General features: G+C 64.5%; 50 protein-coding genes and 2 pseudogenes (1 of these 52 cut by a window edge). 23 read left to right on the top strand and 29 right to left on the bottom strand.

Annotated elements, in window-relative coordinates; translation table 11 throughout:
- The 3 genes from ACYP5B_RS12110 to ACYP5B_RS12100 form a co-directional block, all read right to left on the bottom strand.
- Positions 1 to 1,405, bottom strand: the 5' portion of a protein-coding gene (locus ACYP5B_RS12110) for a UxaA family hydrolase (RefSeq protein ID WP_459569768.1). It extends 140 nt beyond the left edge of the window; only the first 1,405 of its 1,545 coding nucleotides appear in the window; the start codon lies at positions 1,403 to 1,405; its stop codon lies off the left edge, out of view.
- Between the two features lie 42 nt (positions 1,406 to 1,447).
- Positions 1,448 to 2,461, bottom strand: a complete 1,014-nt coding sequence (locus ACYP5B_RS12105; RefSeq protein ID WP_459569767.1) for a Bug family tripartite tricarboxylate transporter substrate binding protein — start codon at positions 2,459 to 2,461, stop codon at positions 1,448 to 1,450.
- Positions 2,462 to 2,549: 88 nt separating this feature from the next.
- On the bottom strand, positions 2,550 to 3,482 hold the full coding sequence (locus ACYP5B_RS12100; protein ID WP_400096196.1) for a dihydrodipicolinate synthase family protein: 933 nt from the start codon (positions 3,480 to 3,482) through the stop codon (positions 2,550 to 2,552).
- Positions 3,483 to 3,590: 108 nt separating this feature from the next.
- Between ACYP5B_RS12100 and ACYP5B_RS12095 the strand changes: the two genes are divergently transcribed.
- The gene (locus tag ACYP5B_RS12095; protein ID WP_459569766.1) at positions 3,591 to 4,475 is read left to right on the top strand and encodes a LysR family transcriptional regulator; all 885 of its coding nucleotides are present in this window, start codon (positions 3,591 to 3,593) and stop codon (positions 4,473 to 4,475) included.
- Between the two features lie 51 nt (positions 4,476 to 4,526).
- On the opposite strand, the gene ACYP5B_RS12090 is transcribed toward ACYP5B_RS12095, so the two are convergent.
- From ACYP5B_RS12090 to ACYP5B_RS12050, 9 genes are all read right to left on the bottom strand, one after another.
- The gene (locus ACYP5B_RS12090) at positions 4,527 to 5,258 is read right to left on the bottom strand and encodes a ribonuclease activity regulator RraA (protein WP_459569765.1); all 732 of its coding nucleotides are present in this window, start codon (positions 5,256 to 5,258) and stop codon (positions 4,527 to 4,529) included.
- 182 nt (positions 5,259 to 5,440) lie between these two features.
- Positions 5,441 to 6,226: an SDR family oxidoreductase gene (locus ACYP5B_RS12085; protein ID WP_400096199.1), complete on the bottom strand. Its 786-nt coding sequence runs from the start codon at positions 6,224 to 6,226 to the stop codon at positions 5,441 to 5,443.
- 105 nt (positions 6,227 to 6,331) lie between these two features.
- On the bottom strand, positions 6,332 to 7,273 hold the full coding sequence (locus ACYP5B_RS12080; RefSeq protein WP_459569764.1) for a 2-hydroxyacid dehydrogenase: 942 nt from the start codon (positions 7,271 to 7,273) through the stop codon (positions 6,332 to 6,334).
- A 12-nt stretch (positions 7,274 to 7,285) separates the two neighbouring features.
- Positions 7,286 to 9,037 carry an IlvD/Edd family dehydratase gene (locus tag ACYP5B_RS12075; protein ID WP_400096201.1) on the bottom strand — a complete coding sequence of 584 codons (1,752 nt, stop codon included), beginning with the start codon at positions 9,035 to 9,037 and terminating at the stop codon, positions 7,286 to 7,288.
- Between the two features lie 42 nt (positions 9,038 to 9,079).
- Complete coding sequence (locus tag ACYP5B_RS12070) at positions 9,080 to 10,093, bottom strand: tripartite tricarboxylate transporter substrate binding protein (protein ID WP_318237295.1); 1,014 nt, start codon at positions 10,091 to 10,093, stop codon at positions 9,080 to 9,082.
- 211 nt (positions 10,094 to 10,304) lie between these two features.
- Positions 10,305 to 11,963, bottom strand: coding sequence for an amidase family protein (locus tag ACYP5B_RS12065; protein ID WP_459569763.1), 1,659 nt, complete (start codon positions 11,961 to 11,963; stop codon positions 10,305 to 10,307).
- A gap of 7 nt (positions 11,964 to 11,970) precedes the next feature.
- Positions 11,971 to 13,248 carry an oxalate/formate MFS antiporter gene (oxlT, locus tag ACYP5B_RS12060; protein ID WP_459569762.1) on the bottom strand — a complete coding sequence of 426 codons (1,278 nt, stop codon included), beginning with the start codon at positions 13,246 to 13,248 and terminating at the stop codon, positions 11,971 to 11,973.
- 81 nt (positions 13,249 to 13,329) lie between these two features.
- Positions 13,330 to 14,895, bottom strand: coding sequence for a gamma-glutamyltransferase family protein (locus ACYP5B_RS12055; RefSeq protein WP_459569783.1), 1,566 nt, complete (start codon positions 14,893 to 14,895; stop codon positions 13,330 to 13,332).
- 238 nt (positions 14,896 to 15,133) lie between these two features.
- Positions 15,134 to 15,865 carry a GntR family transcriptional regulator gene (locus tag ACYP5B_RS12050; protein ID WP_400096204.1) on the bottom strand — a complete coding sequence of 244 codons (732 nt, stop codon included), beginning with the start codon at positions 15,863 to 15,865 and terminating at the stop codon, positions 15,134 to 15,136.
- A gap of 571 nt (positions 15,866 to 16,436) precedes the next feature.
- Between ACYP5B_RS12050 and ACYP5B_RS12045 the strand changes: the two are divergent.
- The 10 genes and pseudogenes from ACYP5B_RS12045 to ACYP5B_RS12000 form a co-directional block, all read left to right on the top strand.
- A pseudogene (locus tag ACYP5B_RS12045) lies at positions 16,437 to 16,706 on the top strand (c-type cytochrome); the annotation flags it as partial.
- An 18-nt stretch (positions 16,707 to 16,724) separates the two neighbouring features.
- Complete coding sequence (locus ACYP5B_RS12040) at positions 16,725 to 17,111, top strand: c-type cytochrome (RefSeq protein WP_459569782.1); 387 nt, start codon at positions 16,725 to 16,727, stop codon at positions 17,109 to 17,111.
- A 271-nt stretch (positions 17,112 to 17,382) separates the two neighbouring features.
- Positions 17,383 to 18,435 carry a low-specificity L-threonine aldolase gene (gene ltaE / locus ACYP5B_RS12035; protein WP_400096205.1) on the top strand — a complete coding sequence of 351 codons (1,053 nt, stop codon included), beginning with the start codon at positions 17,383 to 17,385 and terminating at the stop codon, positions 18,433 to 18,435.
- Between the two features lie 98 nt (positions 18,436 to 18,533).
- Positions 18,534 to 19,307 carry an arylamine N-acetyltransferase family protein gene (locus ACYP5B_RS12030; protein WP_400096206.1) on the top strand — a complete coding sequence of 258 codons (774 nt, stop codon included), beginning with the start codon at positions 18,534 to 18,536 and terminating at the stop codon, positions 19,305 to 19,307.
- Between the two features lie 557 nt (positions 19,308 to 19,864).
- The gene (locus ACYP5B_RS12025) at positions 19,865 to 20,806 is read left to right on the top strand and encodes a phosphate/phosphite/phosphonate ABC transporter substrate-binding protein (protein ID WP_400096207.1); all 942 of its coding nucleotides are present in this window, start codon (positions 19,865 to 19,867) and stop codon (positions 20,804 to 20,806) included.
- A 23-nt stretch (positions 20,807 to 20,829) separates the two neighbouring features.
- Positions 20,830 to 21,645 carry a phosphonate ABC transporter ATP-binding protein gene (locus ACYP5B_RS12020; RefSeq protein WP_459569761.1) on the top strand — a complete coding sequence of 272 codons (816 nt, stop codon included), beginning with the start codon at positions 20,830 to 20,832 and terminating at the stop codon, positions 21,643 to 21,645.
- Complete coding sequence (gene phnE / locus ACYP5B_RS12015) at positions 21,645 to 22,649, top strand: phosphonate ABC transporter, permease protein PhnE (protein WP_459569760.1); 1,005 nt, start codon at positions 21,645 to 21,647, stop codon at positions 22,647 to 22,649. Before ACYP5B_RS12020 ends, phnE begins: the two co-directional genes overlap by 1 nt.
- A gap of 175 nt (positions 22,650 to 22,824) precedes the next feature.
- Positions 22,825 to 22,989 carry a hypothetical protein gene (locus ACYP5B_RS12010; protein ID WP_459569759.1) on the top strand — a complete coding sequence of 55 codons (165 nt, stop codon included), beginning with the start codon at positions 22,825 to 22,827 and terminating at the stop codon, positions 22,987 to 22,989.
- A gap of 43 nt (positions 22,990 to 23,032) precedes the next feature.
- Positions 23,033 to 25,168 carry a phosphocholine-specific phospholipase C gene (locus ACYP5B_RS12005; protein ID WP_459569758.1) on the top strand — a complete coding sequence of 712 codons (2,136 nt, stop codon included), beginning with the start codon at positions 23,033 to 23,035 and terminating at the stop codon, positions 25,166 to 25,168.
- Between the two features lie 206 nt (positions 25,169 to 25,374).
- Positions 25,375 to 26,202 (top strand): HAD-IIA family hydrolase, encoded by an 828-nt coding sequence (locus tag ACYP5B_RS12000; RefSeq protein ID WP_459569757.1) that lies wholly within the window; start codon positions 25,375 to 25,377, stop codon positions 26,200 to 26,202.
- Here the strand turns inward: ACYP5B_RS12000 and ACYP5B_RS11995 are convergent.
- The 4 genes from ACYP5B_RS11995 to ACYP5B_RS11980 form a co-directional block, all read right to left on the bottom strand.
- Positions 26,189 to 27,022, bottom strand: a complete 834-nt coding sequence (locus tag ACYP5B_RS11995) for a MurR/RpiR family transcriptional regulator (protein ID WP_400096232.1) — start codon at positions 27,020 to 27,022, stop codon at positions 26,189 to 26,191. The genes ACYP5B_RS12000 and ACYP5B_RS11995 overlap by 14 nt on opposite strands.
- 196 nt (positions 27,023 to 27,218) lie before the next feature.
- Complete coding sequence (locus ACYP5B_RS11990; RefSeq protein ID WP_459569756.1) at positions 27,219 to 28,835, bottom strand: M81 family metallopeptidase; 1,617 nt, start codon at positions 28,833 to 28,835, stop codon at positions 27,219 to 27,221.
- A complete protein-coding gene (locus ACYP5B_RS11985) occupies positions 28,790 to 29,827 on the bottom strand; it encodes a Bug family tripartite tricarboxylate transporter substrate binding protein (protein ID WP_459569755.1) in 1,038 nt (345 codons plus the stop codon). Before ACYP5B_RS11985 ends, ACYP5B_RS11990 begins: the two co-directional genes overlap by 46 nt.
- Before the next feature lie 200 nt (positions 29,828 to 30,027).
- A complete protein-coding gene (locus tag ACYP5B_RS11980; RefSeq protein ID WP_459569781.1) occupies positions 30,028 to 31,164 on the bottom strand; it encodes a DSD1 family PLP-dependent enzyme in 1,137 nt (378 codons plus the stop codon).
- 191 nt (positions 31,165 to 31,355) lie between these two features.
- Here ACYP5B_RS11980 and ACYP5B_RS11975 point away from each other — a divergent pair, with 191 nt between their 5' ends.
- Positions 31,356 to 32,285 carry a LysR family transcriptional regulator gene (locus tag ACYP5B_RS11975; RefSeq protein WP_459569754.1) on the top strand — a complete coding sequence of 310 codons (930 nt, stop codon included), beginning with the start codon at positions 31,356 to 31,358 and terminating at the stop codon, positions 32,283 to 32,285.
- A gap of 190 nt (positions 32,286 to 32,475) precedes the next feature.
- Here ACYP5B_RS11975 and ACYP5B_RS11970 read toward each other — a convergent pair.
- The 3 genes and pseudogenes from ACYP5B_RS11970 to ACYP5B_RS11960 all read right to left on the bottom strand — a co-directional run bounded on the left by ACYP5B_RS11970 (position 32,476) and on the right by ACYP5B_RS11960 (position 34,696).
- Positions 32,476 to 32,782 (bottom strand): annotated as a pseudogene (locus ACYP5B_RS11970) (NIPSNAP family protein).
- Between the two features lie 67 nt (positions 32,783 to 32,849).
- Complete coding sequence (locus tag ACYP5B_RS11965) at positions 32,850 to 33,401, bottom strand: cysteine hydrolase family protein (protein ID WP_459569753.1); 552 nt, start codon at positions 33,399 to 33,401, stop codon at positions 32,850 to 32,852.
- 101 nt (positions 33,402 to 33,502) lie between these two features.
- The gene (locus ACYP5B_RS11960) at positions 33,503 to 34,696 is read right to left on the bottom strand and encodes an MFS transporter (RefSeq protein WP_459569752.1); all 1,194 of its coding nucleotides are present in this window, start codon (positions 34,694 to 34,696) and stop codon (positions 33,503 to 33,505) included.
- 125 nt (positions 34,697 to 34,821) lie between these two features.
- Between ACYP5B_RS11960 and ACYP5B_RS11955 the strand changes: the two genes are divergently transcribed.
- Positions 34,822 to 35,727, top strand: coding sequence for a LysR family transcriptional regulator (locus tag ACYP5B_RS11955; RefSeq protein ID WP_459569751.1), 906 nt, complete (start codon positions 34,822 to 34,824; stop codon positions 35,725 to 35,727).
- 45 nt (positions 35,728 to 35,772) lie between these two features.
- On the opposite strand, the gene ACYP5B_RS11950 is transcribed toward ACYP5B_RS11955, so the two are convergent.
- A complete protein-coding gene (locus tag ACYP5B_RS11950) occupies positions 35,773 to 36,555 on the bottom strand; it encodes a TetR/AcrR family transcriptional regulator (protein ID WP_459569749.1) in 783 nt (260 codons plus the stop codon).
- 114 nt (positions 36,556 to 36,669) lie between these two features.
- Between ACYP5B_RS11950 and ACYP5B_RS11945 the strand changes: the two genes are divergently transcribed.
- The 4 genes from ACYP5B_RS11945 (at position 36,670) to purU (ending at position 41,132) form a co-directional block, all read left to right on the top strand.
- Complete coding sequence (locus ACYP5B_RS11945) at positions 36,670 to 37,104, top strand: YybH family protein (protein ID WP_400096220.1); 435 nt, start codon at positions 36,670 to 36,672, stop codon at positions 37,102 to 37,104.
- Positions 37,105 to 37,138: 34 nt separating this feature from the next.
- Complete coding sequence (locus ACYP5B_RS11940; protein WP_318236496.1) at positions 37,139 to 37,570, top strand: VOC family protein; 432 nt, start codon at positions 37,139 to 37,141, stop codon at positions 37,568 to 37,570.
- Positions 37,571 to 37,719: 149 nt separating this feature from the next.
- On the top strand, positions 37,720 to 40,227 hold the full coding sequence (locus ACYP5B_RS11935; protein ID WP_459569748.1) for a GcvT family protein: 2,508 nt from the start codon (positions 37,720 to 37,722) through the stop codon (positions 40,225 to 40,227).
- A complete protein-coding gene (gene purU / locus ACYP5B_RS11930; protein ID WP_459569780.1) occupies positions 40,227 to 41,132 on the top strand; it encodes a formyltetrahydrofolate deformylase in 906 nt (301 codons plus the stop codon). Before ACYP5B_RS11935 ends, purU begins: the two co-directional genes overlap by 1 nt.
- A 49-nt stretch (positions 41,133 to 41,181) precedes the next feature.
- On the opposite strand, the gene ACYP5B_RS11925 is transcribed toward purU, so the two are convergent.
- The 3 genes from ACYP5B_RS11925 to ACYP5B_RS11915 all read right to left on the bottom strand — a co-directional run bounded on the left by ACYP5B_RS11925 (position 41,182) and on the right by ACYP5B_RS11915 (position 43,107).
- Positions 41,182 to 41,382: a hypothetical protein gene (locus tag ACYP5B_RS11925; protein WP_174424642.1), complete on the bottom strand. Its 201-nt coding sequence runs from the start codon at positions 41,380 to 41,382 to the stop codon at positions 41,182 to 41,184.
- A gap of 115 nt (positions 41,383 to 41,497) precedes the next feature.
- The gene (locus ACYP5B_RS11920; RefSeq protein ID WP_459569747.1) at positions 41,498 to 41,842 is read right to left on the bottom strand and encodes a hypothetical protein; all 345 of its coding nucleotides are present in this window, start codon (positions 41,840 to 41,842) and stop codon (positions 41,498 to 41,500) included.
- A gap of 347 nt (positions 41,843 to 42,189) precedes the next feature.
- Positions 42,190 to 43,107, bottom strand: coding sequence for a pyridoxal-phosphate dependent enzyme (locus ACYP5B_RS11915; protein ID WP_459569779.1), 918 nt, complete (start codon positions 43,105 to 43,107; stop codon positions 42,190 to 42,192).
- A gap of 159 nt (positions 43,108 to 43,266) precedes the next feature.
- Between ACYP5B_RS11915 and ACYP5B_RS11910 the strand changes: the two genes are divergently transcribed.
- On the top strand, positions 43,267 to 44,193 hold the full coding sequence (locus tag ACYP5B_RS11910; protein ID WP_459569744.1) for a LysR family transcriptional regulator: 927 nt from the start codon (positions 43,267 to 43,269) through the stop codon (positions 44,191 to 44,193).
- A gap of 13 nt (positions 44,194 to 44,206) precedes the next feature.
- Here the strand turns inward: ACYP5B_RS11910 and ACYP5B_RS11905 are convergent, their stop codons facing one another.
- From ACYP5B_RS11905 to ACYP5B_RS11890, 4 genes are read right to left on the bottom strand one after another with little or no spacing between them, the layout of a single operon-like run.
- Positions 44,207 to 45,664, bottom strand: a complete 1,458-nt coding sequence (locus ACYP5B_RS11905; protein ID WP_459569743.1) for an efflux transporter outer membrane subunit — start codon at positions 45,662 to 45,664, stop codon at positions 44,207 to 44,209.
- Complete coding sequence (locus ACYP5B_RS11900) at positions 45,661 to 46,590, bottom strand: efflux RND transporter periplasmic adaptor subunit (protein WP_459569742.1); 930 nt, start codon at positions 46,588 to 46,590, stop codon at positions 45,661 to 45,663. The genes ACYP5B_RS11905 and ACYP5B_RS11900 overlap by 4 nt, the downstream gene beginning before the upstream one ends.
- Positions 46,587 to 46,799: a DUF1656 domain-containing protein gene (locus tag ACYP5B_RS11895; RefSeq protein WP_318236503.1), complete on the bottom strand. Its 213-nt coding sequence runs from the start codon at positions 46,797 to 46,799 to the stop codon at positions 46,587 to 46,589. Before ACYP5B_RS11895 ends, ACYP5B_RS11900 begins: the two co-directional genes overlap by 4 nt.
- Positions 46,793 to 48,886 carry an FUSC family protein gene (locus tag ACYP5B_RS11890; protein ID WP_459569739.1) on the bottom strand — a complete coding sequence of 698 codons (2,094 nt, stop codon included), beginning with the start codon at positions 48,884 to 48,886 and terminating at the stop codon, positions 46,793 to 46,795. The genes ACYP5B_RS11895 and ACYP5B_RS11890 overlap by 7 nt, the downstream gene beginning before the upstream one ends.
- 118 nt (positions 48,887 to 49,004) lie before the next feature.
- Between ACYP5B_RS11890 and ACYP5B_RS11885 the strand changes: the two genes are divergently transcribed.
- The gene (locus tag ACYP5B_RS11885; protein ID WP_400096228.1) at positions 49,005 to 49,898 is read left to right on the top strand and encodes a LysR family transcriptional regulator; all 894 of its coding nucleotides are present in this window, start codon (positions 49,005 to 49,007) and stop codon (positions 49,896 to 49,898) included.
- A gap of 1,078 nt (positions 49,899 to 50,976) precedes the next feature.
- Here ACYP5B_RS11885 and ACYP5B_RS11880 read toward each other — a convergent pair.
- Positions 50,977 to 51,879, bottom strand: coding sequence for a LysR family transcriptional regulator (locus ACYP5B_RS11880; protein WP_318234506.1), 903 nt, complete (start codon positions 51,877 to 51,879; stop codon positions 50,977 to 50,979).
- Between the two features lie 128 nt (positions 51,880 to 52,007).
- On the opposite strand from ACYP5B_RS11880, the gene ACYP5B_RS11875 reads away from it, so the two are divergent.
- Genes ACYP5B_RS11875 through ACYP5B_RS11860 form a run of 4 tightly spaced genes read left to right on the top strand, consistent with a single transcriptional unit; the run spans position 52,008 to position 55,109 of the window.
- Positions 52,008 to 52,994, top strand: coding sequence for a 2Fe-2S iron-sulfur cluster-binding protein (locus ACYP5B_RS11875; protein WP_459569738.1), 987 nt, complete (start codon positions 52,008 to 52,010; stop codon positions 52,992 to 52,994).
- A 40-nt stretch (positions 52,995 to 53,034) separates the two neighbouring features.
- Positions 53,035 to 54,291 (top strand): aromatic ring-hydroxylating dioxygenase subunit alpha, encoded by a 1,257-nt coding sequence (locus tag ACYP5B_RS11870; RefSeq protein ID WP_459569737.1) that lies wholly within the window; start codon positions 53,035 to 53,037, stop codon positions 54,289 to 54,291.
- A gap of 3 nt (positions 54,292 to 54,294) precedes the next feature.
- A complete protein-coding gene (locus ACYP5B_RS11865) occupies positions 54,295 to 54,768 on the top strand; it encodes an aromatic-ring-hydroxylating dioxygenase subunit beta (RefSeq protein WP_459569736.1) in 474 nt (157 codons plus the stop codon).
- A 29-nt stretch (positions 54,769 to 54,797) separates the two neighbouring features.
- The gene (locus tag ACYP5B_RS11860) at positions 54,798 to 55,109 is read left to right on the top strand and encodes a non-heme iron oxygenase ferredoxin subunit (protein ID WP_400092852.1); all 312 of its coding nucleotides are present in this window, start codon (positions 54,798 to 54,800) and stop codon (positions 55,107 to 55,109) included.
- A gap of 59 nt (positions 55,110 to 55,168) precedes the next feature.
- On the opposite strand, the gene ACYP5B_RS11855 is transcribed toward ACYP5B_RS11860, so the two are convergent.
- Positions 55,169 to 56,473 (bottom strand): MFS transporter, encoded by a 1,305-nt coding sequence (locus ACYP5B_RS11855; RefSeq protein WP_459569778.1) that lies wholly within the window; start codon positions 56,471 to 56,473, stop codon positions 55,169 to 55,171.
- Between the last annotated feature and the right edge of the window lie 26 nt (positions 56,474 to 56,499).

Raw genomic sequence — 56,499 nt, 5'->3', positions numbered from 1 at the left:
CGTCCAGAATCGTGCCGCAGTTCAGGTCCATGTCTTCCTCAAGCCGCCGGTACATCGGCGAATTGGTGGCCAGCTTGAGGCTGGGTACAGGCTTGGCGCCGAACATCGAGCCGCGTCCGGTGGTGAAGGCGATCAGGTTGGCGCCGCCGGCGATCTGCCCGGTGGCCGAGACCGGGTCGTAGCCCGGCGTGTCCATGAATACAAGCCCGTGCTGGGTGACCGGCTCGGCGTAGCGGTACACCTCCATCAGCGGACCCGTACCGCCCTTCATCGACGAGCCCAGTGACTTTTCGAAAATGTTGGCTAAGCCACCCATCTGGTTGCCCGGGCTGACCGCGCCGTTGATCTGCACGTCACGTCCGACGGAATAGTCCTCTTTCCACCAGAGTACCCGTTCCAGCAGTTTCTCGCCGACTGCGCGGCTGGCGGCACGGCGGGTCAGCGTGTGCTCCACCCCGTAGATTTCCGGGGTCTCCGACAGGATGGCGGTGCCGCCGTGGCGCACCAGCAGATCCACAGCCGCCCCCAGCGCCGGATTGGCGGTGATGGAGGAAAACCCGTCCGAACCGCCGCACTGCAGGCCCACGGTCAGGTGGCTGGCCGGCACAGGACGGCGCTCCACGCTGTTGACCAGCGGCAGCAATTCCCTGACCGCGGCAATGCCGGCCTCGATGGTCTTGCGCGTGCCGCCACTTTCCTGCATGACGAAGGTGCGCAGCAAGGGACCGGGTTCCAGAGACTGCGTGTCGAGCAGGCCTTTTAGCTGGTTGCGTTCGCAACCCAACCCTACGATCAGTGCGGCGCCCAGGTTGGCGTGGCGCGCATAGCCGGCCATGGTCCGGCGCAGCAGATCCATCGGCTCGCCGGTCATCTCCATGCCGCAGCCCAGCGAGTGACTGAACGCCACCACGCCGTCGACGTTGGGGAAGTCGGCGAGCCTCTGCGGCGTGAACCACTCCGCGATCTTGCGTACGACGGTGGCCGAGCAATTCACCGTAGAGAGGATGCCGAGATAGTTGCGCGTGCCCACACGGCCGTCATCGCGCACGATGCCGTCGAAGCTCGCCTGCCGGTCGGCTTCGATCGGGACCACGGGCAGGTAATCGCGGCTGAAGGCGTAGTCTCGCTCGTATTCCTGAAAGCTGACGTTGTGCGAATGGACGTAGCTGCCCGGCTGGATGTCGGCTGCGGCAAAGCCGATGCAGACGTTGTACTTCAGGATCGGCTCGCCGGCCTTGATAAAGCGGGCGGCGATCTTGTGGCCGGCGGGCACCTGGCTGCGCACCCCCCAGGTTTCCCCCGGCATTTGCGCGCCGATGGCCACATTCATGCGGGCGACCAACACGTTGTCCGCGGGATGCAGGCGGATGCAAGGTCCAATGATGCTCTTTTGCTGGGTTTCCATACTACGTTTCCTGGAATGCGGAATCGGATAAAGGCCAGGCGCTCATTCGGCCTGGATGCCGGCGCTTTTCACCACGCCGCCCCACTTGGGGACTTCGGTGGTCATGAACGTGCTGAACTGTTCGGGACTGGTGCCGAGGATAGTGAGCCCCTGCTCGGTGAACTTGGCGCGCAATCCCGGATCTTTCAGGGCTATGCCGACTTCGTCGCTGATCTTGCTGGCGACAGGCTTGGGCGTCTTGGCAGGCACGAACAGGCCATACCAGGTCAGCACCTCGAAGTCCTTCAACCCCGCCTCCGACATTGTTGGCACCTGCGGCAGCGCCGGGGCGCGCGCCAGGCTGGACACCGCGATGGCCTTGAGCTTGCCGCTCTTGATGAACGGTGCGGCTACCGGCACGTTGGCAAACATCAGGGGCACGGTGCCGGACATCACGTCGGTCAGCGCCGCCGCCTCCCCCTTGTACGGCACATGCGTCAGCTTGATGCCGCTCATCGAATCGAATAGTGCACCGGCAATGTGCTGCGGTCCGCCAGCGCCCGACGAGGCATAGCTGCCCAGCTTGTCGGCACGCGCGAGCGCGATCACATCCTGCACCGTGCGGGCCTGCACCGACGGATGCACCACCATCACCAGCGGCATCGATACCACTTGCGTCACCGGCATGAAATCCTTCAGCGGATCGAATGGCAGATTTGCGTACAGGCTCGGCGCGATGACCATGGTCGACTGCGACGCCAGCATCATCGAATAGCCGTCGGCGGCCGACTGGGCCACGTTGGTCGCGGCGATGGTGCCGGTGGCCCCGGGCCGGTTATCGACGATCACAGTCTGGCCCGTCTGCTTGGCGAGTTGGGCACCGATCTGGCGGGCCACGATGTCGGCGCCGCCGCCGGGGGCGAAGCCCACCACGATGCGGATGGTCTTTCTCGGATAAGCGTCGGCGGCCCTTGAAGGCGAGGCGCAGAGTATCGCCACGATGCCGGCAATCGCTGCGCACAGCACAATACGCCGGCGCTCATGGTTGGACTGGTGGCTGAAGGGGGTGGTTGGCATGGTTGTCTCCCGGTTGTTATGTCTTGTTTTCAGCACTGGTCCATCGCGGTTCTTTGTCCACGGATGGGCCGATGGTCCCGTTGTCGGTTCAGGCCGCCAGCAGTTGCGCGTCCGGCATCACGAAGCCCAGCGCGTCCAGCGACTGCGCCAGGGCCAGGCGCTGGCCGGGTTGCAACTCCGTGAGCGGCGGGCGCACGATGCGCCATGCCTCGTCCGTGCTCTGCGCGGCGATGGCCTCCTTCATGGCTGCGATCATCGGGAACTGCTGGAAGGCGGCGCGGGTGCGGTTGAGTGCTGCCTGGCGCTCGTCGGCGTCGGCATCCCGCCAGTGGCGGTATAGGCCCACGATGGGCGCGGGGTTGACGTTGCCGGTGGCGGTAATGCAGCCGGCGCCGCCGGCGCGCATCGTTTCCAGCAGGAGAGCCTCGGTGCCGGAGAACACGTCGAAGCCGCGGGCGCCGAATCGCTCGATCATGGCGCGCGTATTGGCGAAGTCACCCGAGCTGTCCTTCACGCCGGCGATGATGTCGGGATAGGCGCTCAACAGGCGGTCGACCAAGTCCAGGCCGAGCGGCACCTGGCTCACGGCGGGGATGTGATACAGGTAGACCCGCAAACGCGCATCGTCCACCCCCTCGATCACCTGGGCAAAGGCACGGAACAGGCCATCGTCGCTGACGCCCTTGTAGTAGAACGGCGGCAGCATCAACACGCCGGCGCAGCCCGCCGCCACGGCGTGGCGAGTCAGGGCGATGGCATCCGGCAGCGCGCAGGCGCCCGTGCCGGGCATCAACCGGGCGGCAGGAATACCAGCCTCGAGCAGTACGTCCAGCAAGCTGCGCTTTTCGTCGACCGACAGCGAATTGGCTTCCGAGTTGGTGCCGAACACCGCCAGCCCCACGCCTTGCGCGGTCAGCCAGCGGCAATGGCGCACGAAGCGCTCGGCATCCGGCGCATAGTCGGCGCCGAACGGCGTTAGCACGGGAGAGAAAACCCCGCGGGGGCGGGAAACATTGCTCATGGGTCGTCTCCTGGGGGAATCTTGATTCGAATTGAGACAGATTGTAGAAACTGGCAGAATGCAAAAACAGCATTGACCGCCTCGTTCAATCAATAGAATTTTTTTGTTATGGACACCCGCTACCTGCAGAGCTTCGTTGCCGTGGTTGAGTACGGTTCCTTCGCGGAAGCCGCGCGTCGCCTCGGCCTCACGGCAGCGGCAATCGCGGCGCGAGTCCAGGCGCTGGAGGACGCGCTGGATACCCCCCTGGTCCAGCGAGCGGGCCGCACGGTCCAGCCAACCCAGGCGGGCTTGCGCGTCCTGCCCAAGGCGCGCGCGGTGGTGCGCGACGTGCGCGACCTGAGCGCAGTGGCGCATGACGACACCCTGCTGGGGGAATTGCGGCTGGGCGTGTCGACCTCGTCGTTGACCGGTCTGTTGCCGCGGATCCTGGAGGGGCTCTACGCGGCGCATCCGCAGCTGAAGATCTTCGTGGAGCCGGGCGCCTCTTCGCACCTGTACCGGCGCATCGTCTCGGGCGACCTGGACGCTGGCATCATCGTGGCGCCGCAGTTCACGATTCCCAAGGCATTCGCCTGGCAAGTGCTGGTGGAAGAACCGTTTATCGTGCTGGCATCGCAAGCCATGGCTGGCCGCGGCGCGCATGACCTGCTCGCCAGCGAGCCATTCATTCGCTACGACCGCGGCATGTGGGGGGGGATGGTGGCAGACCGCTACCTGCAGGAGCACAACATCGTGCCGCAAGAGCGCTTGGAGATCGATGCGCTCAATGCCATCGCCACCATGGTCCACCAGGGCATCGGCGTCTCGCTGGTACCGGACTGGACGCCGCCGTGGCCCGAGGGCCTGAAGCTGGCGCGGATCCCGCTGCCCGGGCGGGCACCGGTGCGCAAGGTGGGGTTCCTGTGGTCGCCACACGGAGCGCACGCCGCCCTGTCGCAGGCATTCCTGGATTTCGGCTTGGCCTCCTCGCGCCGGGCGGGGGAACGCTGACCGCGCGGCCGCCGCCATCGCGGTGCGCACGCGCGGTGGCGCCCACAGCATTTAGCGCTCGGCCGCCTGGCCTTCCGTCCAGGCCTTGTACCGCGCCTTGTTCTCCTCGTTGGGCGGATACAAGCCGGGCAACGGCGCGCCGCGCTCCACTTGCTGCATGATCCAGCCCTCCAGACGCTCCTGCTCCACCGAGGCGGCAATCACTTCGTCCAGCATGGCGGCAGGAATCAGCACCGCGCCGTCCTGATCCACCACGATGACATCGTTGGGGAACACCGCGACCCCGCCGCAGTCGATGGGCTCCTGCCAGGCGACGAAGGTCAGGCCGGCGACCGAAGGCGATGCCGCTACGCCCCGGCACCACACCGGCAATCCCGTGCCCAGCACCCCCGCCACATCGCGCACCACACCATCCGTCACCAGCCCGGCCACACCGCGCTTGCGCAGGCGCGCGCACAGGATATCGCCGAAGATGCCGGCGTCGGTCACGCCCAGCGCACCCACCACCGCGATGCAACCGGCCGGCATGTCCTCGATGGCCGCGCGCGTGGAAATCGGCGAACCCCACGAGGCCGGCGTCGCAAGGTCTTCGCGAGCGGGCACGAAGCGCAAGGTAAAAGCGCGGCCGACCAGGCGCGGCTGGCCGGGTGCCAGCGGCTGCGTGCCGCGCAGCCATATGTTGCGCAGGCCGTGCTTGAGCAGCACGGTGGTCAGGGTGGCGGTGGTCACGCCTTGCAGAGCCTTGACCACGCTCTCGTCGAGGGGAAGCGATGCGGTCGCCATGATGTTTCCTTGTTTCATTTGGTTTGGGGTTGAATCAGCCAGTGCCGCACGCCCGTCATGCCTTGCCAGACGCCGCAGCAGGTGGTCGACTTCGTGCCGGGCGGTGGCCGACATGGCCGCCGCTGGCTTGCGCCGCGCAGGTGAGGATCCCGCGGCGCATCATCACGTACTTGCGCACGGGTTCAAATACTCTGGATGAGGCCACCGTCGATGCGGATGGTCGAGCCGGTGATATAGCCGGCGCGGTCGCTGGCCAGGAAGGCCACCGCATCGGCATATTCCTCCGGGCGGCCGTAGCGGCCCACGGCGATGGCAGCGGTGCTTTCGGCCGACACGTCCGCCACCGGGCGATGCTCGCGCCCGGCCTTGGCTTCATCCAGGAAGCGGATGCGGTCAGTGGCGATGCGCCCCGGCAGCACGATATTGATCGTCACGCCGTCACGGCCGACTTCACGCGCCAGCGTCTTGGACCAACCCACCAGCGTCAAGCGCAGCGCATTGGAAATGCCCAGGTTCGGAATCGGCGCGACCACGCCGGATGAGGTGCTGGTGACGATGCGCCCCCACTGCCTGGCGCGCATGCCGGGCAGCACCCGGTCGGTAATCGCGATCACCGACAGGACCATGCTTTCGAAGTGCTTGCGCCACAGTGCCGTTTCCTGGCCGAACGCGGTGGTGGGCGGCGGCCCGCCGGTATTGTTGACGAGGATATCGACCTGGCCGAACCGGGCCTCGATGGCGGCGACATGGGTCTCGATCGACGCCAGGTCCGCGAGATCCCAGGTGCGCGCTAGCGCCGCGCCGCCCTTGGCGGTGATCGTAGCGGCGGTGCGGCTTGCTGCTTGCTCATTGACGTCTGCGACCACGACCTTCGCGCCCTCCGCTGCCAGCGCCAGCGCGATGGCGGTGCCCAGGCCGCCACCGCCGCCCAGCACCAGAGCTACCTTGCCCTCAATTCCTAATTGCATGAATGCCTCACATGAAAAACCTGAAAAACCTGAAAAACCTGAAAAACTTGAAACGCTTGGATTGACACTTCTCGGTTGCCTGCCGGGTTGGGAGCAGCCCGGCGCTCACACCACGGCCACCGGCGTCAACGCCGCGCCCCCGCCCAGCACGGCTCGCACGTTATCCAGCATCAACCCCAGCATCACCGCGCGCGTTTCCCGCGTGGCCGAACCCGCGTGCGGAGAGAGCAACACGTTCGGCAGCGCGCTCAGCGGCGAATCGGCCAGCGGCTCGGACTCGAACACATCGAGCGCCGCGCCCCGGATGGTGCCGGCCTTCAGGGCCTCGCCAAGTGCGGCCTCGTCGACCACGCTGCCGCGCGCCATATTGAGCAGGTAGCCGTTCGGCCCCAGCGCAGCCAGTATCGCGGCGTCGACCAGGTGGCGATTCTGCTCGGTCGCGCGGCAGGTGAGGATCAGGATGTCTACCGACGCGGCGAGCGCGAGGGGGCTTTCGCAATAGCGGTATGGCAGGCTTGCGCGCTGCGTGCCGGTGTAGGCCAGATCCACGCCGAAGGGCGTCAGCCGCCGCGCAATGCCCATGCCGATGCGGCCGAGCCCGACGATGCCCACGCGCTTGCCGGCCAGGCTGGTGGTGAGCGGGAAGTTGTGCTCGCGCCAGGCGCCGCCGCGCACATGGCGGTCGGCCGCAGGAATCTGGCGCAGCAGAGCCAGCAACAGGCCGATGCCGAGTTCGCAGACGGCCGCGTCCAGCACCCCGGGCGTGTTGGTGACCACGATGCCGCGCTTGGCCGCATGGGCGACGGGGATGCCGTCGTAGCCCACGCCGGAGGTCGCGATCACCCGCAGCGCAGGCAGGCGGTCGATTACCTCCGCGCGCACCTGGTAATTGCTGCGCGTGACGATGGCGCGCACCGCGCCGCGCAAGGCACCGTCAGCCGCGATCTCGGCCTCGCAGACGCAGCGGAAATCGGCGTCGATGACGTCTTGCTGCACAGCGTCGAAGAGGCCGATGCGCAGCACCGGCTCACGTGTATCGCTTGTCATGCCCACCCCTCCTCACTCTGGCGCCTTGCCGCGCGTTTCGGGCGCGCGCAGGAAGTCGAAGTCGACGCCCTGGTCAGCCTGCGTCACGGTCTGCAGGAACAACTTCAGATAGCCACGCGGCGCGCTCGGCTCGACCACGGGGAAAGCCGCGCGGCGGCGCTCCAGTTCCTCGTCCGATACCAGCAGGGCGAGCTCGCGGCGGCTCACGCTCAGGCGGATGCGGTCGCCGGTTTGCACCAGCGCCAGCGGCCCGCCTACGGCGGCTTCGGGGGTCACATGCAGCACCACCGTGCCGAACGCGGTTCCGCTCATGCGTCCGTCGGAAATCCGCACCATGTCCTTGACGCCGGCCCGCGCCAGCTTGCGCGGGATCGGAATATAGCCGGCCTCGGGCATGCCCGGCGCGCCCTTGGGGCCGATGTTCTTCAGCACCAGGATGTCGTTGGCGTTAACGTCCAGGTCGTCCAGGTCGATGCGCTCGATCAGGTCCTGCGCGCTCTCGAAAACCACCGCGCGGCCCTCGTGCTCCATCAGCTCCGCGTTCGCCGCGGACTGCTTGATGATTGCGCCGCCAGGCGCCAGGTTGCCGGCGAGCACGGCGATGCCGCCTTGCGGGTAGATCGGATTGTCCATGCTTCGCACCACATCCTGTGCGAAGCCCGGGCCGGCATTATCTAACTCCTCGCCTAGCGTGCGGCCGGTGACGGTCAGCGCATCGAGGCGTAGCAGCGGGCGCAGTTCGCGCAACAAAGTGGCCATCCCGCCGGCCTTGTGGAAGTCCTCCATATAATGCTGGCCGTTCGGCTTCAGATCGAGTAGCACCGGCGTTTCGCGGCCCATGCGGTCAAGCGCCTGCATATCGATATCCAGGCCCATGCGGCCGGCGATGGCCGCCAGGTGCACGATGCCGTTGGTCGAGCCGCCGATGGCCAGCAGCACGCGCATGGCATTCTCGAACGCAGCCGGCGTCAGGATGCTGTCAATGGTCAGGCGCTCGCGCGCCATCGCCACGGCGCGTGCGCCGGTCTCCTCGGCAATGCGGATGCGGTCGGCGGTCACGGCCGGCGGCGTGGCGCTGCCCGGAAGGCTCATGCCCAACGCTTCGGCCAGGCAGGCCATGGTGCTGGCGGTGCCCATCACCGAGCAGGTGCCGACGCTGGCCACCAGTTGGCTGTTGACCTGCGCGGTCTCATCCGCGTCGATCTCCCCGGCGCGGAACTTGCCCCAGTAGCGGCGGCAGTCGGTGCATGCACCCACGCGTTCGCTGCGGTGCGAGCCCGTCAGCATGGCACCGGTGACCAGTTGGATCGCGGGCACGCCGGCAGAGGCCGCGCCCATCAGCTGCGCCGGCACGGTCTTGTCGCAGCCGCCGATCAGCACCACGGCATCCATCGGCTGGGCGCGGATCATTTCCTCCGTATCCATCGACATCAGGTTGCGCAGATACATGCTGGTCGGCGCGGCAAAGCTCTCGTGGATGGAGATGGTCGGGAACGCCATCGGCAACCCGCCGGCGAGCATGATGCCGCGCTTCACCGCTTCGATCAGCTGCGGCATGTTGCCGTGGCACGGGTTGAATGCGCTACCGGTATCGGCGATGCCAATCACCGGGCGGTCGAGCGCCGCATCGGTATAGCCTGAGCCTTTGATGAAGGCCTTGCGCAGGAACAGCGAGAACCCAAGGTCACCATAGTTGGTCAGTCCTTTGCGAAGGCCTGTGTCTGCGGCGGAAGTGTCCGGTCCTTTCGGTTTGGTAGGGGTCATGGTCGTGAGGAGAAGTCGGTTCAGCTATCGTTCAGCTATCGTTCAGCTATCGGAATTGATATGGGCGTCGGTGATTACCTTTTCCCAGCGGGTGACCTCGATGCGCAGGCGCTCGGCCGCCTTTTCAGGGGTTGTCGGCGGCAAGGCATAGACACCCTGCTTCAGAAACTGTGCCTTGACGTCGGGCATTGCCAGGATCCTGGTCAGCGCCGCATTCAGGCGCTCGACCACCGGTGCGGGCGTGCCCGCAGGTGCCAGCACGCCGAAGGTGGAGCTGACGTCCAGCGAGGGCATGCCGCTCTCGGCGGCAGCGGGCACGTCCGGCAGCATCGAGATGCGCGTCGGCGCCGCCACGGCAAGCGCGCGCAACTGTCCCGCCTTGATGAACGGCTGCGCGGCCGGCACGGTCTCCACCATCATGTTGACCTGGCCGGCCACCAAGTCTGTCATGGCGGGGCCGCTGCCCTTGTACGGCACATGGGTCATGTCGATGTTTGCGTCTTTCTTGAAGATCTCGGCCGCCATGCGCTGCGGGGCGCCGGCACCCGACGAGGCATAGTTAAGCTTGCCGGGATTGGCCTTGCCGTACTTGACCAGTTCCTGCAGCGTACTGACCGGCACCTTGGGATTGACCACCACCACCAATGGCACGGAGCCGACTACCATCACCGGGGTGAAGTCCTTGATGATGTCGTAACGCAAGCGCCCCTTCTCCAGGGTGGCCATGGTGGCGTGAGACGTGAGTGCGCCCATGAGCAACGTATAGCCGTCTGGCGTGCTCCGGGCGACCACTTCAGCGCCAATGTTGCCGCCTGCGCCTCCCCGGTTGTCAACGACCACTTGCTGGCCCAGTACTTCGCCCAGGCGGGTGGCGACGATGCGACCGATCACGTCCGTAGCGCCGCCCGGCGGATAAGGCACGACCAGCCGGATCGGCTTGTCCGGATAGGCCGCGAACGCGGCCGGTGCAAGGGTGAAAGCGGTCATGGCGGCAAGGGCCAACAGGCCGGCCCGCAGCAGGGTTCTGCGAGTCGCATTGGTGATGGGGAATTCCATGTCGTCTCCGGTTTCTTGTTGTCGACGCACCCCTGGCGGGGGGTGCGTCATGTACGGAGTTTGACGAAGACGGAAGATAAGAAGAAGCGATCCCCAGACCGATTAACCAAAAGATTATTTTGGTTTCGGCAGCGCCCCCACCGGGGCGAGGCGCAGGCTGGCTAGCGCCAGCATTCCACGCTGCGCGGCCATCTCTTCAAGAAATGGCTTTTCAGTCGGCGCGTGCTAAGCGCGCCGTGGACGTGGACGCTGGTGCCCTGCGCGCGAGGGCAGCCTGCTCGAAACCATACGCGTACTGGATCAGTTGAGCCTCGCTCCAGGGCTGACCGAGAAACTCCATGCCGACGGGCACGCCGCGCGGAGCATCCCCGGTTGGAGAAGAAAACCCGGCAGGAACAACAACGGCGGGGAAACCTGTTAGCGAAGCCAGAATACCATTGCGTTCCTTCTGGTCATACTCTCCAATCGGCACAGGCAGGCGTTTTTGGTGTGGATAAATCATCGCATCCAGCCGATTTTCCGCCATCAAGTTTGCAAGACTCATCTTAAGCGCTTCGATCTTTAGTATCCGTTCCTTGTAGTCCGGTTCATTCAGGCCATTTTCCAGACCTTGGGCGGACAGCAAGAATTTACTCAGCGATTGATGCGTTTTTCCACTGGCGATGATCTCATCCAGTGAATGTGCGGGATAATTTTTTCCGCCCGTTTTGAGGTAGGCATTAATGCTGCTTTTGTATTCATACTTCTGCACATCAAGGCCAGCATTCAATTTATCAGTATCCATCTCCGGCGTTGAGACGGGCACAATAATTGCTCCCTTCTTCTTCAGAATATCGATCGCATTCGCCATGACGCGATTGACCTCCTGATGGTCTGGCCCATTTCCGAAAAGAGTCTGCATTACACCGATCCGCACCCCTTTCAACCCTTCCTTGCGCAGGGAATCGGTATACGTCTTGGGGATGTGCCCGACGCTAAATGCAGTCACTGGATCGGCTCGATCATACCCCGCCATGACGTCGAGCATGCGGGCGGCATCGCCCACCGAACGCGCAATAGGTCCCGCTTCATCTTGAGTGAAGGAAACCGGCACGATGCCAGATCTGCTGACCAATCCAAGCGTCGGCCGAATTGCAACCAGGCTATTGCTAGAAGCCGGCGAACGAAGCGAATTTGCCGTATCCGATCCGGTACCGATCGTTGCGAAATTTGCAGCCAGTGCCGCCGCGGTGCCGCCGCTTGAGCCACCGGGAGTCAATTTTAGATCGTAGGGATTCTTTGTCTGCCCGCCCAGGGAGCTCACAGTAACGCCGCCTAGCGCAAACTCCTGAAGATTAGTCTTTCCAAGAATCAATGCACCATTATTCTTTAGTTTACTTACAACAAACGCATCTTCTGCGGGCCGCGCCCCAGCCAACGAAGCGGAGCCCCCAGTGGTTGGCATGTCTGCAGTATTGTAATTATCCTTGAGGACTGTTGGAATGCAGTGCAATGGTTTCATTTTTCCACTGCGCTTGAATTCCAGATCCATGGCATCTGCTTGCGCAAGAGCATCCGGATTAATGTAGAGCATGGCATTCAATGCCGGGCCCTGCTTATCATAAGCCTGAATTCGATCCAGATAGTTCTTTACAAGTCCATGGCATGTCAAATTTCCCGCCTGCATTGCCTCATGGATCTGGGCAACGGACGATTCCATAATATCAAATGGCTTGTCCGCTGAATAAGCTGCTAAAGGTAGCAACCCGGATACTACTACCATTGTATTGACTGCGATCTGCTTCATCAGAATGCTTCTATCAAGGTTAACGGGGAAGGATAAACATTTAATCGAACCACAAAAAATAAAGCGTCCCGAAGGATTGGCCACGCTGGCCTTATCCGAGGTAGCGTCGGCGTGCCGGCTTGAGCACAGCAATAGCCAGCAATGCTGTCGAAATGTCGAGGGCAATGGCGACACCAAATACCGGCATCCAGCTACCGAGTCTTTCGTGCATCAGGGCAGCGAGCGGTCCGCCCAGGATTGAACCAATGCCCTGGGAGATGTAGAGCCAGCCGTAATTGGTGGTTGCATAGCGCGTGCCGAACGTATCGGTCAACGTGGACGGAAAGAGCGAGAAGATCTCTCCCCAGCCGAGAAACACGACGCCGGACAACAGCACGAACAGCACGGCGTTCTCGCGGGTCAGGAGCCACAGCGCCATCGCCACTCCTTCCAGCGCGAAGGCGAAGCACATCGTGTTTTCGCGGCCCCACCGGTCGGACACCCAGCCAAACAGTGGGCGTGTCAAACCGTTAGTGAACCGATCGATCGTGAGTGCCAGCGGTAGCGCGGCCATGCCGAGCACGGTTACGCCCGCCACACCGAAGTCCTTGGCGAACGTGGCCATCTGCGATGTCACCATCAGCCCCGACGTGGACATCATCGTCATCATGCCGAAGAGGAGCCAGAACAACGGCGTGCGCAGCATCTGACGGGTCGGTACATCGCGGGCGGCCGGCCCGGCAATCTCACGGGCGGGGGCGTGCTCCGATAGCGCCATGCCACGCGGTGAACGCAAGCCCTGCGAGGCGATGAACCCGATGAAGGCGAACAGCAGGCCAAACTGCCACAAGGTCGCTTCGACCCCCTTCTCGGCTAACGCCGAGGCGATCGGGAAGGTCGTGGCGATGGCGCCCATGCCGTATCCCGCTGCGACCATGCCTACGGCAAGCCCGCGCCGATCGGGGAACCAGCGCACCATTTGACCCACCACACCGACGTAGACAATGCCCGTGCCCAGCCCGCCTACCACGCCATAGCTGAGATACAGCAAACCGACACTGTGCACCTGCGCTGCCAGGACCCAACTCAGACCGGATAGCACCGTGCCGAGCGCAATCAGCCTGCGCGGCCCGAAGCGTTCGATCAGTGCCCCCTGGAACGGTGAGAAGAATGTCTGCAGCACGATCAGCAGCGAGAACGTGATCTGCAACTCCGACAGCGGAACCCCCAGCTTGGCTGCCAGCGGCTTCGTAAACAGTGTCCAGACATACTGCGGGCTGGAAATCGCCATCATGCACAGCATGCCAAGTGCCAGCTGAATCCAGCGCACGCGCGCCGCCGGCAAGGCCACTGTGGCGCCGGTGGCTGCACTCTCTGCAACGGTATTCATCAATCTACTCCTGGGAACAAAGAAACAAGCGACTAAGACTGCCCCGCGAGGCCGCGGGCCCATGCACCATCCGGGCGCGCATTACCAGGCAGCAACGGCGCCATCGCTGCGGGGATCGAAGCCGCCCTCGTAGAGCCCGTTCGCTTGCAGCACGATAGCGCCGGCATGCCCCATGGTCTCGTCGTAAGGCTTCAATAGCTCGACCTCATGGCCAAGCGCACGCAGGGCGTTGCAAGTGGCTTGGGGAAACCGCGCTTCGAGCTTGAGGGTGTCTGTCGTCTGGCCCCAGGTGCGGCCCAGCAGCCAGCGAGGTGCGTCGATGGCTGCCTGCGGATTCATGCCGAAATGCACGATGCGCGAGAAGACCGCGCTTTGCGATTGCGGCTGACCGTCGCCGCCCATGTTTCCGTAGACGAGGGTGCGCCCGTCGGTGAGGCGGGCAAGCGCCGGGTTCAGTGTATGGAACGGCTTACGCCCCGGCGTCAACGGGTTGCGCGCGGCCGGGTCCAGCGAGAAGCTGCAGCCGCGGTTCTGCCAGTTGATGCCGGAGGCAGGCAGCACGATCCCGCTGCCGAACTCGTGATAGATGCTCTGGATGAAGCTAACTGCGACGCCGTCTCCATCGATCACGCCCATCCAGACCGTATCGGCTGGCCCTAGGCCCTGCCCCCAGGGCAGCGCTTGGTCGGGCCGGATACGCGCGGCCGCGGCATCGAGCCAAGCCGGTGTCAGGAGGTCCCGCGGATCCACGTCCATGAACGCGGGGTCTGTGATATGGCGGTCGCGCGCAAGGAAGGCTTGCTTGGTTGCCTCCACACAGGCGTGGACGAACGGCGCGCCGGTCTCGTCCATTCCACTGCCCAGCAGGCGGTCCAGCTGGCCCAGGATCTGCAGTGAGACCAGGCCCTGGGTAGGCGGCGGCATGTTATAGACCATGCCGCGAGAGTGCGCCAGAGCGAGCGGCTCCTTCCATACCGCGCGATGGTCTGAAAGATCCTTCAGGCTCAGCGGACTGCCAACTGCCGCCAGATCGCGCGCAATGCTCCGGGCAAGGTCGCCCTGGTAGAAATCGTCGAGGCCTGCCTCCGCCAGTTGCCGAAATGTAGCCGCCAAGCGCGGCTGGCAAAAGCGCGCTCCTGGCAACGGCACGCCGTCCGCGAGGAATGTTTCGGAAAATCCGGTAATTCCAGATAGTTCACCGGCCTTGGCGGCAACGCAGGTGGCCTGGCTATGCGTGACCGGCACCCCGTCGCTGGCATAGCCGATGGCGTCTGCAAGCAACCGCGAGAGTGGCATCCGCCCTCCGAGCACCTCGCGCGACCAGGTGCGTGCGGCACTCCAGCCGGATACCGTGCCGGCCACGGTGTTAGCCGCCAGGCCGCCCCGAAAAGGAATCGAGGTCAGGCCCGCTTGGCGATAGCGCTCGATGCTGGCAGCGCCTGCCGCCGCACCGCATGCCTCCAAGCCTCTGGGCGCCTCGTTCGGCCTAGCGATCAGCCAGAAGCTGTCGCCCCCGATACTGTTCATGTGCGGGTAGGCCACTGCGATGGTTGCTGCTGCAGCGATCATCGCTTCAACCGCGTTACCGCCCTCTCGCAAGACAGCTAATGCACTCTGAGAGGCTAAGGAATGCGGCGCCACGGCCATGCCGCGACTGCCACGAATCGGGTTCCGATGAAATGTCACGCTAAGCCACCGTAAATTATGTATACATAAATTTACGGTGGATGAAGCAACTTACATGCCCACGAACGGACCGCACTGCGCCGGCGACATTCAGCGCCGTCCCAGCCAAGCAGGGGATGGCAGCGGCGGGAAACTTCTCTGGCTAATGAGGGGGACTCAAGGTGAAAGCCTACGGCGCAGGGCTGCACCGTATCGGGTATCAACCGAAACGCCTGCGTCGCTGCGGTGCATCAGTAGTCGGTGGACGCCCCAGGCTGGTGCGGGCCTGCTCCAATCGCTCGGTGCTGAGCCGACTGACTTCGACGCGCCCTTCTTCGATATGGCCGGTCAAAAGTTCGACCGCTTGCGCGGTATCGAAAGCAGCCAGCGCAACCAGGATGCGTGCGTGTTCCTCATAAGTCAGATCGACGCGGTCGCCGTAGGCAAAGTCGAGTCGGCGGATGATTCGGATGCGGTCAGTCACTTGTTGATGAACCGCGGCTGCCTCCGGGTTACCTGCTGCGCATACGATTGCCCGATGAAAGGCCTCATCCAGGTCGGCGACCTGGTTACCGTCGCTCAGGCGTTGCGCGGGGGGAACTCGCCAAATCGCGTCCAGCACCGCCAGGCACGTACGGTCAACGCGCGGCGAAGCAGGCTGCTCACACAGGCGGGCGGCGGCATGCGTTTCCAGTAGGGTGCGCAGCTCATAGAGTGCCTCGAAGCGAGCCAAGTCGATTGGCACCACTTCCCATCCATTGCGATAATAGCCGCGCACCAGCCCCTCGGTCTGGAGCCGAAGCAGCGCCTCGCGCACGGGCGTGCGGGAAATGCCGAAACGCTCCGCAACATCGTTTTCCGTAAAGCGGTCACCAGGTAATAAGCGAAACGCAAAGATGTCATCCCGCAGGCTGTGATACGCAAGTTGAGAGCGCGACACTTCGCCGATCATTGCGGACCCGACCCCACTGGCGACGCTTCCAAGTCCATGCGTTGGTTCTTGGCGCTCCCAAGCGGCGCGCGTAACGCATTGAAAGCGTGGATCGGCGGTTGGAACGAAAACTTGCTTGGCAGGTAAGTCAAGTGTTGCATCAGATTGATAGCGAAATAGGCAACGCACCCCAGGGGGCCGGCGAAGTGCGCGGCGATACCGCGGCGCAACGGCACAGAATAGCATTCTTGTGAGGACCTCCGGAATGCCCTAAAACGGGTCGGATTGACCGGCCCACCCTGCCTGGCCGGTCGTGGACCGATCTGAGCGTCCTTCGCGATAGCGAGCCACCCACCCCGGGGTGCCGCCCCAACGCAACCTCATCGGCAATGACGGGTATCAAACGCGTATGCAAATGGCTGCACTTCACGCCCGTCGGGAGCCGCAGTGATCTGGCGCCCCCGAGCCGGGAGCACAAATCATGCGACGAAAATGACAATCTCGTAATTCACCCGTCACTCATTGGTCAGTATCGCCGCTGCATAGTGATGCCAATCATTGTTCGGACGACGCCTACCATCACCATATCGGGATGACGCATATGACTGCCCCCTGCCTTCCCACCCTGCGGGGCTACCGTTTGCGGTCTGGTCTGGTAGCGCTTATCGCTGTTTCCGGCATCTGTCACGCGCAAACTGCAGCCGCTGCGCGGGATCCCGATCTCAGCGCGCTAGCGCCTTCCCTTGGCAGCTGTGTCTCGTGCCATGGTGTATCGGGGGCCGGCACGGCAACTGGCGCGCCAAGGCTCGCGGGAAAGAATCCGGACTATCTTGCTCATGCACTGTCCATGTTCAAGGCAGGAACACGTGCGAGTGTTGTCATGCAAAGCGTTGCACATGACCTTTCCGATAGCGAAATAAGCAGCCTTGCGGTGTTCTTTTCAACCCAACATCCTCCGCGCGTCCAGGGCGAACACCCGCCCCCGCCCGCCCTGGTGATGGCCGGCAAGGAACTGGCCGAACTGGGCGCCGCTCCGGACGTTCCGGCTTGCTTCAGTTGCCATGCGGCCGATGGAAAAGGCAATGGCGCGCGCTATCCGAGCATTGCCGGCGAACCGGTGGCATTTCTCATCAACCGGCTTCACGAGTTCCAGGCCCGCGCGAAGGCGGGAACACCATCACCCGGAACAATGACGGCCGTGGCGGCAACGCTGAACGAGAGGCAGATTGAAGAGGCTGCGGCTTACCTCTCGGTGATCGATCCGTAATAGCCAGCATCACGCCAAGCCGCGCAATGCCCCCGCGGCACCCCCTGCTTCAGGCGACTATATCTCAGCAGGTCCGGGTGACCCTTTCCCCCGACGTTGGCACCGACGCGATCCCACCTCGCTAGCAGCCGGTATGGCGGCACCCCAGGTTCGGTTGCCTGCATGTTCGTCATCCCAACGCGCAAATCTGTTACGCAACAGATTCGTCGCCGTTGTATATAGCCTGACTGAAACCGCAATGTCACCATGGGCGCTCTTTAAGGGAAATGCCATGAATACCGCAGTTCGACACGACTTTCGTAGCGATACCGTCACCCGGCCAGGGCCGGCCATGCGCGCCACAATGGCTGCCGCGGAGGTGGGCGACGACGTCTTCGGCGACGACCCGACTGTAAAGAGACTGGAAGCCCGGATGGCTGACATGCTCGGGAAGGAGGCTGCACTGTTCGTGCCGTCGGGCACCCAGTCGAACCTCATCGCGCTCATGGCGCACTGCGAGCGCGGCGACGAGTACATCGTCGGCCAAGCGGCGCACTGCTACCGTTGGGAGGCGGGAGGCGCGGCGGTGCTGGGCAGCATCCAGCCCCAACCGCTGACCAACCAGGCCGACGGAACGCTACTGCTGGCGGATATCGAGAAGGCGATCAAGCCAGACGATCCGCACTTTGCACGCACGCGTCTGCTCGCACTCGAGAACACGATCGGCGGGAAGGTCCTTGCGCAGTCCTACGTCGACGCGGCGACGGCGGTGGCACGCCGGCAAGGGCTTGCCTGCCATCTGGACGGCGCCCGCGTGTTCAATGCGGCCGTGGCACTGGGTGTCTGCGCCGACACGCTGGCGCGACCGTTCGACACCGTCTCAGTGTGCTTGTCCAAGGGCCTCGGGGCGCCGGTCGGCTCGCTGTTAGTCGGTTCCGCGCCCATCATTGCCAAAGGACGACGCCTGCGCAAGATGCTCGGCGGAGGACTACGGCAGTCGGGGATTCTCGCTGCGGCCGGGCTATACGCGCTGGAACACAATGTGCAGCGACTCGCGGAGGACCATGCCAACGCACACACCCTCGCGCAAGGCCTCTCGGCGCTGCCGGGCCTGACCGTTTCCATGCCGGACACGAACATCGTTTTCGTGAATGTCGCCAAGGAGTTCGCGTCGGCCTTCGCGGAGCACCTCGCCAGACAGGGCATCGGCGTCACGTCCGCGTACGGCGCAACCCAGCAGCGCTGGGTCACGCACCTCGACGTCGGCAAGGAAGCGGTGGGAACTGCGCTCGCTGCCGCCAGCGACTTTTTCGCAGCCAAAACGGCCGGCACCATGGCCAGGTGAGGGCAGGCCATCTCGCGCGAGCCGACCATTTCCATCGCTGCTGCGATCACTGAAGAGAGACGCTTCAAGCAATCACGCTAAACCAAGGCAATCGAACCATGAAGGCTGAGAATTTTACGTTGCGCCACTACTTTGACCGGATAGGTTTCGAAGTACCTGCAGCGGTGGACATTGCAACAATCACCGGGATGATGAGGCGCCAGCTATTCACTGTTCCGTTCGAAAATCTGGATGTACAGGCAAGGAAAGGCGTTTCCCTGGTTCCCGAAGAAATCGTTGAGAAGATCCTCCATCGCAAGAGAGGCGGGTACTGCTACGAGGTGAACGGAATCTTCGCCATGGCCCTACAAGCGCTTGGCGTTCCATATCAGTTCGTTGCGGCCAGGCCGATGTTTTACCCGGTCAGGAGACCCAAGACCCATATGGCACTCGTGCTTACCGTGAACGACGCGCAATGGTTGTGTGATCTGGGCTTCGGCAGTTATGGGATCAGGGCTCCGATACGTCTGGATGTACTCGACGCTGAGGTCAAACAGGATTTCGACACCTTCATGCTGACCAGATCAAGTGAACAAGCGTATCTGCTGAAGGCGCTGGTTGACGGACGATGGGAAAATCAATATGCGTTCGACCTGTCTGCACAGGAGTGGATCGATTTTGTGCCCGCAAATTACCTGAATTCGACGCACCCGGACGCGATCTTTGTACAGAAGCTGCTGGTGATCCAACACAATGAGGCTGGCCGCAAGCTGCTGTTCGGCAATACACTGAAGATCATTACGAATGGTCACACCGAGCAAACACTCATCGGTTCCGAAGACGTTCAGCGTCTGTTGTCCTTCGAGTTTGGTCTCACCGTGCCGGAATGCTGACCGCAAGGCGCTTCGGCGGCTTCATTCCCTGACAATCATGTCTCAAACCGATCTCCCCCCCCACTTTCGCAACGCCCTTCCACTGGCGCTGGACAATGCCCAACCTCTTTGGGAGGTGGCACACCCACGAAGCAATACCACCCCGGCGCGCTGAACATCCTGGCTCCCTTCTCTTGCAGCATGGCTTGGCGGACAGTACCTTCGGCCGGTGGCGCGAGCCCTCGCTCCGAGATCGGCAAGCGCCCGCCCCCGCATATGGGCACCGGGCCAGCCTCAATGCGCCGCGTCGCCCCACCGACACTCGGCGTTGTATAGCCGAGTTGCGCCTTGTGTTCCGTATCGAGTGCAAGATCCGCAGCGGTTAGCAAATCCTACGCCTATCCCGATCGCCCTATCCCGATCGCCGCCCCAAAACTGAACTTCGCTCAATCAATAGCTTAATATTATTGAGCATTGTTCATCTGACTGTCACGTTCCTTGTCTAACCTTGCGTCTCAAGCGCTTACCCCGCTCCTGGGCAACAGCGCACAAACGCCATCGGCACACAAGGATTTGCAATGAAGACGATTCTCCCGCGCGCGGTTGCTGCGCTTTTCGCCACCGTAGTGATGGCCGCAAGCATCCAGGTCCATGCTCAATCGGCTGCCGATGGGTCCAAGGCACACCCACTGCGCGTGCTGTTGATCCCCGCCGATGGCGGCACCGAATCGGGAACCAAGGCTGACTATGCACCGGTCTTCAATGCCATTACCCGCAGCACGGGCCTGAATTTCGATCTGAAAGTCGGTCAATCGTATGGCGCAGTCGTGGAAGGGATGTGCAACCAGCTAGCGGAGATCGCGTTCTTCGGCCCGGTTTCTTATGTGCAGGCGCACCAGCGCGGCTGCGCGCAGCTGTTAGCCGTGGGGGTCGAGAATGGGCAATCCATCTACTACGCGGGCATGTTTGCCAAGTCGAACGCACCGATTAACAGCCTGCGGGATCTCAAGGGGAAGCGCGCGGCATTCGGTGACGTGAACTCGGCATCCAGTTTCACATTCCAGATGGCATCCATGCTGAGCGATGGCATGAATCCGGCGCGCGACCTGGCCGAGTTGCGCCTGACTGGCAGCCACGCCAGCAGTTTGGCAGCGCTGGTGCAAGGGCAGGTTGATGCCGCAGCCCTGTCGTTCGATTCCTTCGACAAGGCGGTACGCCAAGGTGCGGTGGATCCGTCCACCGTCAAGGTGATTTTCAAGAGCGAACCGATTCCGTATCCGCCGCTGGCCATGAACACCAAGCTCCCCGAGGCGCTCAAGGCCGAATTGAAAAAGGCGTTCGCCAACGTGCACAAAGCGCCTGGCGTGACGCCAGAGATGATCCGAGGATACGGCGGTGCCAAGATCCAGCGCTACGACACTCAGTTCTCCGAAGCGCAGTTCGCCGGCCCCGCATCCAAGATGACCCTGCTTTCCGACGAGATCAAGGCCGAGATACTGAACAAGGCCTCGCAGCGTTGAACTGCGCTCAGACGGAGATGGGAATGCTTGGTTATGAATCAGTTGGCATGCGCTATGCCGACGGCACCGCGGCGCTCAAGTCCGTGTCGATGCTGGTGCAGCGGGGACAGTTTTGCGTGCTGCTGGGATCCTCGGGCGCGGGTAAGTCAACCTTGCTGCGCATGGCCAATGGCCTGGTCGTGCCAACGCAGGGCACGGTGCGTGTCGACGGCGTCCAACTGGACGCCAGGACGCTGCACGCTGTGCGCCCTCGCATAGGCATGGTGCACCAGCAATTCAATTTGGTCGCGCGAGCTACGGTGGCGATGAATGTGCTTTGTGGCGCGCTGCCGGTCCTGCCGGCGTGGCGCGCCTTGCTGGCGCGCTTTCCTGCCGATGTGCGTGCCCGGGCCTGCGAACTCATCGAGCAGGTTGGGCTCGCACCGGAGCATCTGCATCGGCGGGTGAGCGATCTGTCGGGCGGACAGCAGCAACGGGTCGGTATTGCGCGAGCGTTCATGCTCAATCCGCCGCTATTGCTTGCCGATGAGCCTGTGGCTAGCCTGGACCCGCGCATCAGCCGGGAGATACTTTCCTTGCTGCGCACGCAAGCCCGTGAGCGCGGGACGACGGTGCTTTGCAGCCTGCACCAGGTCGACCTGGCACGCGAGTACGCCGACCGCATCGTGGCGTTGCGTGGCGGCGAGGTGATGTTTGACGGCCCCGCCACGGCGTTTGACGACACGATCGCGCATTCCTTGTACGAGGCGGGCATCGCGCCCGCCGGCCAGGACGCTCGTGCACCGGTTGCGGCCTCGCCCGCCGCGTCGGTGGCCAATTTGCAAATGCAGGAGGTGTGATGCAAAACCCCGCATCCGACGCACGCTGGAACCTTGGCCATCCCTACGGCGCCAAAACCGTGCTTGCCTTGCTTGTGACGCTGATTCTCTGCCTATACGTGGGGCAACGCGTGGAAATGGGCAAGATGGTGGCGCTAACCGCAGATGGCTTGCTGGCTTCGGTGGGCATAAAGCCGCAGTCGCAGGTGACCACGGGTCTCGGGCATCTGGCGCACAGCCTGTTTCCCATCCAGATATCCGAGCGGGTTGAGGTAGCTCGCATCGAAAATTTCGATCCGACGCAATTGCCCTGGCTGGCTCACCTGGAAACCGTTGGGGTTAGTGAATCAAAGCTGAATCCCGATACCTTGCGCATGGAAACGATCGTAGCGCCGCGTGAGTATCTGGTCGAGCCCGTGGGTTACTTGTGGCAGGTGGTGGTGAAGATGATCGAGACCTTCGAGATCGCGATCTGGGCCACCTTGCTTGCGATAGGCGCGAGCCTGCCGCTGGCTTACTTTAGCGCCCGAAACTACACGCCAAATCGCGCGTTCTACGTGACCGCACGCAGCCTCGTCAGCTTGTTTCGCTCCATGCCGGAGTTGATCAGTGCGCTATTCCTGGTACTGGCCTACGGCTTTGGGCCCATCGCGGGTGTGCTCGCGTTGGCGATCCATTCAATGGGCTTTCTGGGTAAGTTCTACGCGGAGGACATTGAGACTGCCGATCCCAAACCACAGGAGGCGTTGCGCGCGATCGGGGCCGGCAAGCTAAAAGTGCTGGCGTATGGAGTGGGTCCTCAGGTCATGCCCCAATTCATCGCGTACACCCTATACATCCTGGATCGCAACGTGCGCATGGCCACGGTTGTCGGCCTGGTGGGCGCGGGGGGCATCGGCCAGGAATTGAAAGGGCGCTACGACATGTACCAGTACGCCCATGTGGGCACGATCCTCGTGGCAATTTTCATAACCGTGTTCTTGCTGGATCAACTTGCCGCGCGGATGCGCCGCAAGCTGGCCTGACACTAACTATTGCCGGGATTGTGCGATGTGAGGGGCGCTCAATTCTATCGTGGGCTCTATGCGCTCGAGCACGACGCGCCTTCCCCTGTTGCTTTCTCTTCCCTGAGCCGGTGCGCCATGCCACATCCAAGCCTGCCGGCTTTGCTTCCCCATGGTTACATTCAAGGAAAACTCCATGAAAACAAGTTCGTCCCGTAACGGCCTGGCTGTCGCGGCCGCACTCTTGTGCCTGATTCTGACCGCCTGCGGCGGCGGCGGCGACTCCTCCGCACCACCGACCAACCAGCCCCCCGCCAGCCCTGGCCCGCAAGCGGCACCAACACTCCATTGCGCGCCCTGACAAGAGACGTCTTCCACCCACCATCCATCCATTGACACCAATCATGACTAACCGACGCGATTTCCTACGCAGATCCGCCAGCGCCGTTGGCGCGGTCTCGGCCCTGTCCATGCTTCCTGCCTCAATCCGGAAGGCACTCGCCGTCAACGCCGCGGTTGACACCGGCACCATCCAGGATGTCAAGCATATCGTGATTCTGATGCTGGAGAATCGCGGCTTCGACCACTACTTCGGCGCCCTGCGTGGCGTACGTGGCTATGGCGACCGCTTCCCGATACCGCTCCAGAGCGGTAAGGACGTTTGGTTCCAGTCGGACGGTACGAAAGAGATTCCGCCCTACCACATGGACAGGACCACGACCAAGGCGCTGCAATCACCGAGCACGCCGCACAGCTTCAGGGACTCGCAGGCCGCCTGGGACCAGGGCAAGATGGGGTTCTGGCCGCGCTTCAAGACCCAGTACACGATGGGTTACCTTCGCCGTGAAGACATCCCCTTCCAGTACGCGCTGGCCGACGCCTTTACAATTTGCGATGGCTACCACTGCTCCGTCACCAGCGGCACCGACCCCAACCGCGTGGTCTTCTTCTCAGGCTCCAGCTTCGACCCTGTGCTCGCCAAGCAGGGCATCAACAGCAACGACCGGACCTCGGAGCCCGACAACGACCGCTGCTGGATCACCGGTACCATGCCGAACCCGGGCTACACCTATGCGGACAACGCACTCACTTGGCTAACGCTGCCGGACGTGCTCCAGAACGCTGGCGTGAGCTGGAAGATCTACCAGAATACCAACGACAACTGGACCGGCGCCATGCACGGCGGCCTGGCATTCCAGAGCTTCCGCAATGCGCAGCCCGGCTCGGCATTGTATGTGAAGGGCATGACGGACTATTCGATAGCCGACTTGCGCAATGACGTGGTCAATGACACGCTGCCCGCGGTCTCGTGGATACTGTGCTCGGCCGCGAACTCCGAGCACTCCGGCGCCAGCGACCCGGCGATCGGCGCTAACTATACGGCGCAGGTGCTTGAAGCCGTGACTGCCAACCCCGAGGTCTGGGCCAAAACCGTGTTCTTCCTCACCTATGACGAGAACGATGGCCTATTCGACCACCTGCCGGCGCCGGCACCACCCTCGTACAACGCTGATGGCACGCTTGCCGGCAAGGCAACGTTGCCGCTCGACGGCGAGTACTTCTCCGATCCGACACGCGCCAAACTCCTCGCCAGTGACACCATCAGCGGTACCGTGCGCCCGTTTGGCCTGGGCGCACGCGTACCAATGTATGTGATCTCACCATGGAGCAAGGGTGGCTGGGTCAACTCGCAGGTTTTCGACCACACCTCCGTGGGCATGTTTCTCGAGAAGCGTTTCGGCGTCACCGTCGACGCCATCAGCCCGTGGCACCGCGCAGTATGCGGCGACCTGACCTCCTGTTTTGACTTCGTGTCGCCCAACGATCCGAAGTGGCCGGCATTGCCCGACACGAGTAATTACGCCGCAGTCCTAGCCGCGCAGAGCTCGCTGCCCACTCCGAACGCACCGGCCACGCCACAGCCGCTGTTCCAGGAACAAGGCACCCGCTTTTCGCGCGCGCTGCCCTACGAGTTGCACACCAGCGCACGCATCCAACCAAACGGCTTGGTGTCGCTGACGTTCAGTAACACCGGCACTCAGGGCGCGGTGTTCCACGTCTACGACAAGCTGCACCTCGACCGAATTCCTCGCCGCTACACCGTGGAAGCCGGCAAGATGCTGACCGACGATTGGAACACCAGCGCGACCGACAGCGGAAAGTATGAACTGTGGGTATATGGCACCAACGGATTCGTGCGCACCTTCAAGGGCGATGCACTCGCCAGTAGCGCGGCCGACTTCCAGCCCGAAGTCCAGGTCTGCTACGAGCCGGTCAATGGCCAGGTCTATGTGAAGGTGCACAACACCGGCGCCAAGGGCGGCACGGCGACGGTCCAGTCCAACGCCTACCGCACCGACGGCCCGTGGACTCTGGATGTGGCAGCAGGCGCGACTGGTGTGCTGAACTGGGACCTGGGCCAAAGCGGCCGCTGGTACGACTTTACCGTCACGGCCGCCAACTTCGAGCGCCGATTCTCGGGCCGCGTCGAAACCGGCAAGCCCAGCGTCAGCGATCCCGCCATGGCACTTCACCTATAGGTCTGATTGTGAGGACCCATATGGGTCAAGGAAGCTTCTTCCCGGGATGCAGCGTTCCGTATCGGCGGTGACCTGACACAACTGCTTTTTGTCTTGCATGGCATCCAATTGGCCGCCATGCAGGACTAAAGACGCGGCCAAACGTGAAGGGCGCAGTTTCTTCAATTCCAATGCATGTAGCAATGACAGATAACGGACTTTCGTCCTTGGGCAATCGTACGTCCCCCGTTTCGGGCTTCGCGCCCGCGGTGCGGTCACCTTGGCACGACCCGGCATGGCGTTACATTATCGATCTGGACGGCACGCTGATCCGCGACGGCGCGGCGATGCCGGGCGCGGCTGCGCTGCTTGAGGCGCTGCACGGGCGCTACGCAATCGTGTCGAACAACTCCACTGACACGGCGGTCGGCATGTCACGCAAGCTACGGAAAATGGGCCTTGTCGTTGCGCCCGCGCAGCTTGTGCTGGCGGGCGAGATGACTGTGAACTGCCTGTGGCAAACCTCCCCCAGCGCGCGTGTGTTTTTGCTCGGCAGCCCGGTTTTGCGACGCTATGCCCAGCGGGTGGGCTGCCGGCTGGTGGAGCAGGACCCGGACGTTGTGCTGCTGGCGCTCGACCGCGCCTTCAACTACCGCAAATTGCTGCTAGCGGTGAACGTGCTGCGCACCGGCGCACGGTTGATCGTCACGAACCCCGATCTCAGCCATCCCGGCGGCAACGGCTGGCGCGTGCCGGAAACCGGTACGCTGTTGGCGGCGTTAATAGCCTGCGCCGACGTGCGTCCCGTGTGCATTATCGGCAAACCTTCAGATGTGCTGTTTCGGGAGGGCTTGCGACGGTTGCGGGCGACCCCGGCGCAGACACTCATGATCGGCGACAATCCGGCAACCGATGCTGCGGGCGCTGTGGCGATGGGTATGTCCTATCTTCTCCTCGGAACGGGGCCTGAGGCGGAAGCGGAAACGCCCGCGCAGTTGCTTGAGACATGGGGCACTGGGCGTACGCACCTGCAACCCGGTCTCAGTAGCGTTTGAGCGACAGTACGTCGAAGGTGTGGCGGATCGTCTTGACCGCGCGATCGTAGTCGCTCAGGGCGAGGCACGCGATCAATACATCGATGATCGCCAGCTGCGCCAGGCGGCTGGTCATCGCCTCGGTGCGAAACTGGGTTTCGCGTGCCATCGTGAGCAGCACCACGTCGGAGAAGGCCTGGATCGGCGATTTACCGAAATTGGTAATGCAAATGGTATGCGCGCCGGCTTCCTTCGCCAGTCGCGTCGCAGTCACGGTTTCATGCGTGCTGCCGGAATGGGAGATGGTCAGTACGGCGACATCGGGCCCGGTCAGCGCAGCGCTGATTACCTGCATATGCGAATCGATAACGGCCTTAACGTTGAGGCCGATTCGCAGCATGCGGTAGTGCGCGTCTTCGGCGATCGTTGCCGCACTGCCGATGCCGTAGATCTCGATGCGCTTGGCCTTCTTCAGGATGCGCACCGCACGCTCCAGCGCCCCTACATCGAGTGTTGACTGCGTGTCGTGCAGGGTCTGCACATTGCTCTGGAAAATCTTGCGCACGACAGCGGCAGCGTTGTCGTTCGGTTCCAGGTCTTCGTGAATCATTTGCACGGGCCGCACAGTCTCCTGCGCCAACACTATCTTCAACTGCTGAAAGCCCGTGGCACCGAGCGTCTTGCACAGGCCGACCACGCTACCCTCGCTGGCGCCCGTGCGCTCAGCCACTTCGCTGACCGACATATGCATCACTTCCGCCGGATGTTGTGCGATAAAGTCGGCAATGCGCTGGCCGGTAGCGCCCAGCGTGTCGCGGATGCTTTCGATCCGCGCCACAATGGCCGTCAGCGCCGGTTGCAGCGGTTTCACGGGGGCCTTCTTCGAAGGTGTCTTTTTCGTTGGCATGGAGTGGATGTCGCTCGCGCGTCCGCCATTGCGGACAGATCGCCGCCATTGTAGAGGACCTTGGCGTCGAAAGCGTTGACTATCATCCACATACGCCCTACCCGCGTGCGACGGGCATAGCCTGCAAGCCTCATTGCCTGTCTTCCGGCTTGTACAACAGACGGACGCGCGGCGTCCATTCCGTCATGGCATCAATGGGAACAACGGGACCGGGCAGACGCTGAAAGTCGAAACGGGACAATACCGGCGATGTCAGCCCGGGGGCGTCCACACTGAGTATCTGCTCTGGCTCGAAAAACTCGTCGAATGCCGCGCGGAAATGGCCGCGCGATTTCACCACCACAGTGCGCGCCGCCGCGATGTCGATGCCGAACATCTCGAAAAACATGGGCTCGTGGCATTGATGACGGATGCTGATCACCACCACCTGCACGCCGCCAACCTGCAGCAAGGCCGAGGGGCCCAGGTTAAAGCTGCAGCCAGCCAACTGCCCCCGCCGTCCGACGCCTTTTCCGGAATGCAAGCGCAGCACTGTAGCGGGCGCGCTGAACGGCACCGAGTATGTGGCGGTTTCCGCGCGATTGAAGCGAGCGGTGAACGAAGCACCGACGCCAAGCGCATGCGCCTCTGCGCTCAGTGACGGATCCGTGACAACGCCCAGGATCGCGTTATTGACGTCCCCTTCCAACAGCGCCTGCAGCAGGAATGGCGTGTTGCCGCGCCCTCCCCCACCCGGGTTGTCGGCCACATCGGCCAAGAGTACCGCGTGCAGTGAAGGCGAGCGGCCCGCCGTCCGGGCCAAAGCCACAGCTTGTTCGAGCGGCACCAACTCGGGCGTGAAGGCAGCCCGTCCTTCCCATGCGGGCGTGACCAGGTCCAGGGCAGTTCGACGCGCGAACTCGGCATCGTTACGGGTCGAAACGATCACCGTCATGCCATTCTTTGGCGTGTCTCCAAAGACGAATCCGCCCAGGGCCGAAATATTGATGATTCTTGGATCATCCAATGCTTCTGCCGCGTGGATCATGTCCGCGTACGGCCCAGTACCGGGCGCGGTCAACAGCTGCGTCGGTGGTGCGCAAACGGGCATGCGCACGTGGGCCACGGTCACGCGCATGCCTCGCAGCAGTTCCATCAGCACTTCGGCCGCTTCCGTCCCCCGTTCTGCCATGTCGGTATGGGGATTACGGCGATAGGAAATGAGCGTGTCAACCTGGTCGACCATCCGGTCGGACACATTCGCATGCAGATCGACGGTGGCTACGATGGGCACCAAGGGGCCAACGATGGACCGCGCCATTTCGAAGACGAGGCCGTCCGGGTCATCCTCCTCCGTGGTAATGGCGGCGCCATGTTCGCAGATGTAGACAGCGTCCAACGGCAAAGCGGCACGTAGTCCCCGCTCGAAGATAGCTAGCGTCTCGGCGAAGAAAGCGTGATCGACGGGGCCACCCGATTCTGCGTTGGCGAACAGGATCGGCACGGGGGTCCATGCACCGTTGGCATCCATGCGCCGGACGAAGGCTGGGATCTCTGGCGTCATGGCAGGTGCGGGACTGCGGGCATCGGCCAGCAACGCGTCTCCGGCCAGGTAAGCGCGGTCCACGAAGTCGTCCCGCGTGGAAACCGGGGCAAAGCGGTTCGATTCGATAGCGAAGCCTAGGATTGCAATGCGGGGGCTAGACATGGTCGTCGGGATGTTCAGTTCATTTTTGGGATATGCGCGGATTCGATGACGCCGGTCCATTTCTTCTGCTCGCTGGCGACGAATCGCGCGAAATCTTCGCGGGTGCCGGTGCCTGCCGATGCGTTGGCGTCGGTCAACTCCTTGCGCAAGGCGTCGGTCTTCAGCACTTTCTCCAGCGCGGCGCTAACCCGGTCGACGATCGGCTGTGGCGTGCCCTTGGGAAATACCAGACCGCCCCACGAGACGTTCTCGTAGCCTTTCAGTCCGGACTCGTCCAGGGTCGGCAGATTGGGATAGAGTGGAATACGCTCGCGGCTGGTGATCGCCAGCGCGCGCAGCTTGCCGCTTTTGACGAGCGGCCATGCGACCGAGGCATTGGTAAACGTGTAGTCAAGCCGGCCGCCGGCGAGGTCGGTGAGGGACGGCGGGTCGCCGTTGTACGGGATGAACAACACGTCGATACCGGCCATCTTCTTGAACAGCTCGCCGCCCATGTGGCCACTGCTGCCGGTACCCGCCGCGGCGTATGACAGCTTGCCGGGCTCCTTCTTGGCCAGCGCAATCAGTTCGGCGACGTTCTTGATCGGGGAGTCGCCACGAACCACGAGCAGGTTGTAGATCGAGAACATGCGGCCCACGGGCACAAAGTCCCGTTGCACATCATAGGGAAGCTTTCTGAACAGGCCGGGGTTGACGGCCAGGGTGTTGATGTTGCCATAGCCAATCGTGTACCCGTCCGGCGCGGCGCGCTTGAGCATCGCCATGCCGATGTTGCCTGCGGCGCCCGGGCGATTGTCGACAACGAAGTTGGCGTTGGTCGCTCTCGCGAGGTGACTCAGCACAATGCGGCTTAGTACGTCGCCCGATCCACCGGCAGCAGAGGGAACGATCACGGTGACTGGCTTATGAGGCCACGGGTCCTCCGCCGCCTGGGCGGACGAGGTGAGACTGCCGGCCGCACCAAAGGCGAAAGCAGCGAAAGCAGCGAAGGCGGTCGTGAATCGCATGATGCGATCTACGGGAGAAAGGTGGGTGAGGCGCTTGAATTTCATGATTCTTCCTAAAGTCTTTCCCTGCCATTGCTCGTGACAAGCAGGCGGTCCGGGCAATGATCTACTCGTTTGTGTGTCAGGATTGGCCTCCTCCCTGCGCGATTGAACGCGCCTGCACCAGTCGATCGATGCGGGGGCCACAGCGGCTGGCCGCGCTGGCCAAGCCTGCCGGAGTGACGACGCGTACGTCGCCGCGCAATTCACCAGCCATGGAAACGCTCCCAGGTCGTGAGCGTTCCGCCCTCAGCGAGCGCTCGGTACTCGGGGAACTGCGCTCCTGTTGCGCAGGCGTGGTTCGGAAGAATGCGCAGGCGCGTACCTACCGGAAAGCGATGGGAGATGTCCGCGTCGGGCCCACCTTCGCGCGACACGATGCCGTGCTCCTGGTTAGCGCCGCTCAGCAGGTGGCCTGGCAACACCGTGCCGTCTATCGTGCAGACCTGCCCATATCCATAGTCCTGCTTCTGCTTCTGGGTTCCGCGATCGCGGCTCATGGCCATCCACCCTGCGTCCACGATGATCCAACCCTTGTCACTCTGATGGCCTATCACCGTCGTCAGTACACTAAGCGCTATCTCATCCGTAGTGCAGACACCGATGTTGTTCATCACCAGGTCAAAGAGAACATAGACGCCGGCCCGCACCTCGGTTACCCCCTGGAGTTGCGCGGCGGCAAGTGCCGTCGGGGTCGAGCCGACACTAACCCCCGGGCATGGAAGGCCCGCCGCGCGCAGACGCTCCGCCGCGCGCAAGCAGCCGACGCGTTCGCGCTCGGCCAAGGCCGTCAACGCTTCAGGCGTATCGAGTTCGTAGCTCGAGCCAGCGTGGGTCAACACGCCACCGAGGCGCATGCCCCCGTCCTGCAATGCGTGGCCGACCTCCAATAGCACGGGGTCTTCAGGCTGGATACCCGAGCGGTGGCCGTCGGTGTCGATCTCGATCCACACATCGAAGGCCTCACCGTTCGCTTTGCCGAAGTCAGCAATCGCCTGAGCCGATACCAGGCCGTCGGTAAGTATCTTCAGATTGCATCCGCGCCGGCGCAATGCCAGTGCCTGGGGAAGCCGGTGCGGTGCCATGCCAACCGCGTAGAAAATGTCCGTGACACCCGCGGCAAGGAAGTGCTCGGCTTCCTTGAGCGTGGAGACAGTGATTCCAAGCGCGCCGGCCGCGAGCTGGGCGCGCACGACAGGCGTGCATTTGCTGGTTTTTACATGCGGCCGGAACCGCACGCCCAGCATATCCATGCGCTGCTGCATCCGATCGATGTTGTGCTGCATGCGCTCCAAGTCAATAATCGCTGCAGGCGTGTCAACGGTGTGAAGGGAAAAGTACATGTCGAACGAAAAGGAAAATCGGTTGCAGGCTGGTGGGTCACGGAAATGCACGCCTGTAAAGAGCGAGCCCAAGTCCTCCGTCGCGGCGTCGGCGCGCGATGAGGGTGAGACCGGTGAGTATGTAGCCACTGTAGTCAGCCAAGTCCTCTCCGTGGTTAAATGCCTGGAAATCAATTGTTAAGCTGAATTGAATGATCCGCATCGAGGACTTACAGCTTGTGTCCGCGTTGGCAAGGGCGCCATCGCTCAGCGCCGCAGCGCGCGCGCTCGACGTTACCCCGCCGGCGCTGTCCATGCGCCTACGCAAACTGGAGACAACGCTCGGACTTGCACTTGCCACGCGTACCGCTCATCGCCTCAGCCTGACCCCGGAAGGCGAGCGCTTCGCACACGAAGCCGAGCTGCTGCTACGGCAGTTGGAGTCGCTGCCCGAGTCCTTCCAGCGCGATGACCGGCAGTTGACTGGAATTCTCCGAATCTCCGCCCCCTTTGGCTATGGTCGCCAACGCATCGCGCCGATGCTCGCGCGGTTCGCGCGACTCCATCCTGGACTACGGCTGCAACTGGACCTGCGGGAGACACCATGGCCGGACCGTCACGACGCGGACGCGGTGGTCCACGTCGGCACAGTGAAGGAATCTTCGTGGATTGCCCGCACGCTGGCCGCCAATGAGCGATGGCTGTGTGCCAGCCCTGGCTACCTGAGCGCGCACGGGGTGCCCCGGGTGCCGCGCGATCTGCTGACGCATGCTTGCATCTGCATCCGCGAAAACGATGAGGACGTGACACTGTGGCATGTCCGAAAGGCATCAACAAATGCGCACCGGCGGCAAAACCCTGGAGAAACGCTTCGCGTCGCACCGGCCTATACCACTAACGACGGAAGCGTCGCTCGCCACTGGGCGGAAAAAGGCATGGGATTGGTTCTGCGGTCAGAATGGGATGCCGCCGAGGCGATCGCTAGCGGCGCACTGGTGCGCGTGCTGGCCGACTGGCAGTTCGACAGTGCGCCCGTCACCCTTCTTGTTCCGACGCGCAAGGGCCGTACCGCCCGCGTGCAGGCCCTTCTGCAATTTTTTGAACAGACGCTGGTTCAGCGAACCGAGAGCGCTGGCGACTGAGATCGGGCAAGCGATGGTGCGGTGATGGCGCGCATCACGGCAGCGCGTGCGATGCGCTTGTTTGCTCCCCTCTCCTGCACGGCGGGAGAGGGGTTGGGGGAGAGGGCGGGCAATCTCAAGAGCGAGGCGCATCACGTGGAGCGAGCGCCCGCCCTCTCCACCGGCCCTTCAACTCAGGCGCAGACACGTCCTACTCGAACACCGGCCGGAAGAAACTACGCTCGTAGCTGACGATGCATTGCGTCTCCTGCGCGTAGCGAAACGCGGCCTGGCACTCCGGATCGTCGAAGGACTTGTTGCGATACCGCCTCGTACAGCGCAAGGCTGGGGAAGGAGAACAAGGCCAGCGCCACATTGTTGGCACCTTCCGACGGCAGGAAGTAGCCGTGATGCTGGCCGCCGAATTTTTCGACCAGCGGAATCCACAGCTTGCCGTAGTGCTCGAATTCCTTGAGCTTGTTGGGGTCGACGATATAGCGCAGGTAGCAGGTGATCATATTGGGTTGGTGATCCTGTGGTGCGGTTGATGTGGGTCTTGCACAGACGATACGGCCTTCTCTTGCCTCAGCCGCCCGCCGCGCCACCGCCAAACCCGATGACTTCCGACGCCAGCGCCCGGATCGGCCGGCCGAAGCTGGTGATGGCCGACAGCGTGGCATTGTGGTGGCGCCGGATCAGCTCGGCGCCGGCGTGCGGCTTGTCGTGCGTGGTGTGTGCGTCGGCGGCGAGCGTGATCGAATAGCCAAGCCCGGCGGCGCGGCGCACGGTGGTGTCCACGCAGAACTCGGTGGCATAGCCGCAGATGACCAGATGCCTGGCCTGCAAGCGATCCAGCAGCGCGGCGAGCTCGGTATGCAGGAAGGCGTCGGGCGTGGTCTTGCGCACAAGATGGTCTTGCGCCTGTACGACCAGCGTGCGCTCCAGCGCCCAGCCCGGCGAACCGAACGACAGCGCGCCGCCATCCTCGTGCTGCACGAACACCACCGGCACGCCGGCTGCGCGCGCCCGTTGCGTGAGGCCGTTGATGCGGCCGAGCACGACATCGGCATCGCCCGGCCGTGGCGCATCGTCGAACAGGCCACGTTGTACGTCAATCACGATCAGAGCGGTTTGCATCGAACGAAGGGCGGATGGCCATTGGCGGGACAGCCGCCAGCATAAGCGACCCTCCGCGCCACCGCAATGCAAGGTCCCGCCCTGGACTCAGTGCCCCGAAATCAATGCATGGGCTGCGAGGCCAGCTTGACCCCACCGTTCGCCGGCGTCCCCCGATCGAGCCGGATGGCCAGCAGCGCCACCGCCACTGCCACCACCGGCACCAGTGCCGCCACCCAGGTCACGGCACCTAGCCCCGGTCCGCGCGTAATGACCACGCCACCCAGCCACGCACCAATGGCGTTGCCCAGGTTGAAGGCCGCGATATTGAAGCTCGACGCCAGGCTCTGCCCTGCGCCGCTGGCGCGCTCCAGCACCCATATCTGCAGCGGCGCCACTGTTGCGAAGGCGGCCACCCCAAGCAGGCCGACAAAGATCACGGAGAGCACCTTGCTGTGCAGGACAAAACCCATCAGCCCGAGCACCACGGCCAGCGCCAGCATGCTGCCGAGCACGGTGGCCTGCAGATGGCGGTCGGCCAGCTTGCCGCCAAGCAGGTTGCCGGCCACCAGGCCCACGCCGAAGACCAGCAGGATGGGCGAGACGGCACTGTCGGCAAAGCCGGTGATCTGCGTCAGGATCGGCGCGATATACGTGAACACCGCGAACACGCCGGCGTAGCCCAGCACCGTGGTCAGCAGCCCCAGCAGCACCGGCCGGCGCATCAGTGCGCGCAGGTCGCGGCGCAGGTCGGGGGCTTCCGGCGCTGCGCGCTCGGCCGGCACTGCCAGGGCAATCACCAGCACCGCCAGCAGGCCGACGGCGGCCACCGCCCAAAAGCTGGCGCGCCAGCCATGGGCCTGGCCGAGCCAGGTGCCGAACGGCACGCCCAGCACGCTCGCCACCGTCAGCCCGGTGAACATCACGGCAATGGCCGAGGCGCGCTTGTGCGGCGCCACCAGCCCGGTGGCGACCACCGAGCCCACGCCAAAGAAGGTGCCGTGCGCCAGCGCGGTGAGCACCCGCGCTGCCATCAGCAACTCGTAGTTCGGCGCCAGCGCGCAGGCCGCGTTGCCGATGGTGAAGATCACCATCAGGCCCAGCAGCGCCGTCTTGCGCGGCCAGCGGGCGGTCAGCGCGGTCATGATCGGTGCGCCGGCCACCACGCCGAGCGCATAGCCGGAAATCAGCAGGCCCGCCGCCGCGATGGAGACCCCAAGGTCGGTCCCGACCTCGAGCAGCAGGCCCATGATGATGAATTCTGTGACGCCGATGCCGAAGGCGCCGGCGGTCAAGGCATAGAGAGCGAGTGGCATAGGGAGTATGTGAAGCGGATTACGTGCGACCCGGGAAGTCGGTGCAGCATGGAGCGGAGTATGGGGACGGGGAGATTGGTGCGGTAGACTGCCCGCACGAACAACATTTATGAATTGAATTCACAATGTCCAGGCTCGATGTCAACCGCTCCGGCGAGATGGAAGTGTTCGTGCGGGTGGTGGAGCTGGGTGGCTTCTCCGCCGCCGCGCGCGCCTTGCGCATGACGCCGTCGGCCGTCAGCAAGCTGGTGGCACGGCTGGAGACCCGGCTCGGCGCGCGCCTGGTCAACCGCTCCACGCGCCGCATCGAGCTCACGGCGGAAGGCAGCGCCTTCTACGAGCGCGCCGTGCGCGTGCTGGCCGACCTGGACGACGCTGAGCGCGGCGCCGCCGCCAGCGCCGCGCCCCATGGCCGCGTGCGCATCAACGCCAACGTGCCCTTTGGCGATCACTTCCTGCTGCCGTTGGTGCCGGCCTTCCTGGCGCTGTATCCGGACATCCAGCTCGATATCGTGCTGACCGACCAGGTCATCGACCTGATGGAGGAGCGCACCGACGTAGCAATCCGCGCCGGCGCGCTGAAGAGCTCGCAACTGGTGGCCCGCAAGCTGGGCGAGACCCGCATGGTGGTGGTGGGCGCGCCCGCCTACCTGGCGCGTTGCGGCACGCCCCGCGTGCCCGCCGACCTGGCCGGGCACAACTGCTTGAAGCTGGGCTATGCGCGCGCGATCGAAGGCTGGCCGATGCTGGAAGACGGGCAACCCACCATGGTGGCGCCAATCGGCAATGCCATGACCAGCAATGGCGACGCGCTGCGGCGGATCGTGGTGGGCGGGCTGGGCCTGGCCAGGATGGCCGTGTTCCAGGTGCGCGAGGACATCGCCGCAGGGAGGCTGGTGCCGCTGCTGGAAGCCTTCAACCCCGGCGACCTGGAAGCGGTGCACGCCGTGTACCTTGGCCAGGGCCGCCATTTGCCGGCACGGGTGCGGGCGTTGCTGGATTTTCTGGCGGAGCGGGTGGAGATGGGTTAGAGGCTCGCGGCTCGCGGCTCGATTAGTGATTAGTGCCAAGGCACCCTACAGCCCCTTCTCCACCATTTCCAGCAGCCGCTGCCCGATCTGGTGCGCCTGCCCCGGCGACATCGCCACCATGCGCAGCGGCCCGTCGATGACCAGCATCGACAAGCCATGCACGGCGGACCACGCGAGGTATTCGGCGCCGGGCCGGCGCGCGGCGGGCAGCACGCCGGCCGCCACCATCCGGTCCAGCGCCGCGCCCAGCAACTGGTAGGGGTTCAGCCCGCTGTTGCCCGCCTTGTCCGGGACCGGCACGCCTTCCAGCTCATCCGGCACCGAGAATGCCGTACGGAACAGCCCGGGCTCGGCGAGTGCGAACTGCATGTAGCCTTTGCCGACCGCGCGCAGGCTGGCGCGGGCGAACTCCGCGGGCGGCGCGCTGTCGTCCAGCACGGCAAGCTCGGCCTCGATGGCTTGCGCCAGCGCCGCGAGCGCGGCGGCACGCACCGCCTGCAACAGGTCCTGGCGGCTGGCGAAGTGCCGGTAGGCGGCGTTGGGCACGACCCCGGCGCGCCGGGTGGCCTCGCGCAACACGACGGCATCCGGGCCGCCATCGCGCGCCAGTTCCATGCCGGCGTCGAGCAGCGCGCGACGCAGGTCGCCATGCCGATAGGTGCTGCGGGGCGTTGGGGTGGCAGAGGTGGCAGAGGTGGTGGATACCGCCGAATCCGCAGGAACGGCAGTGCCGCTGGCATCGGCCGAATCCGTCGAGCTCGCGATGCGCGCGATGCGCGGGGTGCGCGGGGTGCGCGGGATGCGTGAAGAGCGCTTTGCGCCGGTCATTTCCTCACCATGTGGACAGCGTCCATTTTCTTTACTATTGTAGTGGACAGTGTACACAATGATTGGCCGGATCGTCGCCACGACCCCCGCGTTCCCTTCATGCAAGGAGCAAGGATGGCAAATACCTCCACCTCCCAGCCCTCGTCGCACCCTGGCAGCGAAGCCGAGGTGCGTGCCCTGGTCGACACGTGGGTCAACGCCGTGCGCGCGAAAGACGCCGTTGTCATGATGCGCAACTATGCTGAAGACGTGGTCATCTTCGATGTGGTGCCGCCTGTGCACTCCCGTGGCGTGGCGCCATACCGCGAGCGCTGGCAGCAGTGGTTCGACAGCCTGGAAGGCCCAGTCGGTTTCGAGATGGCCGAGATGCACCTGACGGCCGGCGAGGACCTGGCTTTTTGGTACAGCGTCGGCCGGATCAGCAGCACGCCCAAGGGCGGCGCCCCTCAGCAAGCCTGGGTGCGCGCCACCGTTTGTTTTCGCAAGATCGCCGGCCGATGGCTGGTTGTGCACGAGCACGCATCGATGCCGGTGAGTTTCAACGCCTGACGCGTTTCAACCCTGAAAGTGGAAAGGAGACAAGATGCTAGTCCAACCCTATCTGTTCTTTGAAGGCCGTTGCGAGGAGGCGGCTGAGTTCTACAAGCGCGCCGTGGGCGCGGAAGTGATCATGATGATGCGCTTCAAGGAGGCCCCCCCGCCGGAGTCTCCCCCGCCCGAGGGCGCTTGCGCGCCCGCGGCCGGCACTGAAGAAAAGATCATGCACATGTCGATGCGCATCGGCGAGACCACGGTGATGATGTCCGATGGACGGTGCACGGGCAAGCCCGATTTCCAGGGCTTCTCGCTGTCCGTGACCGTGCCTGATGTGGCCAGCGCCGATCGCGTGTTCAACGCCCTGGCCGAGGGCGGGCAGGTAATGATGCCGCTGGGCAAGACGTTCTACTCGCCGCGCTTCGGCATGACGGCGGACCGCTTTGGCCTGATGTGGATGGTCATCGTCCTGGAGTCCTGAGCCGCGCTGCATCCCACTGAGCCAAGCCACGCCAGTCACCCTGGCGTGGCTTTTTCATGTCTCGTTATGTTGTGTTTTGTGTTTTTTATTGGCAAACTGTGGCAACCAAGCCCAGCGCCTTCCGGCGCGATCTTTCCACAGGTGCCTCCATGTCTGCTTCTCCCCGCCGCCCCGTTCCCGAGCACGCCCGCGTCGTCATCATCGGCGGCGGCATCATTGGCTGCAGCGTGGCCTATCACCTCACCAAGCTCGGCTGGACCGACGTCGTCCTGCTCGAGCAGGGCCAGCTCTCGTGCGGCACCACCTGGCACGCGGCCGGGCTGGTGGGGCAGCTGCGCGCGCAGGAGAGCATGACCAAGCTGATCCGCCACTCCACGCGCTTGTACAGCGAGCTGGAGGCCGAGACCGGGCTGGGCACCGGCTGGAAGCAGTGCGGCTCGCTCTCGGTGGCGCGTACCGCCGAGCGCATGACGCAGCTCAAGCGCACCGCGGCGGTGGCGCGTGCTTACGGCGTGGACTGCCAGGTCATCTCGGCGCGCGAGGCTGGCGAGCTGTGGCCGGTGATGTGCACCGACGACCTGCACGGCGCGGTGTGGCTGCCGGGCGATGGCAAGGCCAATCCCACCGACCTCACCCAGGCGCTGGCGCGCGGCGCGCGCACCCGTGGCGCGATGATCGTGCAGGACACCAAGGTCACGGCCATTCATACCCGGGACGGCCGCGCCAGCGGCGTCAGCTGGCAAGACAAGGACGGCGCCTCAGGCACCATCGGCGCGCAGATCGTGGTCAATTGCGCGGGCCAGTGGGCCCGGCAGGTGGGCCGGCTGTGCGGCGTGACGGTGCCGCTGCATTCGGCCGAGCACTACTACATCGTCACCGAGCGCATTGCCGGCGTGCATCCCGACCTGCCGGTGATGCGCGACCCGGACGGCTTTATCTACTTCAAGGAGGAGGTGGGCGGGCTGGTGATGGGCGGCTTCGAGCCCAACGCCAAGCCCTGGGGCATGCAAGGCATTCCGGAGCCGTTCGAGTTCCAGTTGCTGCCCGACGACTGGGACCAGTTCGAGATCCTGATGCAGAACGCGCTGCAGCGCGTGCCGGCGCTGGAGACGGCCCAGGTGAAGCAGTTCTACAACGGCCCCGAATCGTTCACGCCCGACAACAACTTCATCCTGGGCGAAGCCCCCGAACTGCGCAACTTCTACGTGGGCGCGGGCTTCAACTCCATGGGCATCGCCTCCGCCGGCGGCGCGGGCATGGCGCTGGCCGAATGGATCGTGGCGGGCGAGCCCACCATGGATCTGTGGCCGGTCGATATCCGCCGCTTTGCCGGCTTCAACGGCAACCAAAGCTGGCTGCACGACCGCGTCAAGGAAACCCTGGGCCTGCACTACGCCATGCCCTGGCCCAACCGCGAGCTGGATACCGCGCGGCCCTTCCGCCGCTCGCCGCTGTATGCGCACCTGCGCGACGCCCGCGCCAACTTCGGCAGCAAGATGGGCTGGGAGCGGCCGAACTTCTTCGCGCCGCCGGGCGTCGCGCCTGAGATCGAGTATTCCTTCGGCCAGCAGAACTGGCTGCCGTGGAGCGGCGCGGAGCATCGCGCCTGCCGCGAGGGCGTGGCGCTGTTCGACATGAGCTCGTTCTCCAAATACATCGTCAAGGGCGCCGATGCCGAGGCGGTGCTGCAGCACCTGATGAGCAACGACGTGGCCGTGCCCGCCGGCCAGACCGTGTACACCGCGATGCTCAACGAGCGCGGCACCTATGAATCGGACCTGACCGTGACCCGGCTCGCGCACGACCAGTACCTGCTGGTGACCGGCTCAGCCCAGACCACGCGCGACTTCAACTACATCGAGCGCCTGATTCCCGCCGGCCAGCGCTGCGCCATCGTCGATGTCACCGGGCAGCACAGCGTGCTGGCGGTGATGGGCCCACGCTCGCGCGAGCTGCTGCAGAGCGTGTCGCGCGCGGACTTCTCCAACGAAGCCTTCCCGTTCGGCAGCTCGCGCGAGATCGACCTGGGCTACGCCACGGTGCGCGCCACGCGCCTGACCTATGTGGGCGAACTCGGCTGGGAACTCTACGTGCCGGTGGAGTTTGCGGTGGGCGTCTACGAGACGCTGCAGGCCGCGGGCAAACCCTTCGGCCTGGCCAACGCCGGCTACTACGCCATTGAATCCCTGCGCATCGAAAAAGGCTACCGCGCCTGGAGCCGCGAGCTGACCACCGACATCAATCCGTTCGAGGCCGGGCTGTCCTTTGCCTGCAAGCTCGACAAGCCGATCCCGTTCCGGGGCCGCGAGGCGCTGCTCAAGCTGCGCGCGGCCGGCGGCGCGGCACAGGCGCAGCGCCGCGTGGCCGTGGTGACGCTCGACGGCGCCAGCCAGGCCATGCTGTGGGGCGGCGAAGCCGTGCTGCGCACCGGCCCGGATGGCACAGTGCGCCCGGCCGGCTTCGTCACCTCGGCGGCCTTCGGGCATACGCTGGGTTGCCCGGTGGGGATGGCGCTGCTGCAACGTGAAAACGGCGCGGCCAACGCCCAGTGGATCGCCGAAGGCACCTACCACGTCGACCTGGCCGGCGAGCTGCTGCCCGCCAGCGTGCACCTGCGCGCACCTTACGACCCAAGCAGCGCCAGGGCCAAGGCATGATGGACAACGCAACCGAGAACCTATCCGACTGCGCCAGCTACATCCTGACCCTGTCGTGCCCGGACCGCTCGGGAATCGTCCACGCCGTGGCCAGCCTGTTGTGCGAAGCGGGCGCGAATATCCTCGACTCGGCCCAGTTCGGCGACCGGCCTAGCGCGCGCTTTTTCATGCGCGTGCACTTCCGGCGCGCCTTGCCCCCGGGCGTCAGCGCGGACGACGCGCTGACGCATCTTCGCGCGGCGTTTGCCGGGCTGGGGACGGACTACGAGATGGAGTGGGCCCTGCACGATGCCGCGCGCAGGCCGCGGGTGATGCTGCTGGTGTCGCGCATCGGGCACTGCCTGAACGACCTGCTGTTCCGCCACCGCACCGGCCAGTTGCCGATCGAGATCGCGGCGATTGCGTCGAACCACAAGGATTTCTACCAGCTGGCCGCGAGCTACGACATTCCGTTTCACCACCTGCCGCTGCTGCAAGCCACACGCGATACCAAGGCGGCGCAGGAAGCGCGCTTGTGGGATCTGTTCTGCGAATACCGGATCGACCTGGTGGTGCTGGCGCGCTACATGCAGGTGCTGTCAGACGACCTGTGCCGCCGGCTGGAGGGGCGCGCGATCAATATCCACCACTCGTTCCTGCCGAGCTTCAAAGGGGCCAGGCCGTATCACCAGGCCTATGAGCGCGGCGTGAAGCTGATCGGCGCCACCGCGCACTACGTCACGGCGGAACTGGACGAGGGGCCCATCATCGAGCAGGAAGTGTCGCGCGTGGACCATGCCATGGATGCGGACCAGCTGGCCGCCATCGGGCGCGACGTGGAATGCGTGGCGCTGGCACGCGCGGTGAAATGGCACGCGGAGCACCGCGTGCTGCGCAATGGGGGCCGCACGCTGGTGTTCCGATGAACGCCTTGGGCGCCGGCCCCCGGGCAAGCGGTAAAGGCAGAGGTAAGGCTTAGCCTTGCTTGCCGTCGGCGCCGGACGTGGCCGTTGCCTGGTTGGACTTCAGTGCGCAGGGCGTCTGCGCTTGCTGCTTTGCCTGCGCCTGCTTCTGGGCGCGCGCGCGTTCGATAACGGTCCAGTCGGGACCGGCAAAAGCGGGCAGCGAGGCAGCGAGGGCCGTGACGCTCAGCAGCGCCAGCACGATGGTTTTCATGATTTGTCTTCAGACAGGAATGGCAATGACAATGCGTGTAGGAACTTGATACTTCCCAGTCCGGCCGCGGGTGGAGGGGTCCCGGGGCCGGACCGGCAGCACTGTATCCGCTGTATCAGGCGCTGGCCTGGCGGCTGGCTGCCGCGCTATGCGCCGGCGGGGCCGACACGCCGGTCAGGTCGCGCCCGGCGAGGTCCAGTACGGCGCTGCCGTGCGCGCCGTCCGTGAACGGATCGCGACGGTCGCCAGCGCGGGCGCCATCGGTGAACGGGTCGCGGCGGTCGCCAACGCGGGCGCCGTCGGTGAAGGGGTCGCGCTTGCCGTTGTGGAGTGCGTAGCCGTACTTGTCGCCGGCGTTGGTGCTATCTTTCGGACCCGTTGCGCTGGCTTGCGTGGAGGCCAGGAGGCAGACGCCGAAGGCGGCTGCGCAAACAAGGGGCGTGAAGCGCTTCTTATTCATGATTGCTGCTTGATTCCAGATTGGGCGGCACTTTCCACTGGGTGTGGAGCGGGATAGGCGGATTCTTGCGTCCCGCATGTCGTCTGTTTCGCCTTTTGAGCTGCACTGCGCGTTCGATGCGTTGAGCAGCGCGGTACAGGCCACAGTGTAGTCACGGCGAGTCATTCCCGGGATGAATTAAACGTCTCGGTTCCAGTCGGATTTTTCACAATAGAAAACCGCGCGGGTAGCGAATGCGGGTCGGATGCGGGTCGGATGCGGGGCAGACGGATGGCTGCACGGCTGCCATCCACGCATGCGAAACCCGACTGGCCCGCGCGTACCTGGTGAACTCCGCCGGCCAGGCGTCAGGCTGCGCGATCCCAGGCCTGCAGTTGTTCGGCAGTGGCACCGGCGCCGCCGCAGACGATGACCAGCACGTCGCTTGCCGCCATCAGCGCGGCGGGCTTGCGCTCCAGCGCGGCCAGCGCCGCGCCGCACGCGGGCTCCACCACGATCCGGTGCTCGGCCAAAAAGCGCAGGCACGCGCCCACGGCTTCCTTGTCCGTGACCACCTCGCTGACGATCGGATGCACCCTTGACCACTCCACCGCCTTGGCGCAAGGGCTCTTGGCACCCAGCGATGTCGCGATGCTGGTGATGGCGGGCAGCTCGACCTGCGCGCCGGCCGCCAGCGAGGCGGCGTAGGAATCCGCGCCAACAGTCTCGGCCGCAATGACGGGCACATCGTGCCAGCCATTGCGTTCAAGCCCGGCAAGAACGCCGCATAGCAAGCCGCCACCGCCTACCGATAGCACTACCGCGCCCGGCTTGACGCCGGCGGCAGCCACCTCGTCGATCATCGTCGCGTGGCCTTCCCACAGCAGGGGGTCGTCAAAGGGGTGGATAAACGCGTAGTCCGGCTTCATCAGCGAGAGCGCGTGCTCGTTGGCCTCGCTCCATGCACGCCCGTGCACCACCAGCTCGGCGCCTTCCGCCGCGATGCGCTCGCGCGCCGCGGCCGAGGTGGTCTCGGGCACGACGACGGTCACCGGCACGCCAAGCAGCCGCCCGCTGTAGGCGACGGCAATGCCGGCGTTGCCGCCCGAGGAGGACACGAAGCGCGTTGCGCCCCACTCCTTGTAGGTCTGGCATGCATGGCCGATGCCGCGCGCCTTGAACGAGCCCGGGGGCTGCAGGGCCTCCATCTTGAACCACACCGAGCGCCCCAGCCGCGCCGAGCAGGACGTGGATCGCAGCAGTGGCGTGACGATGTGCAGGCTCACGGGCAGGGCTTTTTCAGCATGGGGCATGGTGGCGCTTCTTGGTTCTGGCATGAAGAACCTTGAATGCTAGAAGCCTGCAGCCTATGCGGTCAAATGCCGATCAAGCCTGAAAGCTATACTTGCAAGGCATAGCAATATTCACAGGGTAACCGGCAAAGCATGCGCAACATAGAAACGCGCCACTTGCGCTACTTCATCGCCGTCGCGGAAGAAGGCAGCATCATTGCGGCCTCCCGGGCACTGAACATCACCCAACCAGCCTTGTCGAGGCAGATCCAGGATCTTGAGGCGGGTATTGGCGCCCCATTGTTCGAGCGGCATGCCAAGGGCGTGCAACTCACCGATGCCGGCACCAGCTTCCTGCACGATGCGAAGCAGTCGCTGCTGCAGCTGGAACAGGCACGTGACCGGGCCCATCGCATTGCGCAGGGCCAGACCGGCACGTTCACGCTCGGCATCATGCCCAGCTACCTGGCCTCGCCCGTGACGCTGGCGATTCTTGCGCACTTCCGGGAGCAGAACCCGGAAATACTGCTCTCGATCGAGCCGCTGTTGTCACTGCAGCAGGCACAGGCTATCCGCAGCGAAGAACTGGACGGCGGCATCATGGCGTGGCGCACGCCGGACGACGCCAGCCTGAGCGGCATCGCCCTTTACCGGGAGCACTTTGTGCTGGCCGTGCCGGCGCAGCATTTCGCGCCAGCGAAGCAAGCACGGCGGCTTGCCGATATCGCCGGCGAACGCTTCGTGTGGTTCAACCGGGAGAAGTCGAGCGCGCAGCACAGCCTGCTGATGGCCGCGTGCGCCAAGGCCGGGTTCACGCCGCATATCGTCCAGATCGGCACCGACACGCCTACCATCCTGGGCCTGGTCGCCGCCGGCATGGGCTGCGCGCTGGTGCCTGCCAGTTCGCAACTGCATGCGCCACCGGCCATCGCGTTCATCGCGCTGGCCGACCTGACCGATGGGGTCGATATCGAGTTTGTGTATTCGGCGTCGCGCCGCTCGCCGCGCGTGCAGCGCTTTATCGAATCGGTGCGGCACGTCACCGGCAGGAAGGCAAGGCCGGCACGCGACAAGCCATAGCGTGCGCAGCGATCTAATGCTCCGCGTTCACCTTGTGCTCCGCCACCTCCGGGCTGTTCTGCCAGCCGCCGCCCAGCGCGAGGAACAGGTTGATCTGGTTGATCGCCACCTGGCTGTCCGACGCCGCCAGTGCCGCCTCGGCCCCAGCCAGCGTGCGGTCGGCATCCAGGCTGGACAAATACGGCACGCGACCCGCCTTGTACAGCATCCGGTGTTGCCGGGCGACCTCACTGGCGTCGTCGCGCGCCACGCGCAGGGCCTGGTTGCGCTCCAGTTCCCGCGTGTAGGCGCTGAGCGCACTCTGCGTTTCCTGCAGCGCCTGGAGCACCACGCCGTCGAAGCGGGCGAGTGCCGCGTCCGCGCCGGCTTCCATGGCGTGGATACGCGGGCGCACGCCATTGGTCGGCAGGTTCCAGGTGATCAGCGGGCCCAGGCCCCAATGCGCGGTCGGGCCGGTGCCGAGATCGCTCAGGATGCCGCTCAGGCCGGCCGATGCACCGATGCGTATCGACGGATAGAGATCCGCCGTGGCCACGCCGATCTTCGCCGTGGCCGCCGCCAGCTCGCGCTCCGCCTGGCGGATATCGGGGCGGCGCTTGAGCAGCGCTGCGCCGTCCCCGACAGGAATCGCCTGGCGCAGCGTCGGCTCCTCAGAGCACTCGGCCAGCGCTTCAGGCAGCGCTGCCGGCGGCTTGCCCAGCATGACGGCGAGCCGGTAGGCCGCGCCCTCCTTCTCCGCCTTGAAACGCGGCAACGCAGCGCGCAAGGTCTCGGCCTGCGCGCGGGCGCGCAGCATGTCGGTGGGCTGGCCACGGCCGGCGGCGACCATCTTGCCGGCGATCTCCACGCCGCGCGCCTGCAGCGCGACCTGCTGCTGCGCCACTGCGAGCTCATGCGTGGCGGCGCAGCCTTGCACATAGGCCCGCACGGTCTCCGCCACCACGCTCACGCGCGCCATATCCAGCGCGGCCTGGCTCGCCTCGGCGCTGGCCAGCGCGGCCTCGTCGGCGCGGGCCAGCTTGCCGAAGAAGTCTACAAGGTAGGACACCGAGAAGCCGACGTCGCCCAGGTTGAAAACCGGCACCTTCTCCTTGAGCAGGAAACTCTCGCCCGCGATCTGCGCGCGTTCGGCCTTGGCGGAGAAGGCCGCCTGGGGCAGGTTTTCCGCTTCCACCTCGTGATAGATCGCCACGGCCCGGCGCAGGTTGGCGGCGGCCACGCGCAGGCTGGTATTGGCGCTGAGCGCCTGCTGCACCAGTGCGTCGAGCTTGGGGTCGTCGTACAGGCGCCACCAGTCGTCGGGGACCGGTGCGACGGAAACAGCCGGGTCATTCGTGCCGAGTAACGGCCCGTTGGCCTCCGGTGCACGTACTGCCGCCTGCTCCGGCACGTGGTAGTCAGGGCCCACGGTGGTGCAGGCGAACAGCAGCGGGGCCAATACCGGCAGCAAAGCGAGCCCGAGCTTGCTCATTGCACGACCTCCTTCTCGGTCTCCTTCTCGGTCTCCTCACGCAGCACGGCAATGTGCCTGCCCGGCTCCGCCACCGATACCGTCGCCGTGCGTCCCGACACCAGCCGCACATTCGCCGGCACGTCGTCCAGCACGATGCGCACCGGCACGCGCTGCGCCAGCCGCACCCAGTTGAACGTGGGGTTCACGTTGGGCAACAGGTTGGCGCCATTGCTGCGGTCGCGGTCCTCGATGCCGGCGGCGATGCTCTGCACGTGGCCGTGCAGGATCGTGCGCTCGCCCATGATGCGCACGGAGACCGGGTTGCCAACGCGGATGCCCTGCAGCTTGGTTTCCTCGAAATAGCCTTCGACGTGGAAGGAATTCAGGTCAACCATCGACAGCACCGGCCGGCCCAAAGCCACGTAGTCGCCCAGGCGCGGCAGGCGGTCGTTGAGAAAGCCATCCACGGGGCTGGCCACCCGGGTGCGGGCCAGGTTGAGCTTTGCCAGCCCGACCGCCGCCTCCGCCTGCGCCAGCGCCGCCTCGCCCTGCTGCACCCGCGCCTGCCCTTCTTCGACCACTTCGGTGGCGACCACCTCGGACAGGGCGTGGTTGCGGGCGGCCTCGCGGCGCGCCTGCGCCAGCGTGGCGCGCTGCGCGGCGACCGTCGCCATGGCCTGCTGCAGCGCCAGCTGGTAGCGGTCCTGGTCGATCACGAACAGCACCTGCCCGCGCCGCACGCGCTGGTTGTCCTTGACGAGGATCTGCGTCACCAGCCCCGAGACATCGGGCGCGACCTGCACCACGTCGGCGCGTACGTGGCCATCGCGCGTCCATGGCGCCACGGTGTAGTAATCCCACAGATGCTTGCCCACGAAGAGCGCGGCCAGGGTGGCCAGCAGGGTCAGCAGCACGGGGACCAACAAACGGAACTTGAATTTCATGATTGCAGCCAGCGGGCCATGGCGACCACGCCACCCAGCACGATGACGTAAAGGGCTAGATTGAAGAGCGACCGGTGCCAGACCAGCCGGTAAAAGCCTGCGCGCGCAAGGACCGCACGCATGCAGGCGGTGATGACGAAGGTGAGGAGCATCAATGCCAGCAAGCCTGGCACGAAGACGCCGTAGAGATCGATTTCCGCGCTTAGCATCGGGGCTGCCCGCGTATTGGGAGCGGCATGGACAGAGACGGCGGCACCTGCCGCGCTGTGGCCTGCGGCTGCGCCGGATACAGCGTGACCCGCAGGGCAATCAACGCGCCCAGTGCACTGCGCGCGTGCTCGCCGGGGCTTTGCGCTCCGTCGGCTTGCATGGCCACCTCGCGCAGCGCCTTGTCGATCCGCTCGGATAGCGCATCCGGCGGCGCCATCGCGTGCCCGGCCTTCAGGCGCGCGCGGAAATGCAAGGCAACCGCGTTGAGCACCCTGGCCACGGCGCGGCGCGCGGCCGGGCGCAGCCCGGGCAGGCTGCGCTGCAACGCCAGCGCGCCAAACCCTACCTGCAGCTCGGCAAAGCCATCCGAAGCCATCTTGTCGTCGCTGGCCGCCAGCCTTGGCACCAGCTGGCTGAGCCGGTCCAGCATGCGGCCGCCGAGCTTGGCCTGCTCGCCCGGCTCGCGCCGCGTGGCGGCTTGCGCCAGGTCCTTCCAGCTGGCGCGGATCAGCCGGTGCGCCGCCACGCGCGCGCCGAACGGCCGCGTCGCCATGGCCCACAAGGGCGCGAACAGCATGCCGCCGATGCTGGCCACGCTGCCGTTGAAGGTGGTCAGGAAGTTCGTGTCGTAGAGGCTCTGCACATTGGCGAACGACGCCGTATTGACCGACAGCAGCATGGCGATCAGGTTGAAGCCGGGCCGCGATATCAGCATGCCGATGCCCATGTAGGGCAACGCCAGCATGCCCACCAGGGTCTCGAAGTTGTGCGCGTTCGGCACCACCAGGAACAGGTAGAACGACGACACGGCAAAGCAGAATCCGCTCCAGCGCAAGAACGAATGCGCCACGGGCCGGGGCTCCTCGATGGTGGCAAAGAAGCAGCAGGCGATGGACGCCACCGCCACCGACCCCGCGCCGTCCTCCCATCCCGAGACGATCCACAGCAAGCCCGCGCAAAACACGGCCAGGCTGGTGGAGCAGGCATAGAACAGCAGCATGGCGTGATCGTGGTGATGCGCCCGGTCTGCGCGCTCGGCGCCGCGGCCAAGCGCGCGCATCGACGGCGCGGCGGCGCTGGCCGCTTGATCGCCGATGCCATGCTGCAGGGCGTGGCAGTCCTCGCACAGCGCCGCCAGCGTGCGCAACTGATCGTTGGCGGTGGCGACCAGGCCGGCATGCCAGCCGGGCGCCCGCGCGTAGTCCGCCCACGGGCCTGCCTCCGGATCCAGCGCGGGCGGCGGGCCGTCAAAGCCCGCGCGGATCCAGGCGGACATATCCGCCATATGGCGCGCCAGGCTATCCGGTATGCCGTGCGCGTGGCGCCGCAGCGCCTGCAGCACGCCGGCCAGCGAGGACAGCACGGGCAGCAGCATCGTCATCCGCTCGCGCAAAGCGCGCGCGTGGCGCAGCGTGTGGGCGCTTTCCGTGTCGTACGAGAGCTGGGTGATGAGCTGGTCCAGCGCGAGGATGTCGGCGGCTAGCCGGTGGCGGCTGCCGTGGCGCGTGGCGTTGGCGTCGGGATCGGCCGACAACATGTCGGTGGCCCAGAGTGCCGCGTCCGCTAGCCAGGTCGCGGAGCGGGCCCGCAGCGCGGGCGCCACCTTGGCCGGGAAGACGATGGCGCCCACCATGCCGGCGCAGAGGATGCCGATGACGATTTCCTCGATGCGCGCAACGGCGATATCGAAGACTTGCGCCGGCTCGCTCACCGCGGGCAGCGCCACGATCGGCAGCGTATAGGCGGCCAGTAGGAAGACATAGCTGCGCGGCGTGCGCTGCAGCAGCGAGAAATAGAGCAAGCCCCCCGTCCACAGGGCGATCGCGGCCATCAGCAACACCGGCGCGTTGACCAGCAACGGCACCGTGACCACCGCGGCCGTCGCGCCCAGCACCGTGCCCGCCACGCGATACGCGGCCTTGGAGCGGGTGGCGCCGGTCAGCGGGTGAGAAACAAAATAGACGGTTGCCATGGCCCAGTAAGGGCGGGGCAAACCCAGCGCGAGCGCGATATAGAGCGCCAGCATCGAGGCGGCAAACGCCTTCAGTGAAAAGAGCCACTGTCGTGCGCTGGGCCAGCTAGCCATGACGCGAATATCCGTTGGAAAGAGCGTAGGCCCGAAGTGTAGCCAACTGGCGGACATTCCTGCCATGATTTAAAATTGCGAATCACATTCGCTTTTTTCATGGCAAAGGAAGTACCCAATGCCCATCGACATCCGCGCCCTGCGCTACTTCGTTGAAACCGTTCGCCTCAAGAGCTTCACCCAGGCGGCGACCTCCCTGTTCGTCACGCAGTCCACCATCAGCAAGATGGTGCGGCAACTGGAAGACGAGATCGGCCAGCCACTGCTGATCCGCGAAGGCAAGCAGGTGCGGCTGACCGACGTGGGGCGCGTGGTCTACGAGCGCGGGCAGGAAGCGCTGGGCGTGGTGCACCGGCTAACGCTCGAAGTGGCCGATCTCTCCTCGCTGGGCCGTGGCCAGCTGACCGTGGGGATCCCGCCCATGGCCAACCTGTTCTTCTCGCCGGCCGTCAGCGCCTTTCGCCAGCGCTATCCCAACCTGGAGCTGAGCCTGGCCGAGCATGGCGGCCACATGGTGGAGCAGCAGGTGGCAAGTGGCGAGCTGGAAGTCGGCGCCACCGTATTGCCCCGGGATAGCGGCCTGGAACTGGCCACACGCGAGTTCGCCAAATACCCGATCTGGGTCGCCGGCCCCCGCAAGGCCAGCTGGGCCAAGGGCAAGACCGTCACCCTGGCGGCGCTGCGCGACGAGCCCCTGCTGATGCTGACCGAAGACTTCTCGCTGACCCGCAAGCTGCGGCAAGTCTTTCTGGATGCCCGCCTGGAGCCTCGCATCGTGGCGCAAAGCGGGCACTGGGATTTTCTCGTCTCGATGGCCGCGGCCGGTCTGGGCACCACCTTCCTGCCCCAGCCGCTGCTGGACAAGCTCGATATCCGCGACAAGCTCGCCGTGGCACGGCTGACGGAGCCCGCCATGGACTGGGCGCTCGCCCATATCTGGTCGCCGGGACGCTACCTGTCGCATGCGGCGCGGGCGTGGTTTTCGGTTTGCGAGGAAGTGCTGGGGGCGTGAGCGCTTATCGGCGCCATGTGCGATGTGTATTGCTTGTGGCCCGCTGACGCGGGCGTGTCTCTTTAGGGCGGGGTTTTATTGCTTCTAGCTGCTGTCGCGGCTGGGCGATTTTGATGGTTGATGGGCTGGACGTGTTTTGGCGCTTCTAGCTGCTGTCGCGGCTGTACGGTGTTGGCCGTTTTGGAACGTGTGAGATGTCACTTTTCTTTACTCGTAAAGAAAAGTAACCAAAAGAAAGCGATCCTTGCAGGAGGCTGGCGTGGCGTCATTGGGGAACCCAATGGTTTCGTCGTCAGGCCCCGGGTGCTAATGACCTCGTGCCGTTACCAGTTTAGATCATCACGACCCTGCCAATGCCCAGAGATTCGTGGTGGTCCCCCCGGTAGCGGCCACCACGAATTTCAAGCCGTCTGTCGCTCGCGGCGCGGGCGGCCACGAAGTTGCATGCGTCCCGTTTTCGTCGTGGGCGCGGTGGCACCGAAAAATAATTCCGAGGAGATTACCACCGCGCCCACCCCACCACGAAACCATCACGGCGTGATATATCGTGATGCTCCGATCCGGTACCGGCAGATGTGCGAATGGGCAGGAATTCCGCTACCGGTGGCCTCACCACGAAACCGGCATCATGAACAGGATCGTGGCCATTCAAACCGGTAACGGCACGAGTCCATTAGAACCCGGGGCCTGACGACGAGACCACCGGGCTACGTAACCCCAATAAGCCAGCCTCCTGCAAGGATCGCTTTCTTTTGGTTACTTTTCTTTACGAGTAAAGAAAAGTGACATCTCACACGTTCTAAAACGGCCAACACCGTACAGCCGCGACAGCAGCTAGAAGCGCTAAAACATCGCCCACTCACGCTATTCTGCATCAGCAGCTAGAAGCATCAAAACCCCGCCCTAAAGATCGACGCCGGGATACTCCGCAAACGCGCCATCGACGCAAGTTGAGACCGCTCGTCTTCGCTCAACACCAGATCCAGCTTCGGTCGTCCCATTGGCATGTTGGCATCTCCCGTTCGTCGATACCAACATCCTACAAAAATATAGATCCGTTAACTTCTCTGGCGCGTCACTACCTCGAAAACTCCTCAAACACCACCTGCCGCAGCCACTGGTTGGCCGGCTCCCGATTGTTCCTGGCGTGCCAGAGCACGTTGATCACGATATCGGGGATCTTCACCGGGCACGGCGCGGTCTCCAGCCCGAAGGGCTTGAGCGTGCGCGCGGCATAGGCCTCGGGCACCACTGCGATCAGGTCGGTCGTCTGCAGGATATGGCCCACCGCGACGAAGTGCGGCACGTGCAGGCGGACCTGGCGCGGCACGCCCGCGCGCTGGATCACTTCATCCACCATGCTGTGCCCGGTCCCGGCAGCCACGATGGCCACGTGCTCGGCGCTGCTGAACGCCTTGATGCTCATGCCCTCGCGCGCCAGCGGATGGCCCTGGCGGAACAGGCAGACGTAGCGCTGGCGGAACAGCCGCCGCTGGAAGAAGCCGGCCTTGAGGTCCGGCATGAACCCGATCGCCAGGTCGACGCGGCCGCTTTCCATTTCCTCGCGCAAGTTCACAGTATGGTTGCGCACCGTGCTGATGGTCACGCCGGGCGCCACCGTGGATAGCCGCTTCATCAGGTCGGGCAGGAAGTAGATCTCCCCGATATCGGTCATGGCGATGGTGAAGGCGCGCGTGCTGGTGGCCGGCTCGAACACGGACTGCGCATTGAGCGTGTTGTGGATGGCGCCAAGCGCGTAGCCGATCGGCTCCGCCAGGTTCTCAGCGAACGGCGTGGGCACCATGCCCTTGGAGGTGCGCAGGAAGAGCTCGTCGCCAAGCAGCTTGCGCAGGCGATTGAGCGCGTTGCTGATGGCCGGCTGTGACGTGCCGAGCGCCTCGGCCACGGCGGACACCCGGCGCAGCCGCAGCAATTCATTGAACACGACCAGCAGGTTCAGGTCGATCTCCCGCAACTCCATGCTGCCTCCCTTTATCACTCACAGTGATATGACGTATCACCTTCCTTCTATTTATTAATTCTACCTGCCGCGCCAACATACGCCCATCGGCAGACGGATGCCAAGAAGAACACGTTGGAGACACCCCCATGGAAGTATCCATCCACCCACTGGACAGGACGCTGCACGCGCAGGCCGGCGACAACCTGCTGGACGTGCTGCGGGCCAACCAGGTGCCCATCTCGTATAGCTGCATGGCGGGGCGCTGTGGCACCTGCCGCTGCAAGGTCCTGGCCGGCCGCACCCAGGCGAGCGGCCCGGAGGATTCGCGCGCGCCCATGGCCGCCGGCCAGTCGGTGCTGGCGTGCCAGACCACGCTGGTAGAGAGCTGCGCGATCGAAATCCCGGAACTCGACGAAGTCGTGGTGCATCCCGCCAAGATCCTCAAGGGCACCGTGACCGCCCTGGAAGACCTGACCCATGACATCAAGCGGATCCGCGTAGCGATTCCCAAGCCGCTCGACTTCTCGCCGGGGCAATACGCTACGCTGCAGTTCACGCCGCGCCATATCCGCCCCTACTCGATGGCGGTCGCGCATGGTACCGAGGAGCTCGAGTTCCACATCCGGCTGGTGCCCGACGGGCGCGTCACGTCCTATGTGGCGTCGGAACTCAAGGTTGGCGATGCCATTCACGTCAGCGGCCCGCTGGGCACGGCGTACCTGCGGCGCAAGTTCGAAGGGCCGGTGGTCTGCATCGCGGGCGGCACCGGGCTGGCCCCGATCCTGTCGATCCTGCGCGGCATGCTGGACGGCGGCATGCGCAACGAGGTGCACGTCTACTTTGGCGTTCGCACGCATGCCGACCTCTATGGCCTTGAATGGCTGCGCGAGCTGCAGGCACGTCATGCGGCAATGCATGTGCACGTGGTGGTGGCATCGGCCGGCGACGGCAACGGCTACCGGGGCGGCGTGGTGACCAAGGCGGTCGCCGACGACTGGGCGCATATGCAGGGCTGGCGCGCCTATCTGGCGGGCGCGCCGGTCATGGTCGACGCCGCCTCCATCCTGCTCAGGCAAAGAGGCATGGACCCTGACCACATCCATGCCGACGCCTTCCACGCCAGCGGCGTCTGACACATTGAGCCCCACATCACAAACATCGCGGAGACAAACCATGCGCGAGCAAGCCATCGTATTCAAAAAGAAGGAATGGAAGGACGAAGGCTCCAGCCGGATACCGTTCTGGGCCTATACCGATGACGACGTCTACCGGCAGGAGCTGGAGCGTTTCTTCTACTCCGGCCACTGGTGCTACATCGGGCTGGAAGCAGAGATGCCGAACGCCGGCGACTTCAAGCGCACCGCCATCGGCGAGCGCTCCGTCATTGCCAGCCGCGCGGCGGATGGCGAGATCTACGTGGTGGAGAACGTCTGCGCGCATCGCGGCGTACAGTTCTGCCGCGAGCGTTCCGGCAACCGCCGGGACTTCACCTGCCCCTATCACCAGTGGAACTACGATCTCAAGGGCAACCTGGTCGGCGTGCCGTTCCGGCGAGGTGTGAAGCTAGACGGCAAGGTCAACGGCGGCATGCCCGCGGATTTCGATCCGAAGGCACATGGGCTGACCAAGCTCAAGGTGGCGCGCCGCAACGGCGTGATCTTCGCCTCGTTCGACCATGAGGTGCCCGAACTGGAGGACTATCTCGGCCCGACCATCCTGGCCTACTTCGACCGGGTCTTCGACGGCCGCAAGCTGACCATCCTCGGCTACAGCCGCCAACAGATTCCCGGCAACTGGAAGCTAATGCAGGAGAACATCAAGGACCCGTATCACCCGGGGCTGCTGCATACGTGGTTCGTGACCTTCGGGCTCTGGCGCGCCGACAACAAGTCGGAGCTCAAGATGGACGAGCACTTCCGCCACGCAGCGATGATCTCCACGCGCGGCCAGGGCGGCAAGGGCGAGGTGACCAGCGGCGTGTCCAGCTTCAAGGAACAGATGAGCCTGCACGACGACCGCTTCCTGGATGTCGTGCCCGAAGCCTGGTGGGGCGCGCCCACGGCGGTGATGATGACGCTGTTCCCCAGCGTCATCATCCAGCAGCAGGTCAACTCGGTTTCCACGCGGCATATCCAGCCAACCGGCCATGGCTCGTTCAACTTCGTGTGGACGCACTTCGGCTTCGAGGACGACGACGCCGACATGACCCGGCGCCGCCTGCGCCAGGCCAACCTGTTCGGCCCGGCCGGCTTTGTCTCGGCCGACGACGGCGAGGTGATCGAATTCTCCCAGCAGGGCTTCGAGCAAAAGCCGTTCCACCGGACGGTGGCGGAACTCGGCGGGCGCGAGATCGGCAACACGGACCACATGGTGACCGAGACGCTGATCCGCGGAATGTACAACTACTGGCGCCGCGTGATGGAGGCCTGAGACATGCTCGACTTTGAAACCTACGCCCAGGTGCTGGCGCTGTACACGGACTACGCCGCCGCGCTCGACAACAACGAATGGGACAAATGGCCTGGCTTCTTCACCGAGACCTGCGTCTACAAGCTCCAGCCGCGCGAGAACCACGATGGCGGCTTCCCGCTTGCCACGTTGTCCTTCGAGAGCCGCGGCATGCTCAAGGACCGCATCTACGGCGCCACGGAAACCATCTTCCATGATCCGTACTACCAGCGGCACGTGGTTGGCATCCCGCGCATCCTGAAGGCCGATCCCGAGCGCATCGACGCCGAGGCCAGCTACGCCGTCTTCCGTACCAAGCCGGATGGGCAATCCACCGTGTACAACGTCGGCCGCTACATCGACGTGATCCGGCGCACGGAGGACGGGCTGAAGTTCGAGTCCCGGCTATGCGTGTTCGACAGCGAGATGATCCCCAACTCGATCATCTACCCGATTTGAATGTTGCGTTTTGAGATTTGAGGCAGACCATGTCAAAGCAATGGACCCAGGTGATCCCGCTGGTGGCAATCCCCAAGGACGATGTCGTGGCGGTCAGCGCGCTCGGCAAGGAGATCGCGCTGTATAGCGTGGGCGACGAGATCTATGCCACGGACAACGCTTGCAGCCATGGCAACGCGCGGCTGTGCGACGGCTTCCTGGACGGGCACGAGATCGAGTGCCCGCTGCACCAGGGCAAGTTCGACGTACGCACCGGACGCGCGATGTGCGAGCCGCTGACCAGCGACATCCGGGCGTACAGCGTGAAGGTGGAGAACGGAGAGGTGTTCGTGGCGCTGTAGGCACGACAACGCCGGAGAGCCACACCAGGCACTCCGGCGCAAGAAACCCAACGCCTGCATCAGGACCTTGCCGGCGTCTCCAGCGCGGAGCGCACCACAAACGTCATGATCACCGCGAACACCAGCATGGCGGCCAGGAAGTAGAGCCCCGAGGCCAGCTTGCCCGTCGCATCCTTGATGAGCCCGATCCCGTAGGGGCCAAGGTAGCCGCCCAGGTTGGCCAGCGAGTTGATCGTCGCGATGCCCACGGCGGCGCTGGCGCCGGTCAGGAACTGGCCCGGCAGCGCCCACACCACCGCCTGGATCGAATAGATCGAGAACGCGGTCAGGCAAATGAAGAGGAACTGCAGCGCGGGCGTCTGGACCCAGGCGCTGGCCGCCATCGTGATCGCGCCCATGGCCGATACCACGATGATGTGCCAGTAGCGCTCGCCCTTGCGATCGGAATGGCGCGGCACCAGGTACAGCCCGGCCACCGCGAACAGGTACGGTACCGCCGACAGCAGGCCGGTGGTGGCATCCGTCACGCCGAACTGCTTGATGATGGTGGGCAGCCACAGCGACAAGCCGTAGATGCTGAGCGGGAACGGCAGGAACAGCAGGGCCAGCAGCAGCACGCGCTTGTCCTTGAGCGCACCAAGCGGGTTACCGTGCGACTTGAGCGCAAACGTGGACTGGTCCGCCGCCAGCTCGCGCTCGATCCAGGCGCGGTCCGCCGGCGCCAGCCAGCGTGCCTGCGATGGAGACTCGGGCAGGATGCGCAGCGTGGGCAGGCAGAGCAGCACCGCGGGCAGCCCGCTGAGCACGAACAACGTCTGCCAGTTGGTCAGGCCAAACAGCCCGCTGGTGGACAGCACCCAGCCGGCAATCGGCCCGGTGACGATCAGGGCGATGGGCTGCGCGAGCACCAGCAGGCCGATGATGCGGGCGCGATGGCGCATCGGGAACCACTTGGTCAGGAAGTACAGGATGCCGGGATAGAGGCCGGCCTCGGCTGCGCCCAGCAGGAAGCGCAGCACGTAGAAGGTGCCGGCGCTGTTGATCAGGGCCATCGCCATGGTGATGACGCCCCATGTGAACAAGATGCGCGCGAACCAGCGGCGCGCGCCGAAGCGCTCCAGCGCGAGGTTGCTGGGCACCTCGCACAGGAAGTAGCCGATGAAGAACAAACCCGCGCCCAGCCCGTAGGACGCGTCGCTGATGCCTACCGCCGCATTCATGTGGAGCTTGGCAAAGCCAACCACTGAGCGGTCGATATAGGCCACCACGTAGATCAGGGCCAGGAAGGGAATCAGCTTGCGGGTCAGCATGCTGATGATGCGGCTCTCCTCGCTGGCGGCGCTGACTGGCGCATCGCCAGGCAGACCCGGAGCGCCAGGAAGCGGGACTG

The organism is Cupriavidus sp. 8B (assembly GCF_054589115.1).
This window is presented reverse-complemented; position numbering and strand designations above follow the sequence as displayed.

Coding starts and splice junctions, on each gene's coding strand:
- ACYP5B_RS11965 (WP_459569753.1), bottom strand. CDS start 33,401: ATGCAAACCGCTCTGATCGTGATTGACGTACAACGTGGCCTGTTCGAC.
- ACYP5B_RS11865 (WP_459569736.1), top strand. CDS start 54,295: ATGCTCGACTTTGAAACCTACGCCCAGGTGCTGGCGCTGTACACGGAC.
- ACYP5B_RS11980 (WP_459569781.1), bottom strand. CDS start 31,164: ATGTACTTTTCCCTTCACACCGTTGACACGCCTGCAGCGATTATTGAC.
- ACYP5B_RS12055 (WP_459569783.1), bottom strand. CDS start 14,895: ATGGCCGTGGCGCCGCATTCCTTAGCCTCTCAGAGTGCATTAGCTGTC.
- phnE (WP_459569760.1), top strand. CDS start 21,645: ATGCAAAACCCCGCATCCGACGCACGCTGGAACCTTGGCCATCCCTAC.
- ACYP5B_RS12095 (WP_459569766.1), top strand. CDS start 3,591: ATGGACACCCGCTACCTGCAGAGCTTCGTTGCCGTGGTTGAGTACGGT.
- ACYP5B_RS11975 (WP_459569754.1), top strand. CDS start 31,356: ATGATCCGCATCGAGGACTTACAGCTTGTGTCCGCGTTGGCAAGGGCG.
- ACYP5B_RS12085 (WP_400096199.1), bottom strand. CDS start 6,226: ATGCAATTAGGAATTGAGGGCAAGGTAGCTCTGGTGCTGGGCGGCGGT.
- ACYP5B_RS11910 (WP_459569744.1), top strand. CDS start 43,267: ATGCGCAACATAGAAACGCGCCACTTGCGCTACTTCATCGCCGTCGCG.
- ACYP5B_RS11905 (WP_459569743.1), bottom strand. CDS start 45,664: ATGAGCAAGCTCGGGCTCGCTTTGCTGCCGGTATTGGCCCCGCTGCTG.
- ACYP5B_RS11940 (WP_318236496.1), top strand. CDS start 37,139: ATGCTAGTCCAACCCTATCTGTTCTTTGAAGGCCGTTGCGAGGAGGCG.
- oxlT (WP_459569762.1), bottom strand. CDS start 13,248: ATGAATACCGTTGCAGAGAGTGCAGCCACCGGCGCCACAGTGGCCTTG.
- ACYP5B_RS11925 (WP_174424642.1), bottom strand. CDS start 41,382: ATGAAAACCATCGTGCTGGCGCTGCTGAGCGTCACGGCCCTCGCTGCC.
- ACYP5B_RS12075 (WP_400096201.1), bottom strand. CDS start 9,037: ATGACCCCTACCAAACCGAAAGGACCGGACACTTCCGCCGCAGACACA.
- ACYP5B_RS12050 (WP_400096204.1), bottom strand. CDS start 15,865: ATGATCGGCGAAGTGTCGCGCTCTCAACTTGCGTATCACAGCCTGCGG.
- purU (WP_459569780.1), top strand. CDS start 40,227: ATGGACAACGCAACCGAGAACCTATCCGACTGCGCCAGCTACATCCTG.
- ACYP5B_RS12105 (WP_459569767.1), bottom strand. CDS start 2,461: ATGCCAACCACCCCCTTCAGCCACCAGTCCAACCATGAGCGCCGGCGT.
- ACYP5B_RS11990 (WP_459569756.1), bottom strand. CDS start 28,835: ATGGACCGGCGTCATCGAATCCGCGCATATCCCAAAAATGAACTGAAC.
- ACYP5B_RS12025 (WP_400096207.1), top strand. CDS start 19,865: ATGAAGACGATTCTCCCGCGCGCGGTTGCTGCGCTTTTCGCCACCGTA.
- ACYP5B_RS12040 (WP_459569782.1), top strand. CDS start 16,725: ATGCAAAGCGTTGCACATGACCTTTCCGATAGCGAAATAAGCAGCCTT.
- ACYP5B_RS12100 (WP_400096196.1), bottom strand. CDS start 3,482: ATGAGCAATGTTTCCCGCCCCCGCGGGGTTTTCTCTCCCGTGCTAACG.
- ACYP5B_RS11920 (WP_459569747.1), bottom strand. CDS start 41,842: ATGAATAAGAAGCGCTTCACGCCCCTTGTTTGCGCAGCCGCCTTCGGC.
- ACYP5B_RS12030 (WP_400096206.1), top strand. CDS start 18,534: ATGAAGGCTGAGAATTTTACGTTGCGCCACTACTTTGACCGGATAGGT.
- ACYP5B_RS11885 (WP_400096228.1), top strand. CDS start 49,005: ATGCCCATCGACATCCGCGCCCTGCGCTACTTCGTTGAAACCGTTCGC.
- ACYP5B_RS12080 (WP_459569764.1), bottom strand. CDS start 7,273: ATGACAAGCGATACACGTGAGCCGGTGCTGCGCATCGGCCTCTTCGAC.
- ACYP5B_RS12020 (WP_459569761.1), top strand. CDS start 20,830: ATGCTTGGTTATGAATCAGTTGGCATGCGCTATGCCGACGGCACCGCG.
- ACYP5B_RS11960 (WP_459569752.1), bottom strand. CDS start 34,696: ATGCCACTCGCTCTCTATGCCTTGACCGCCGGCGCCTTCGGCATCGGC.
- ACYP5B_RS12070 (WP_318237295.1), bottom strand. CDS start 10,093: ATGGAATTCCCCATCACCAATGCGACTCGCAGAACCCTGCTGCGGGCC.
- ACYP5B_RS12090 (WP_459569765.1), bottom strand. CDS start 5,258: ATGGCGACCGCATCGCTTCCCCTCGACGAGAGCGTGGTCAAGGCTCTG.
- ACYP5B_RS11870 (WP_459569737.1), top strand. CDS start 53,035: ATGCGCGAGCAAGCCATCGTATTCAAAAAGAAGGAATGGAAGGACGAA.
- ACYP5B_RS11985 (WP_459569755.1), bottom strand. CDS start 29,827: ATGAAATTCAAGCGCCTCACCCACCTTTCTCCCGTAGATCGCATCATG.
- ACYP5B_RS12005 (WP_459569758.1), top strand. CDS start 23,033: ATGACTAACCGACGCGATTTCCTACGCAGATCCGCCAGCGCCGTTGGC.
- ACYP5B_RS11950 (WP_459569749.1), bottom strand. CDS start 36,555: ATGACCGGCGCAAAGCGCTCTTCACGCATCCCGCGCACCCCGCGCACC.
- ACYP5B_RS11955 (WP_459569751.1), top strand. CDS start 34,822: ATGTCCAGGCTCGATGTCAACCGCTCCGGCGAGATGGAAGTGTTCGTG.
- ACYP5B_RS11895 (WP_318236503.1), bottom strand. CDS start 46,799: ATGCTAAGCGCGGAAATCGATCTCTACGGCGTCTTCGTGCCAGGCTTG.
- ACYP5B_RS11935 (WP_459569748.1), top strand. CDS start 37,720: ATGTCTGCTTCTCCCCGCCGCCCCGTTCCCGAGCACGCCCGCGTCGTC.
- ACYP5B_RS11900 (WP_459569742.1), bottom strand. CDS start 46,590: ATGAAATTCAAGTTCCGTTTGTTGGTCCCCGTGCTGCTGACCCTGCTG.
- ACYP5B_RS11860 (WP_400092852.1), top strand. CDS start 54,798: ATGTCAAAGCAATGGACCCAGGTGATCCCGCTGGTGGCAATCCCCAAG.
- ACYP5B_RS11880 (WP_318234506.1), bottom strand. CDS start 51,879: ATGGAGTTGCGGGAGATCGACCTGAACCTGCTGGTCGTGTTCAATGAA.
- ACYP5B_RS11890 (WP_459569739.1), bottom strand. CDS start 48,886: ATGGCTAGCTGGCCCAGCGCACGACAGTGGCTCTTTTCACTGAAGGCG.
- ltaE (WP_400096205.1), top strand. CDS start 17,383: ATGAATACCGCAGTTCGACACGACTTTCGTAGCGATACCGTCACCCGG.
- ACYP5B_RS11945 (WP_400096220.1), top strand. CDS start 36,670: ATGGCAAATACCTCCACCTCCCAGCCCTCGTCGCACCCTGGCAGCGAA.
- ACYP5B_RS11875 (WP_459569738.1), top strand. CDS start 52,008: ATGGAAGTATCCATCCACCCACTGGACAGGACGCTGCACGCGCAGGCC.
- ACYP5B_RS12010 (WP_459569759.1), top strand. CDS start 22,825: ATGAAAACAAGTTCGTCCCGTAACGGCCTGGCTGTCGCGGCCGCACTC.